The 57200-nt window shown below is 46.6% G+C and carries 60 protein-coding genes (2 of these 60 cut by a window edge); 33 read left to right on the top strand and 27 right to left on the bottom strand.

Annotated features, from left to right (window positions below):
* The 4 genes in view from ICC18_RS15000 to ICC18_RS14985 are tightly spaced (at most 52 nt apart) and all read right to left on the bottom strand, a layout consistent with a single transcriptional unit that may run on beyond the window.
* A protein-coding gene (locus ICC18_RS15000) for a GerAB/ArcD/ProY family transporter (protein ID WP_312029536.1) crosses the window boundary here: on the bottom strand, window positions 1-165 show its 5' portion. Its footprint begins 276 nt before the window's first position; the window shows 165 of its 441 coding nt (coding positions 1-165); it begins with the start codon at window positions 163-165; the stop codon falls past the left edge of the window.
* 52 nt (window positions 166-217) lie between these two features.
* The gene (locus ICC18_RS14995) at window positions 218-1405 is read right to left on the bottom strand and encodes a Ger(x)C family spore germination protein (protein WP_188175223.1); all 1188 of its coding nucleotides are present in this window, start codon (window positions 1403-1405) and stop codon (window positions 218-220) included.
* Window positions 1406-1423: 18 nt separating this feature from the next.
* A complete protein-coding gene (locus tag ICC18_RS14990; RefSeq protein ID WP_188175222.1) occupies window positions 1424-2989 on the bottom strand; it encodes a spore germination protein in 1566 nt (521 codons plus the stop codon).
* Window positions 2990-3015: 26 nt separating this feature from the next.
* On the bottom strand, window positions 3016-4116 hold the full coding sequence (locus ICC18_RS14985; RefSeq protein WP_188175221.1) for a GerAB/ArcD/ProY family transporter: 1101 nt from the start codon (window positions 4114-4116) through the stop codon (window positions 3016-3018).
* Window positions 4117-4271: 155 nt separating this feature from the next.
* On the opposite strand from ICC18_RS14985, the gene ICC18_RS14980 reads away from it, so the two are divergent.
* Window positions 4272-5123 (top strand): hypothetical protein, encoded by an 852-nt coding sequence (locus ICC18_RS14980; RefSeq protein WP_188175220.1) that lies wholly within the window; start codon window positions 4272-4274, stop codon window positions 5121-5123.
* A gap of 136 nt (window positions 5124-5259) precedes the next feature.
* Here the strand turns inward: ICC18_RS14980 and ICC18_RS14975 are convergent, their stop codons facing one another.
* Window positions 5260-5802, bottom strand: a complete 543-nt coding sequence (locus tag ICC18_RS14975; RefSeq protein ID WP_188175219.1) for a hypothetical protein — start codon at window positions 5800-5802, stop codon at window positions 5260-5262.
* 207 nt (window positions 5803-6009) lie between these two features.
* Here ICC18_RS14975 and ICC18_RS33735 point away from each other — a divergent pair, with 207 nt between their 5' ends.
* Window positions 6010-6189 (top strand): aspartyl-phosphate phosphatase Spo0E family protein, encoded by a 180-nt coding sequence (locus ICC18_RS33735; protein WP_312029532.1) that lies wholly within the window; start codon window positions 6010-6012, stop codon window positions 6187-6189.
* Window positions 6190-6233: 44 nt separating this feature from the next.
* Here ICC18_RS33735 and ICC18_RS14965 read toward each other — a convergent pair whose 3' ends face one another.
* Window positions 6234-6521: a hypothetical protein gene (locus ICC18_RS14965; RefSeq protein WP_188175218.1), complete on the bottom strand. Its 288-nt coding sequence runs from the start codon at window positions 6519-6521 to the stop codon at window positions 6234-6236.
* Between the two features lie 205 nt (window positions 6522-6726).
* Here ICC18_RS14965 and ICC18_RS14960 point away from each other — a divergent pair, with 205 nt between their 5' ends.
* The 5 genes from ICC18_RS14960 to ICC18_RS14940 all read left to right on the top strand — a co-directional run bounded on the left by ICC18_RS14960 (window position 6727) and on the right by ICC18_RS14940 (window position 10018).
* Complete coding sequence (locus ICC18_RS14960; RefSeq protein ID WP_188175217.1) at window positions 6727-7158, top strand: Fur family transcriptional regulator; 432 nt, start codon at window positions 6727-6729, stop codon at window positions 7156-7158.
* Window positions 7155-8540, top strand: coding sequence for a PDZ domain-containing protein (locus ICC18_RS14955; RefSeq protein ID WP_188175216.1), 1386 nt, complete (start codon window positions 7155-7157; stop codon window positions 8538-8540). The genes ICC18_RS14960 and ICC18_RS14955 overlap by 4 nt, the downstream gene beginning before the upstream one ends.
* Window positions 8541-8715: 175 nt before the next feature.
* Window positions 8716-9147: a hypothetical protein gene (locus ICC18_RS14950; RefSeq protein WP_188175215.1), complete on the top strand. Its 432-nt coding sequence runs from the start codon at window positions 8716-8718 to the stop codon at window positions 9145-9147.
* A 1-nt stretch (window position 9148) separates the two neighbouring features.
* Window positions 9149-9427: a DUF2653 family protein gene (locus ICC18_RS14945; protein ID WP_188175214.1), complete on the top strand. Its 279-nt coding sequence runs from the start codon at window positions 9149-9151 to the stop codon at window positions 9425-9427.
* 120 nt (window positions 9428-9547) lie between these two features.
* Window positions 9548-10018, top strand: a complete 471-nt coding sequence (locus ICC18_RS14940) for a DinB family protein (protein WP_188175213.1) — start codon at window positions 9548-9550, stop codon at window positions 10016-10018.
* A gap of 4 nt (window positions 10019-10022) precedes the next feature.
* Here ICC18_RS14940 and ICC18_RS14935 read toward each other — a convergent pair whose 3' ends face one another.
* The 3 genes from ICC18_RS14935 to ICC18_RS35055 all read right to left on the bottom strand — a co-directional run bounded on the left by ICC18_RS14935 (window position 10023) and on the right by ICC18_RS35055 (window position 12273).
* A complete protein-coding gene (locus ICC18_RS14935; protein ID WP_188175212.1) occupies window positions 10023-10571 on the bottom strand; it encodes a hypothetical protein in 549 nt (182 codons plus the stop codon).
* Between the two features lie 575 nt (window positions 10572-11146).
* On the bottom strand, window positions 11147-11347 hold the full coding sequence (locus ICC18_RS14930) for a PspC domain-containing protein (protein ID WP_188175211.1): 201 nt from the start codon (window positions 11345-11347) through the stop codon (window positions 11147-11149).
* A gap of 284 nt (window positions 11348-11631) precedes the next feature.
* Entirely contained in the window at window positions 11632-12273 is a 642-nt protein-coding gene (locus ICC18_RS35055) for a DUF2238 domain-containing protein (protein ID WP_512699402.1), read from the bottom strand.
* A 197-nt stretch (window positions 12274-12470) separates the two neighbouring features.
* On the opposite strand from ICC18_RS35055, the gene ICC18_RS14920 reads away from it, so the two are divergent.
* Window positions 12471-12665: a hypothetical protein gene (locus ICC18_RS14920; protein ID WP_188175209.1), complete on the top strand. Its 195-nt coding sequence runs from the start codon at window positions 12471-12473 to the stop codon at window positions 12663-12665.
* A 63-nt stretch (window positions 12666-12728) separates the two neighbouring features.
* Here the strand turns inward: ICC18_RS14920 and ICC18_RS14915 are convergent, their stop codons facing one another.
* On the bottom strand, window positions 12729-12899 hold the full coding sequence (locus tag ICC18_RS14915; protein ID WP_188175208.1) for a hypothetical protein: 171 nt from the start codon (window positions 12897-12899) through the stop codon (window positions 12729-12731).
* Window positions 12900-13006: 107 nt separating this feature from the next.
* Here ICC18_RS14915 and ICC18_RS14910 point away from each other — a divergent pair, with 107 nt between their 5' ends.
* The 3 genes from ICC18_RS14910 to ICC18_RS14900 are packed head-to-tail and all read left to right on the top strand — an operon-like array spanning window position 13007 to window position 15249.
* The gene (locus tag ICC18_RS14910) at window positions 13007-13810 is read left to right on the top strand and encodes an amino acid ABC transporter substrate-binding protein (RefSeq protein ID WP_188175207.1); all 804 of its coding nucleotides are present in this window, start codon (window positions 13007-13009) and stop codon (window positions 13808-13810) included.
* 14 nt (window positions 13811-13824) lie between these two features.
* On the top strand, window positions 13825-14505 hold the full coding sequence (locus tag ICC18_RS14905; RefSeq protein WP_188175206.1) for an amino acid ABC transporter permease: 681 nt from the start codon (window positions 13825-13827) through the stop codon (window positions 14503-14505).
* A 3-nt stretch (window positions 14506-14508) separates the two neighbouring features.
* A complete protein-coding gene (locus ICC18_RS14900) occupies window positions 14509-15249 on the top strand; it encodes an amino acid ABC transporter ATP-binding protein (protein ID WP_188175205.1) in 741 nt (246 codons plus the stop codon).
* Window positions 15250-15315: 66 nt separating this feature from the next.
* On the opposite strand, the gene ICC18_RS14895 is transcribed toward ICC18_RS14900, so the two are convergent.
* On the bottom strand, window positions 15316-15618 hold the full coding sequence (locus ICC18_RS14895; RefSeq protein WP_188175204.1) for a hypothetical protein: 303 nt from the start codon (window positions 15616-15618) through the stop codon (window positions 15316-15318).
* Between the two features lie 130 nt (window positions 15619-15748).
* Window positions 15749-16546 carry an AraC family transcriptional regulator gene (locus ICC18_RS14890; RefSeq protein ID WP_188175203.1) on the bottom strand — a complete coding sequence of 266 codons (798 nt, stop codon included), beginning with the start codon at window positions 16544-16546 and terminating at the stop codon, window positions 15749-15751.
* A gap of 131 nt (window positions 16547-16677) precedes the next feature.
* On the opposite strand from ICC18_RS14890, the gene ICC18_RS14885 reads away from it, so the two are divergent.
* Window positions 16678-18936, top strand: coding sequence for an FAD-dependent oxidoreductase (locus ICC18_RS14885; protein ID WP_188175202.1), 2259 nt, complete (start codon window positions 16678-16680; stop codon window positions 18934-18936).
* A 65-nt stretch (window positions 18937-19001) separates the two neighbouring features.
* Here the strand turns inward: ICC18_RS14885 and ICC18_RS14880 are convergent, their stop codons facing one another.
* The 3 genes from ICC18_RS14880 to ICC18_RS14870 all read right to left on the bottom strand — a co-directional run bounded on the left by ICC18_RS14880 (window position 19002) and on the right by ICC18_RS14870 (window position 21643).
* Complete coding sequence (locus tag ICC18_RS14880) at window positions 19002-20252, bottom strand: hypothetical protein (RefSeq protein WP_188175201.1); 1251 nt, start codon at window positions 20250-20252, stop codon at window positions 19002-19004.
* Between the two features lie 187 nt (window positions 20253-20439).
* Entirely contained in the window at window positions 20440-20757 is a 318-nt protein-coding gene (locus tag ICC18_RS14875; RefSeq protein ID WP_188175200.1) for a hypothetical protein, read from the bottom strand.
* Between the two features lie 40 nt (window positions 20758-20797).
* Window positions 20798-21643, bottom strand: coding sequence for a helix-turn-helix transcriptional regulator (locus ICC18_RS14870; protein ID WP_188175199.1), 846 nt, complete (start codon window positions 21641-21643; stop codon window positions 20798-20800).
* Between the two features lie 202 nt (window positions 21644-21845).
* Between ICC18_RS14870 and ICC18_RS14865 the strand changes: the two genes are divergently transcribed.
* A complete protein-coding gene (locus ICC18_RS14865) occupies window positions 21846-22835 on the top strand; it encodes a quinone oxidoreductase family protein (protein WP_188175198.1) in 990 nt (329 codons plus the stop codon).
* Window positions 22836-22907: 72 nt separating this feature from the next.
* Here the strand turns inward: ICC18_RS14865 and ICC18_RS14860 are convergent, their stop codons facing one another.
* Complete coding sequence (locus ICC18_RS14860) at window positions 22908-23252, bottom strand: DUF1904 family protein (protein WP_188175197.1); 345 nt, start codon at window positions 23250-23252, stop codon at window positions 22908-22910.
* 244 nt (window positions 23253-23496) lie between these two features.
* On the opposite strand from ICC18_RS14860, the gene ICC18_RS14855 reads away from it, so the two are divergent.
* Genes ICC18_RS14855 through ICC18_RS14845 form a run of 3 tightly spaced genes read left to right on the top strand, consistent with a single transcriptional unit; the run spans window position 23497 to window position 27007 of the window.
* Window positions 23497-25320: a PAS domain-containing protein gene (locus tag ICC18_RS14855; RefSeq protein WP_188175196.1), complete on the top strand. Its 1824-nt coding sequence runs from the start codon at window positions 23497-23499 to the stop codon at window positions 25318-25320.
* Between the two features lie 43 nt (window positions 25321-25363).
* Window positions 25364-26104, top strand: a complete 741-nt coding sequence (locus ICC18_RS14850; protein ID WP_188175195.1) for an SDR family NAD(P)-dependent oxidoreductase — start codon at window positions 25364-25366, stop codon at window positions 26102-26104.
* A 42-nt stretch (window positions 26105-26146) separates the two neighbouring features.
* Complete coding sequence (locus ICC18_RS14845) at window positions 26147-27007, top strand: bifunctional 5,10-methylenetetrahydrofolate dehydrogenase/5,10-methenyltetrahydrofolate cyclohydrolase (RefSeq protein WP_188175194.1); 861 nt, start codon at window positions 26147-26149, stop codon at window positions 27005-27007.
* A 36-nt stretch (window positions 27008-27043) separates the two neighbouring features.
* Here the strand turns inward: ICC18_RS14845 and greA are convergent, their stop codons facing one another.
* A complete protein-coding gene (gene greA, locus ICC18_RS14840) occupies window positions 27044-27517 on the bottom strand; it encodes a transcription elongation factor GreA (RefSeq protein WP_188175339.1) in 474 nt (157 codons plus the stop codon).
* Window positions 27518-27634: 117 nt separating this feature from the next.
* Here greA and ICC18_RS14835 point away from each other — a divergent pair, with 117 nt between their 5' ends.
* Window positions 27635-28666 (top strand): hypothetical protein, encoded by a 1032-nt coding sequence (locus ICC18_RS14835; protein ID WP_188175193.1) that lies wholly within the window; start codon window positions 27635-27637, stop codon window positions 28664-28666.
* On the opposite strand, the gene ICC18_RS14830 is transcribed toward ICC18_RS14835, so the two are convergent.
* Window positions 28647-29012 (bottom strand): MmcQ/YjbR family DNA-binding protein, encoded by a 366-nt coding sequence (locus ICC18_RS14830; protein WP_188175192.1) that lies wholly within the window; start codon window positions 29010-29012, stop codon window positions 28647-28649. The two genes, ICC18_RS14835 and ICC18_RS14830, sit on opposite strands and share 20 nt — an antisense overlap.
* Window positions 29013-29199: 187 nt before the next feature.
* On the opposite strand from ICC18_RS14830, the gene ICC18_RS14825 reads away from it, so the two are divergent.
* The 12 genes from ICC18_RS14825 (at window position 29200) to ICC18_RS14770 (ending at window position 41041) form a co-directional block, all read left to right on the top strand.
* Window positions 29200-30615, top strand: a complete 1416-nt coding sequence (locus tag ICC18_RS14825) for a glycoside hydrolase family 18 protein (protein ID WP_188175191.1) — start codon at window positions 29200-29202, stop codon at window positions 30613-30615.
* A 181-nt stretch (window positions 30616-30796) separates the two neighbouring features.
* Entirely contained in the window at window positions 30797-31582 is a 786-nt protein-coding gene (locus ICC18_RS14820; RefSeq protein ID WP_188175190.1) for an arylamine N-acetyltransferase family protein, read from the top strand.
* A 151-nt stretch (window positions 31583-31733) separates the two neighbouring features.
* Window positions 31734-32756 (top strand): LacI family DNA-binding transcriptional regulator, encoded by a 1023-nt coding sequence (locus ICC18_RS14815; RefSeq protein ID WP_188175189.1) that lies wholly within the window; start codon window positions 31734-31736, stop codon window positions 32754-32756.
* Between the two features lie 13 nt (window positions 32757-32769).
* A complete protein-coding gene (locus ICC18_RS14810; protein WP_188175188.1) occupies window positions 32770-33594 on the top strand; it encodes an ABC transporter permease in 825 nt (274 codons plus the stop codon).
* Between the two features lie 13 nt (window positions 33595-33607).
* Entirely contained in the window at window positions 33608-34639 is a 1032-nt protein-coding gene (locus ICC18_RS14805; RefSeq protein ID WP_188175187.1) for an ABC transporter ATP-binding protein, read from the top strand.
* Window positions 34640-34691: 52 nt separating this feature from the next.
* Window positions 34692-35870, top strand: a complete 1179-nt coding sequence (locus tag ICC18_RS14800; protein WP_188175186.1) for an extracellular solute-binding protein — start codon at window positions 34692-34694, stop codon at window positions 35868-35870.
* Window positions 35867-36709, top strand: coding sequence for an ABC transporter permease (locus tag ICC18_RS14795; protein WP_188175185.1), 843 nt, complete (start codon window positions 35867-35869; stop codon window positions 36707-36709). The genes ICC18_RS14800 and ICC18_RS14795 overlap by 4 nt, the downstream gene beginning before the upstream one ends.
* The gene (locus ICC18_RS14790; RefSeq protein ID WP_188175184.1) at window positions 36709-37173 is read left to right on the top strand and encodes a hypothetical protein; all 465 of its coding nucleotides are present in this window, start codon (window positions 36709-36711) and stop codon (window positions 37171-37173) included. Before ICC18_RS14795 ends, ICC18_RS14790 begins: the two co-directional genes overlap by 1 nt.
* Before the next feature lie 5 nt (window positions 37174-37178).
* A complete protein-coding gene (locus ICC18_RS14785) occupies window positions 37179-38177 on the top strand; it encodes a CehA/McbA family metallohydrolase (RefSeq protein WP_188175183.1) in 999 nt (332 codons plus the stop codon).
* A 12-nt stretch (window positions 38178-38189) separates the two neighbouring features.
* Window positions 38190-38954: a glycerophosphodiester phosphodiesterase gene (locus ICC18_RS14780; protein ID WP_188175182.1), complete on the top strand. Its 765-nt coding sequence runs from the start codon at window positions 38190-38192 to the stop codon at window positions 38952-38954.
* Window positions 38951-39889, top strand: a complete 939-nt coding sequence (locus ICC18_RS14775) for a hypothetical protein (protein ID WP_188175181.1) — start codon at window positions 38951-38953, stop codon at window positions 39887-39889. The genes ICC18_RS14780 and ICC18_RS14775 overlap by 4 nt, the downstream gene beginning before the upstream one ends.
* A gap of 54 nt (window positions 39890-39943) precedes the next feature.
* Window positions 39944-41041 carry a lactonase family protein gene (locus ICC18_RS14770; RefSeq protein WP_188175180.1) on the top strand — a complete coding sequence of 366 codons (1098 nt, stop codon included), beginning with the start codon at window positions 39944-39946 and terminating at the stop codon, window positions 41039-41041.
* 685 nt (window positions 41042-41726) lie between these two features.
* Here ICC18_RS14770 and ICC18_RS14765 read toward each other — a convergent pair.
* Entirely contained in the window at window positions 41727-43001 is a 1275-nt protein-coding gene (locus tag ICC18_RS14765) for an MFS transporter (protein WP_188175179.1), read from the bottom strand.
* Between the two features lie 185 nt (window positions 43002-43186).
* Between ICC18_RS14765 and ICC18_RS14760 the strand changes: the two genes are divergently transcribed.
* Window positions 43187-45028, top strand: a complete 1842-nt coding sequence (locus ICC18_RS14760) for an ABC transporter substrate-binding protein (RefSeq protein WP_188175178.1) — start codon at window positions 43187-43189, stop codon at window positions 45026-45028.
* A gap of 448 nt (window positions 45029-45476) precedes the next feature.
* On the opposite strand, the gene ICC18_RS14755 is transcribed toward ICC18_RS14760, so the two are convergent.
* The 5 genes from ICC18_RS14755 to ICC18_RS14735 all read right to left on the bottom strand — a co-directional run bounded on the left by ICC18_RS14755 (window position 45477) and on the right by ICC18_RS14735 (window position 53024).
* Entirely contained in the window at window positions 45477-46352 is an 876-nt protein-coding gene (locus tag ICC18_RS14755) for a carbohydrate ABC transporter permease (RefSeq protein WP_188175177.1), read from the bottom strand.
* A gap of 16 nt (window positions 46353-46368) precedes the next feature.
* On the bottom strand, window positions 46369-47298 hold the full coding sequence (locus tag ICC18_RS14750) for an ABC transporter permease (protein WP_188175176.1): 930 nt from the start codon (window positions 47296-47298) through the stop codon (window positions 46369-46371).
* Window positions 47299-47377: 79 nt separating this feature from the next.
* The gene (locus tag ICC18_RS14745; protein WP_188175175.1) at window positions 47378-49036 is read right to left on the bottom strand and encodes an extracellular solute-binding protein; all 1659 of its coding nucleotides are present in this window, start codon (window positions 49034-49036) and stop codon (window positions 47378-47380) included.
* Window positions 49037-49259: 223 nt separating this feature from the next.
* Complete coding sequence (locus tag ICC18_RS14740) at window positions 49260-51632, bottom strand: AraC family transcriptional regulator (RefSeq protein WP_188175174.1); 2373 nt, start codon at window positions 51630-51632, stop codon at window positions 49260-49262.
* 126 nt (window positions 51633-51758) lie between these two features.
* Window positions 51759-53024, bottom strand: coding sequence for an MFS transporter (locus ICC18_RS14735; RefSeq protein WP_188175173.1), 1266 nt, complete (start codon window positions 53022-53024; stop codon window positions 51759-51761).
* A 153-nt stretch (window positions 53025-53177) separates the two neighbouring features.
* On the opposite strand from ICC18_RS14735, the gene ICC18_RS14730 reads away from it, so the two are divergent.
* Entirely contained in the window at window positions 53178-53417 is a 240-nt protein-coding gene (locus ICC18_RS14730) for a cold-inducible protein YdjO-related protein (RefSeq protein ID WP_188175172.1), read from the top strand.
* Window positions 53418-53748: 331 nt separating this feature from the next.
* Here the strand turns inward: ICC18_RS14730 and ICC18_RS14725 are convergent, their stop codons facing one another.
* Both ICC18_RS14725 and ICC18_RS14720 read right to left on the bottom strand, forming a co-directional pair.
* A complete protein-coding gene (locus tag ICC18_RS14725) occupies window positions 53749-54429 on the bottom strand; it encodes a DNA-binding response regulator (RefSeq protein WP_188175171.1) in 681 nt (226 codons plus the stop codon).
* Between the two features lie 146 nt (window positions 54430-54575).
* Window positions 54576-54881 carry a putative quinol monooxygenase gene (locus tag ICC18_RS14720; protein WP_312029531.1) on the bottom strand — a complete coding sequence of 102 codons (306 nt, stop codon included), beginning with the start codon at window positions 54879-54881 and terminating at the stop codon, window positions 54576-54578.
* Window positions 54882-55015: 134 nt separating this feature from the next.
* Here ICC18_RS14720 and ICC18_RS14715 point away from each other — a divergent pair, with 134 nt between their 5' ends.
* On the top strand, window positions 55016-55459 hold the full coding sequence (locus ICC18_RS14715; protein WP_188175170.1) for a DUF2663 family protein: 444 nt from the start codon (window positions 55016-55018) through the stop codon (window positions 55457-55459).
* Window positions 55460-55462: 3 nt separating this feature from the next.
* On the opposite strand, the gene cntE is transcribed toward ICC18_RS14715, so the two are convergent.
* Window positions 55463-56656 carry a staphylopine family metallophore export MFS transporter CntE gene (gene cntE / locus ICC18_RS14710; protein ID WP_223192566.1) on the bottom strand — a complete coding sequence of 398 codons (1194 nt, stop codon included), beginning with the start codon at window positions 56654-56656 and terminating at the stop codon, window positions 55463-55465.
* A gap of 129 nt (window positions 56657-56785) precedes the next feature.
* Between cntE and nikA the strand changes: the two genes are divergently transcribed.
* A protein-coding gene (gene nikA / locus ICC18_RS14705; RefSeq protein ID WP_188175169.1) for a nickel ABC transporter substrate-binding protein crosses the window boundary here: on the top strand, window positions 56786-57200 show its 5' end (the start). Its footprint extends 1205 nt past the window's final position; the window shows 415 of its 1620 coding nt (coding positions 1-415); its start codon is at window positions 56786-56788; the stop codon falls past the right edge of the window.

Below are 57200 nucleotides of genomic sequence, written 5' to 3'. Positions count from 1 at the left end.
CTTTGTCAATGCACGGTATAAATAGACCGTCAGCAATCCCGTGCATACGCCCAAAATTGCGGCTATCCATGCATTCTGTTTGGCTTCTATTGCGAGAGCGGAGGGGGTAATTAAAATGGCGCTTCCTACTGTAAATAGAGTGACAATTATGGTAAATTGCCGGATACCGATAATGCCATGTTCTATCTTCTTACCTCCCTCACGGTCTTTACTTCGCTCATTCCTTTATTTCTTCTACCAGAGAGTCGCTTACGGTACCCAAACGGCGAATTTTCACTTCTGCATTTACATGGACAGGTAAATCATGAAATTGTTCCTTCCAATTGTCTTTATTTTTGTTCCAATATTTAGGATCTGCTCGGTAAATGGCTTCACCAAAGCCGAAAATATCGACATTATTTTTTTTTGCTTTTTGAATGGCAGAATCTATGATGGCATGTACTGCCTTTTGCGCTGATTTCTCGAGTTCCTTGATGCTCTTTGGATCGATTAAATCGATTTCGCATTGGACTTCACCCACATTTTCCTCTAAAAAAACATCGACAAAGATTTCCGGGTTGCCGTTATTCACTTTGCCTTTCATTCTCGTTTTTGACCGTACAACTTCCAGAGCCATTATTCCGCCTGATGGACAAGCCGTATGTCCGATCGTGCTTTTAACATTATCAATAATATAATTGTATCCTTTGCTTTCTTGTTCATTAAGCCAACCGACAAGTTTGTCTTTCTTAAAAAGGGCTACGCCAGAATATCGCAATATTGCCTTAGGGTCTATTTGGGTCACATTACTTCTTAGATTACCTTTAGTCGGATCGCCTATAATTTGTATGCCTGTTATTACAGGATCTTTTCCTTCTGTTTGCAGATCGGAAATTAATGTGTTTAATTTTACTTTTACCGTAGGCGCCCAAATCTTTTCGGACATCTCTAAAGTAGAATACATTTTATTCGATGGGATTTTTTCGATAGGTGTAAGAATATTTAATACATTCTCTGCCGTTGTTCCTCTTGCAACCACTACATAGAAATCAGTTCGCATTTCATGATTTCTTGATATACCATCCAGAATCGGCGTAATTCCTTCTCTTGCCAGTTCTTCGCTGATGACAAGAATCCGAAGATGAGCAGAATACACTTTTCTTGGACTTTGCGTGGCAATTTTCCTTAATGCTTCAAAAATGGTTTGGGATGTAGCTTGAAAGGTGCTTACTGGTGTAGTTTGTCCAGCCCCGCCCATTTTGGAAGCCACTTCACCAGGGTTCACTATTTGAACCGTCACCTGTACTTGATCGCCTTTTTTATCGAATCCCATACCAACTGAAATGGCGAGATCATTCAGTTCGCGCCGGCTCCAGCATCCCGTGAGGAATCCAAGGACGATGAACAGCATTAAACATCTTCGCATGACCGATGACTCCTTTATCTAGGATCGAGGTTCAGGTTTATTCGTAGGAGCATTGTTCTCTCGGATGTTATTTTTTTGACTAATAAGGCGAGGCCTTGCAAATAATGCCCACTGCGGCAAACGAAAAATCGTATCTTTCTGATCCGCTAAAATAAATGGTGCCATTGGAGCCATGTACGGAATTCCAAAAGACCTTAAACTGCATAAATGAAGAACGATCGCGATAAGCCCCACTGTAATGCCATATAACCCAAAGGAAGCAGCGATTATCATCAAAGCAAATCTCAAAATCCGAATCGTAATAGCCATATTGAATGAGGGGATTACAAAATTGGCAATGGCAGTTATGGCCACTACAATAACCATCGCAGGAGATACCAAACCCGCTTCTACAGCGGCTTGGCCGATGACCAAAGCGCCTACAATGGAGACCGCTTGTCCGACTGTCTTTGGCAGCCGAACACCGGCTTCCCGAAGGATTTCGAAAATGATTTCCATGCCGACTGCTTCGATAAAAGCCGGGAATGGAATCCCTTCTCTCTGAGCGGCTAAACTGATCAGAAGAGAAGAGGGCAGCAGTTCCTGGTGAAAGGTAGTGATGGCAATGTATAGAGACGGAGCCAGCAAAGAAATGAAAAAGCAGACGTAACGGAGAAACCGCAGGAGCGTTGAAAAATCTGCCCGTTGGTAATAATCTTCTGCAGATTGATAAAATTGGGTAAAGAGTGCAGGCGCCATAAGCACAAAGGGAGTGCCGTCAACAAGAATAGCTACACGCCCTTCCATTAAACCTGCCGCGATTACATCGGGCCGTTCCGTATTATATAAGGTGGGGAAAGGAGTGAAGGTCTCGTCTTGGATCAGCTCTTCGATACTGCCGCTTTCAAAAATGGCATCGATATCGATACGTCCGAGCCGAATTCTTGCTTCCGCCACTAACTTGTCATTAACGATTCCGTTTATATACATAATGGCGACTTCCGTTTTGCTTACACGACCGATTGTCATGGATTCCATCCATAGGTTAGCATCTTTGATTTTGCGTCTGATGAGTGCGGCATTGGTGCTGATTTGCTCAGTAAATCCCTCACGGGGGCCCCTTACGACCGATTGTGTGGATGGTTCTTCTACGGACCGATGTTCCCCGCCCTGTGTATTCGCTGCGAACCCTTGAGCATATCCGTCCACTAATATAACCGTGAATCCGGATAAGACAGATTGATATAAGGTATCAAAATCGGAGATATCGCGAACTTGTCCGAGAGTGCTCATTGAATTTCTTAAAGCGTTCAGTGTGAACTCACATGAATCAACTTTAAGATTTTCTGTGATGAGGGCTTGAATAGATATGGGACTAATCAGTCCATTTATGTAAATGAATCCAATTTGAATCGTGCTTGTTTCTTTAAGAAGTATGGTTTGTGTGATGATATCCTTACTATGACCAAAGGCTAGCTTGATCTTAGCGATGTTAAGTTCCAGTGATTTCTCAAGGGGTTGCTTTGATACCGGTAAGTCACTCTGATTAAGCTGCGTGTCTATTGAGCGGTAGTTATTCTGAAGAATTTTCTTGATGAACTGCATGATATCGCCACCTTTTCAAAGTACTCTTATTTCTTGTACAGTGACTTTCGCGCTGCTGCAACCCCTAGCATGATAATGGGGTACAGCAGCCCAAATGTTAAAGCGTAGGGTATATATGCTTTGGTATCAAACTCTGTCATGTAAGCGACATTAGGATAGACAACGAGCGAATAAACAACCAGAATCATACCTAGCGGAAAAACGAGCGGGCGGTAATCTTTCATATTCAAAATTTGAGCCAGACCTGTGACGAATCCATAAAAATAGAAGGTTGTCTTGAAATAAACCGTTAGAAACCAGATCCCTGCGATAAGGATTTCAACTCGTTCCAAAAAATTGCCGATACTGATTTGCTTGGCTAAAGCATAGCTTGGAAACATATGTCTTTCCGTCATTTTAGTTCCCAATACCGATATGCATAAAAAGGTGATGATGATGAAACAAGCTCCGCCAATAACGGTGGAAGCAAGATATGCCTTTTTTGCCTTATCAACTTGATTAACATGAACAGGATACACCATAAACAACGCAATAAATGGCAGTGAAGAAGTGCCCGCCACGGATAAGGCAGCTTTAATCATAGGTTTGACTCCGGCTGAGAATGCGGGCTGAAGCTTGACCATATCAATTTCCGGTAAAAGACAAAGGACCAAAATAACAAAGAGCATAATGATCCACGGAAAAAAAATCTCTGCAGCATGAACTAAGGTTTCTAGTCCAAGACGCACACCCATCACAACAACGATTGCAAAAATAATATTGGCAGCTTGAATGGGTGTTTCGGGCATCACTTGCGTGTTAATAAAATTCCCCATATAAAATAAAACTGTAGCTGCCCCGATAAAAGAAAAGGAAATAAATAAGAGAGAGAGCAGCTTCCCCAGCCATATCCCAAACAATGCTTCGTTATATTCGATCAAGGTCATGTTGGGAAAATAATTAGCGACCCTGTTGTATAAGCATACGATTAGCACATTCAGACAAACTCCCAAAATAGCAGCCAGCCAGGCATCTTGTTTGGCATCGGCAGCAAGTCCCGAAGGGATGATCAGGATTGTGGTCCCGATCGTATAGATAATCACAAGGACACCAAATTGACGAACAGATATTTTAACGTCTTTTAACATAATTTCCTCTCCTGAGGATTCCATTTAAAGATACTATTCCCATATTTCCATAAATCATCAGCATAAAAAGGATTATCCAGCTGCCGCCACATAATTATTTGTTCTTTTACAAATAATGCATAATGGACATCTTTAGGCAGGGAGTGGCAAATGGGATGCTCTACATCATAACTTTGGCAATTTTTTTCATTTGGATGGTTATGTTGCTTCGAAAAAAGCAGCTTTCTTGGCATTCGATTGTTACCTCATATGCAATTGCAGTATTCAGCGCGGATATGCTTGAGGTTACATTCAACCTGCTTCTTAATTTGTACAAGTTTCCGACGCATTTGGCGATCGATCCGGTCAAAGATAATGAATTTGGCATCATTTTCGGGGATACGTTAATTCTGCCGTTTACCTTCATCGTATTTGTCTATTATGCAAGGCAAAGTCCTCCCTGGAGAACATCGCTTTTATTCGCATTGCTATCCATCATCCAGGAGTGGATCTATTTGAGATTAGGATACATGAAGTATCTTCATTGGAACTTAGCCTATTCGGCTGCATTCTATGTGGCTGGGTTCCGCCTAGGCGCCTACTTGGCTCCGCGTATCGCAACCTACAATCCGCCCGTTCCCTACCGGATACGTCTGATTTGTTTTTCACATACCATCATCATGTGGGCCGGCGCTTTATTTGCTTCGCCTTTGCTAGAGATGTTTCAATTCAGACCCGGCGTGTTTAATGATCATATGGCGGATTGCCGGTTTACAGATCTGCTCTCCGGAGATGTCCTAAGCGTACTCTGTACGATATTCATTCCAAGAACGCCTAATCGGTTCAAGCCGCTTGCTTTTACCGTGATTGCTTGTATCGGCATTTCCTTCGCACTGTACGCTTATTTCAAAGGGTGGTTGATCTATCATAATTGGAACCATTTTTTTATGGTTCTGCGGTATATTGTACCTTTGGCCTTAATCATGTTGTACGATCGTTGGGAATTATCCATGGAACGTGCGAAATAAGGGGGAAATTCAAAAAGACGGCTCTTTCCGCTCCATATGCGGAGGAGCCGTCCTTCTATTTACCGCCTTTATTGCCAGGGGATTAATCATTCCCGTACAAAACAGATACTTCAATGTCCTGATTGTAATTACCGAATTATTTGCCAAAGAGACTGACGCCGCCGCAGTGCTCGGCTGTCTCCAAACAAGCGATTCTAAAGTAAATATCTTGTCCGGAAGTAATGCCTAGCTCTTTGATCGTAACGTCAGACAATTGAATGCCATCCAAGAAGGCGCCTTCCTTGTTCACGGAAATGGTTTTGAGCAAGCCGTGCTTCGTGCCGAGACTCCACCATACGGGGGTGTGTACGCCTGGGTCAGCCCCGAAATCGCCAGGGCAGGTCCATACCCCAATCCGAATATCTTTAATATAAAAGGATATGTCTGAGGGCCAATTTTCATTGAAAGCGGGCGCTTCTGAGCAAATTTCCATGGAAATGGTTAACTGGCGGGCGCCTTGTTTCCCGACCAAGTAATTCGGGATGCGATACTCCAGATATCCGCTGCCGAACCAGATATGCCTGGCTTTGACATGCTCGGGGTCGCAAGCGCCGATACGGATGAAAGCCAGGGGGCAGCGAGTCCGTGATTGGAAGATGGAAGGGCGTAACGCGGGAACTCCGCCGATGTTTCCTAACACGGACGGTCAGCCCATTGAAGAACTTGAATTAGTCCCTTATGGCAGTGCAAAGCTGCGAGTTGGGGAGTTTCCGCTTATCAGAACTACAAGATAATAGTTTTGTTCATTTTGTTCACGGCAGCAACGACAAATAGTAACACCCTTTTACAACCAACTTGTATATAATAGGATTTGTTGTGTTATTTATCAGGAACGGAGATAAGCGATGTGGAACAAATCCTTTTAGCAAAGATCGAAGCCGTACGCCTTCAAATGATCCAAGAAGCATTCATGCAAAGAAGTCTTACACATGAGAATGTCGTTGCGCTTAGTCAAAGATTGGATAGATACATAGCTTTTTATCAAAAGCGAAAAAAGAAAAATGCTAAGTTCGCTGCTGCGAATTGATAAAAAAAGGCTGCCGTCATCGACGGCAGCTTTTTTGAATGCGATTACATTTTGCTTCTGATATTGGATATATATTTGATTACGACCCCTAATGCGCCGATGTAGTAACCAATCTGCAGCAACCAACCTGTTTTATCCAGGGGCATCATGTTGGCGATGAGGAATAATGGGAAAACATAATAGAGTAAATCTTGCAGATAAGTCAGAATCAGATTGTAAGAGAAACTGCTGGCTTTGAGGGATTGATATAAGCCCAGCAAGAAGCTAAGTCCCATCAATCCAAGCACAACCCACATGGTATACAGCATCCAACCTGTAAGTGTAAGTGTCATTTAGTCTCACCTCCTTTAGGAGGATTCACTTGCGTACTATAATATATGGTAGAGAGAGCAGGTTGTACACGACATGCATCCATATTTGCAAAGTCATTTTTTCTTTGGACTTCAACGAATCAAGGGCGCCTCTCCGTTTGCCTTGACTACTTTGCTCCTTTACGGCACTATGAAGATATAGTATAACGTTGAAAGGATAACAAACATGTCGGAAACGAATAACGTCGAACAAATGATCAAGGTCATGTCCAGGAACGGGTGGAGGATCACGGATCAGCGCCGATTATTGGCCGAAATATTTGCCAAAACAGATGGGTATTTATCCCCTAAATATGTCTACGACCAAATGACCGTTCACTATCCGAGCGTCAGCTTCGATACGGTATATCGCAATTTGAGATTGCTGAGCGAGATGGGGGCGCTTGAACAATTTTATTTCATGGATGGCGGTTTGAAATTCCGGATGAATTGTTCGAATCATCACCATCATCACTTGATCTGTATGAATTGCGAAAAAACGTTGACGTTTGACTATTGTCCCATGGAAACTACCTTGAAATTGCCTGGTAATTTCAAAATTATTAACCACCGTTTTGAAGTTTATGGCGTTTGCGAGGAATGTCAGGAGAGTTCATGAAACCGTTTCAGAGGTTGTATTATTTGGGCATGGTCTTGGCCTTGTTCTTATTCGTGGCAGGCGAGCTGATCTGGTTGCCGGATCCGTTGCGATTCGGAAACGGGGTATATTGGATTGATGCCCTTGATTTGCTTGTCTATGTACTTGCGCTAATTCCGCTGATCTGGGCGATAACGGCTGGATTTATCCTCGTTAGGTTAAGGAGAATTCGAGTGAAGCGGCGTTTCGGTTGGGCCCAATTAAGATCCGGGGCTGTAATCATTGCCGGTGTGACAGCAATCATCGTAATCATAACGATTCCGAAGAAGCTTGAGTTTTCTGTGAGTGCTTTGGTGCTCACATGGCTGCTCGTATTTGTTGACTTATTTTTCATTGAGCGTAATTTGCGCAAAATTCCGGTTCAGAGCATATCCGCGTTTGTTGTAACGATTTGCTTATTGATTGTATTATTTTTTCCAACCCGCTATTTGGTCACCTATCCAGGTATGACTCTGAACATGAGTCGGTATGCGCAAGCGAATGGCGGGAGCCCGCATGGCGAGATTTCCGGTGTGCTTGTATTTGACCGGCCGGCTTTCCCGATTGACTGGGTTTATGCCAAGTTATTCCCGCACTATACGTTTGAAGTTAATAATCTTGGCATATCCATTGGTGAATACAATCAACAAGTACGGGTCATGAAATCGGATGCAAATGCCGCGGGAAGCGCCATTGCATTGCAGAAGCTCGGCAGAGGCAAAGGTATCATCCCCAAAGGGGTCCTCGTTACGGGGCTCGCTCCAAATAGTCCTGTTGAGGGCATCTTACGGCAAGGCGATGTGATTGAGGAGGTAAGCGGGCAGGCTATCAAAACCGTACAAGAATTAACGGATCGTTTGGCTGCGACTAGTCCTGGCGATCAAGTTGAGGTAAAAGTACTACGCAATAGTAACCGAGAGACGCTTTCGGCAAAGACCCGTGCCAATCCGGACAATCCAAAACGGGCAGCGTTTGGCATCGATGTAAGCAATGAACTCCAATACGACATTCCCGAGACTATAAACTATCATAACTATTTGCTTCATGAAGGAGGTCCATCGCATGGAGCGATGCTCGCGCTTACCTTGATCGATCAATTTACCCCGTGGGGTATCTTGCACGGTAATAAGGTGGCGGGCACTGGAACCATTGAGCCGGATGGATCCATTGGTCCCGTCGGCGGTTTGGAGCAAAAAGCCTATACGGTTAGCAGAACGGACGCAGATGTGTTTTTTGTTCCCGTTAAAAATGAAAAGGACGCGAGAAAAGGCGCCCCTGGATTGCAAATCGTGCCTGTGCGTACATTAGACGATATATTGAGTTGGTTGAGGGAAAATCCTAAACAGCCGGGAATTACGCATTGATTTTCCGCCGCGAAAGTGATGCAGCTTCATCACGGATAAGAGATCGAGTTGCTGGAAAGCCTACCCTTTATAAAAATTTATATTTTTTTTGAAACCAATACCCAATGTAGAACGTATGAAATGGACTAGAGTGATTCACTCACTCATTAACTATAATTCTGGAGGGTTAGACAGTATGATGAAAAAATTAGTAATGCTGTTAATGGCAAGTATGTTGGTGTTCTCTTTTACTGTGCCAACGCTGGTAGAAGCTAAAACTTCTTATAAAGCGCCGCGCAAAAGCTACACGCCGACAGATCAGCAAAAAGCGCCAACCAACAATGTTTCGAAAACTGATCCTGCAGGCACGACAACAAAGACTCCTGGCGCTACAACTCCGACTACAAAGCCCGGCTTTTTCAGCGGCGGTTTAATGAAAGGTTTGTTAATCGGGGGAATGGCCGGCCTGTTATTCGGAGGCTTATTTGGAGGCATGGGAGCGCTCGGTAATATTTTAGGTTTACTAGTGAACGTGCTCGCCATTGTCGTCTTGGTTGTTCTTATTAAAAAGGTCGTCACTTACTTCATTAATAGAAGAAAGATGAATCAGAATCAGAAGAGGTACTAGGATGCGCCTGGGGGAACAAGAAATCGTTAATGCGGTCTGCTTGAATATGGCGGAGCGCAAAGGTCTCAAGCCAACAGACGTTGATGTCGAGCTCATGTGGGATGAGGACTTGGGATTCTCTGCTGAAATATTTGCAGGAGGTCGCAGTCAGATTCTCACGCATGCCAATCTGCGCGAAGCCATCGTGCAATATTTGTTCAACAGCTACCAGATGCGCGTTTTCTCGGATCAAATCCGGTTTAATCTGGAAGAAGAGATCGTCGCTGATATAGCAGTTTAATTCAAATTGATAGCAAAACCACTTTTCTCATGCGGGCATCAGCATTGGGAAAGTGGTTTTTTCATGATGAAACTGTTTCTTTGTCGTTACGAAGATTATATGCCAAATGGAGGAGTCTCTTTGAAAAAAATGTTCCGGTATAATTGGGTAGTCAGGGAAGATTGGTACCGATGGTGTGAGGAGGTTCCGGAAGAGGAACTGCTTCGTACCCGTAATGGCGGCGTGAACGGAATCTTGAATACGCTCTTTCACATTGTTGACGTGGAGTGGAGCTGGATACGGTCCATACAGGGGAAATCCGATTTTCAAGAGGGTTTCGATCGTTATAGGAGCCTGGATAAAGTTCGTAAGCTGGAAGCGGAATTCCGGCCGGAAGTTGAGGCCTTTGTGAACGGCTGGGACGAGAGTCTGGAAAATCGTCTTTTTAACGATCTTCGACCGGATGGGAGAATGGTTACATATACTTGGGGCGAGGTCACTCGTCATGTGATCGCTCACGAGATTCATCATGTCGGCCAATTATCGATCTGGGCGCGTGAAGTTGGGAAGAAACCCGTTTCAGCAAATTTCATCGGCCGAGGCCTCATGTAGTTTGTTATTCCGCTTGTCTGACGATGAGATTGATCATGTAACTTTCTTTACCTTCATTACTTTCGTCTTTTACGATCTGCACGGTTGCTTCCAGTTTGTCGGATTTACCGTTAAGGAATACGGAGTTCAATGAGTCCGCACCCTCGTCGTTTAAATCTGTTCGCTCAGGCTTGATGCCTTTATCTTGCAGTGCCTTCTCGTAAAATGCCGCCAAATCTTTTATCGGTTTAGAGCTGGTTAAGGCGACGATAAAACTTTTTGCCCCGTTTTCGGTGGAGGTCATAGAGCTTTCGATCTTAGCATCCGGATGAGAGGGCAATGGGAACCCGTCCGGCAGCTTCTTGGCTTCTCCGCTGATTTGTAATTGCTGCCCATCTTTGGAGGTGACGGTGATTGCTTCCCCTTCTTTGTCGACTTTGACTCCGGTGGACTGTTCGATAAGTTTCTCAGCTGTACGTTCGGCTACTTTCTCGCTTACTCCACATCCGGAGGCCATACCCGTCGTTGCGAGCAGCAGAATGGAAAGTACGCCGAATCTTTTCAAATTTAACATTTCAATAAATCCTCTCCTTACTTAATTTCGCTACCAATCGTATCATATTGCCGTAATGAAAACTGTATCCTTTACTACACTTTGAAAAAAAAGATAAAAAACCATCCAAACGTGATTGGATGGTTTTTTGTATATGCATCTGGCAGTCAAAGTGTGAATATTGTGGATAATATTTACATGAAAATGGTCTAAGTCACAACTTGTGTGACTATTATATAGTAGTTACAAGTTATTGTTTTCTTAGGGTTCTCAGCCTTACAAAGATGGGGGGTGAGACGTATGAGATTCATCATTATTATCATCTCTATATTAGGCAACGTTTCCACGATTATTGATTTTTGGTTTAAAATGCGCAGATTAATCAAATGGCTCAAAAGACGTTCGAAACAAACAAAGACCACCCGATAGGTTAGCGGCCATGCAGGTGATCTTTATTTGTAACAACTGGTCATCCATTTGTTGGAGTCGGGGTTATATCCCCTGACTCCTTATTTATTGTATTAGGTAAAGGTATTTCTATGACTCATTTTACGTTTTTTATTTTTATCGAAATGCACACTGCCTTCTTTGTATGATTAACTAAAATGAATGTAGGGTTCTTTAGGTATTAGCATGCTCGCGATGAAATATAGAAGCACCGTAGTTCCAATGCTGCAGATGGCCGCGATAACCATGACTAAACGAATGAGGGTAGCATTGATACCCAGATACTGGGCGATCCCTCCGCAAATTCCTGTTAATCGGCTGTTCGAAGTTGAACGATAAATCTTTTTCATTGTAATTTCTCCTCTCGGTTATATGATTTCGACTTGTGAAAGCGTCGTTAAGCTCTTGTCTTTCATGTCTTTATTGTAAGGCTTCTGCGATGTCGGGAAAACAGACCGGCGGCGGTATTAAAGGCTGGTCCAAGGTCGGGGGCAGCACTTGACTTAAGACGAAGTTAACCAAAACTTTTCACTAGCTCCTCACGTCAAAAATCAATAGGAACAACTTAACCTACGGTGAAGCTTGGTCTCTCCCAGAGAGGCGTTAAATAATGGCCAAGAATCCCCAAGTTGTGTCATTTACTGGTGACATGAATTTGGGGATCTTCTGCGTTGTCAACATCAATCAGCGGCAATTCCTTTTTCCGTGCTTTATAGGTTAGATATCGACTGGTTGCAATAGCGCCTGCCGTTCCGCAAATAATATCCCACATCGTATCGAGGAGACTTCCCATTTGGGAAGTGAGCCCGAATAACCAGTCTGTGGTGAACTCGTGAATTTCCCAAAATCCAGCCATCGCAACCGCGAAGAAGAAACTGAACCATACGGCTATCTTGGATTGGAGGTGGAGTATTTCAACATGTTTATTGATTTGCCTGAAGAACAGAAGTCCGACAAAGCAGAGGATAACCCCCGAAAATACATGCTCGATTTTATCCAAATAAGGTATAATGCTGTAAAATTCAAATTCATTAGCCAAAAACATCGCAACAAAAATGAAGAACAGGATGGAAAATCGGAGTGCCGGAAACATCTTGCTTTTTGTAAATTTGATCAAAACCCGGATTAAAACTAATACGAAGGCGATTAGAAGGGCCTGATAAACCTTTGCATAGATGCCCTTGACTAGAAAATAACATATGCAAACGGCGGCAAGAGCGTATAACGCAGCTTCAAAGTAATCATTCCATTTGTCTTTGGGATGCCTGCTAAAAATACAAACCCCTCCCTTTATTTATTCAAGCAATGTAATTCCAGTTATATATTTTACAAAAATCCAAAATTCAATTACCAAAATTATGTTACTTTAGAACAAGTAAATAAATGAGCGCCCATCTTCTGAATAGCTACCATTTTATTTATCGAGCCGCTTTTGATAAGATATAGAAGGTAAATAAACTTGGAGGTAATCATATGCTGACACCAGGAACTATCCTCGTAGAGGATATTGATTTTGAGAAAGCGCGAAATCAAGGCTGTAACATCGAGGCAAGACAAGCGAATTTGAAGGTTTTTGGACCGGGCAAAATTCGTGCATACGGTACAATTCAAGTCACGATCGAAGAAAAACAACTGCTGAGATCCGTAAATCAATTTGTTGTCGTTTAAAATGATGCTTACAAACAAGAGCAATAACGGAAATTCCGTTATTGCTCTTGTTTGTGTTGGTTATTATTCATTATTCTGCTTGGCGTTGATAACAGTGCAGCTGCCAGGATAACCGTCTTTCTCCATCATTTCATCCAAATGCTCTCGCATGATTTCATCTCCCGGTATATCGGCTACAAGTTTGACGGGAGGTTGATGAAACTCCACATGCCCTTTCGGTTTGCTATCGGTCACAAGTTCACCGCCCTCTTTTTGAAATAGCCCTCAGGTGAATAGCATTAACCAAATTTAGAAAAAATAGTAGGCAGTGAGAATGATCAATTTTCCATGGGGGTTACAACATGAAGCAACGATTTACGGCATCCCTGATTTTCGTATTGATTTTGATCCTAGCGGTAGTAGGCTGCGGCACGATTAATGGGCAAAAAGCAGCCGAAGGCAATATCCCAGCTCCAACCGCTCAAACCCAAGGTGATATTACGATCGGTACCGAAGGTACGTATGCGCCATTCACGTTTCATGATAAAGGCGGTACCTTAACGGGATTTGACGTTGAAATGGCCCAAGAAGTGAGTAAACGTATCAATCGCACACCTCGATTCATAGAAACCAAATGGGATGGGATGATCGCCGGTCTGGATGCCAAACGCTATGACATGGTAGCTAATGAAGTGGCGATACGTCCGGATCGTCTGGAAAAGTACGATATGTCCGACCCGTATATCGTATCTCGTGCGGTACTTGTCGTACAGGCGAATAATACGGATATCAAGACGCTAGACGACCTGAAAGGCAAAAAAGTGGGTCAATCTTTAGAAAGCAATTACCGTAAAATCGCCGAAGAGCACGGTGCGGCGATTACGGCGGTTGAAGGATTTAATCAAGCTATTGATCTGCTGACATCAGGACGCATCGATGCCACGATCAACGACAGCCTGTCCTACCTGGATTTGAAAAAGCAGCGTCCGGATTTACCGATCAAGACCGTGTTCGAAGAGCCGAATGCAACAAGCAATGCTTTTTTGTTCAGAAAAGGGAGTAATGAGCTTGTTCAGCAAGTCAATAAAGCTCTTGCAGATATGAAAAGCGATGGCACCTATCTGAAGATTTCGCAAAAATGGTTTAACGCAGACGTTTCCAAGTAAAGGACTAGGGGCCGATGACAACCGATCGCACAGAACGTATTCTGGGAATCCTTAGCGATTCCTTTTTTCCTATTTTGAAGGCCGGCATTCTATTTACCATTCCGCTTACCCTGATCACGTTCACATTGGGTTTGCTGCTGGCCTTATTAACAGCTCTTGCCCGATTATCGGGTATTCCGCCTTTGGTGGCTATTGCCAAGTTTTATGTTTGGATATTCCGCGGCACCCCGCTGCTCGTTCAGCTCTTTATTTTATTTTACGGTTTTCCGAGTTTGGGCATAACGCTTGACCCATTTCCAACAGCCATTATCGGGTTTACTTTGAATAAGGGAGCGTACAGCTCAGAAATTATTCGGGCGGCGATCCTATCTATTCCTAAAGGGCAAAGCGAGGCTGCTTATGCAATCGGCATGACCAAATGGCAAGCAATGCGGCGCATTATTCTACCGCAAGCTGCCCGCGTCTCGATTCCTCCGTTAGGCAATTCTTTTATTAGTCTAATCAAGGATACCTCGCTAGCAGCAACGATCACAGTAACGGAGATGTTTCAAAAAGGCCAGCAAATTGCGGCGGTGACGTACGAACCACTATGGCTTTATACGGAGGTCGCATGTATTTATTTATTGTTTAGCACTGTGCTATCCCATTTTCAGGACAGGCTTGAAGGACGATTTGAACGAAAGGTAGCCAAGTGACGTATGATACAGATAGCCGGACTTCATAAGAGTTTTGATGGGCTGCATGTCCTGAATGGTATCGATCTGTTTGTTGAAAAAGGGAAAACCGCCGTCATCATCGGTCCCTCGGGCTCCGGAAAGACCACCTTGCTGCGCTGTTTGAATTTATTGGAGATGCCTGAGCAAGGCACGCTTTCTATTGCCAAGATTGGCATCGCGTTTAGCGGAAATCATCGAATAGATCAAACGGTTGTTAAGGCGATTCGTAAACAAACCGGCATGGTTTTTCAAAGCTATAACCTGTTCCCTCATCTAACCGCCCTTGAAAATATTATGGAAGGACAAGTCATCGTCCTGAAACGGCCCAAAGCAGAAGCAAGAGAGAGAGCCGTGGCTTTACTTTCGAAGGTCGGCTTGCGAGAACGTGCAGATATGTATCCCCACCAGTTATCCGGGGGACAGCAGCAGCGTGTCGGCATTGCACGGGCGATGGCTATGGATCCTGGCGTGTTGTTATTTGATGAGCCTACCTCGGCGCTGGACCCGGAATTAGTGGGGGATGTCCTGCTAGTTATGAAAGGGTTAGCCCATGAAGGCATGACGATGGTTGTAGTCACACATGAAATGGGGTTTGCACGGGACGTCGCCGATCAGGTCGTATTTATGGATCAAGGTGTCATCGTTGAAAAAGGAACGCCGGAAGACATATTTGAGCATGCTCAAAATGAACGGACACTGCAATTTTTGAAAAAAATTCGTTGAACAGGACAGCAGCCAAATAAAAAAGCGCATGTGGTTTGCGACCGCATGCGCTTTTTCAATTGAAATCTATTTAAATGCGATTTCTTTCTCTTTATTTTCAACGGTTACCTGCTCTTCCGCAAAGTAATTGCTCAGATATAACTTTTTTATATTGAAAAAGTTGTTCGTCGAGCGGAGATGGCTGATGATTCTACAAATGGTTTTCATATATCGAACATCCTCAATGCCGGATGCAAGGCCGAAAACAGTATTGTAACTTCCTATCGCTTGATCTCTATTGATGACCCCGGCTTCCAAATCCCTTACGATTCTTTCCATTTCTTGACTAATAAACCATAATGCTTGTGCTTTTGTGTTTTTATCAATCAAATCTTTGCACCTCCATCTGTATGTAATACAAGTTTAAAGCATCTCACCTGTAAAATCTGTCGAAGTAATGGAGGGGGGAATTACGGTTTTATTGAAGATAGAGGCGGAAACTTGTCTAAAAGATAGAAAATTATAGCTTATAAGCGGTTCGAAATTGCGAAGGGAACATTTTCATTTTTTTAGAAAATACGCGGCTTAAATAAAAACCGTTTTCGTAGCCGCATTGCTGCGCAATTTGCTCCAACGTATAATTCGTTTCTAAGAGTAGAGTTTTTGCCTTCTTCAGACGAAGGTGAGTCAAATATTCGATCGGGGATACACCGTTCTGCTGTTGGAATCTTCTTGTCAATTGCACCGGACTTAGTCCTTTGGAAGCAGCAACATCTTTGAATATGATGGGTTCGAAGGCATGGCGCTGAATCCACAAAGTCAGTTCATGAATAAGCGGATCTTTAGCCCGGCTATCTACGCCTTTCTCTTTTACCGTTTCCCGTTCCATGCAATAAAGATGCCATAAGTCCTGCAGAAAATGCGCTTTTCTCTCATAAGTCACCGGGTCATTCAGGGTCTGCCATTGTTTCATGTAAAAAAAGTTGGAAGCGAGGCGCTCTTGATCAAATAGAGTGACTTTCCCTAATGGAAGCTGCTGTATTAAATCTTTCTGTATATCATCCGCAGAAGGGATGCAGTCGAACGAGTAAAAATGGAAGCTTAGGGGTTCTATTATTTTTCTGCGAAACGGGGTAAATGGAGGACAAAATACAAGATCGCCAAAAGCGGCCTCCCCCTGATATTTTGAAATTCCATATCTAAACCGTCCCTCTTCAATAGCAAACAGAGTCCAACAAGGATACGTATCCTCTTCCAGTAAAAACCGCTGCTTCTGCTCCCAGTATACATGATCAAGAAATTTAAGATGGTTTTGCATGGGTTTCACCTATTTTTCAATTGATTGAAATAATGTATATGGAATATCGTAAAGCAGTGCATGTTAAAAGTAAACCGTTCTATATAAAATGAAATTATAGATCATTTACTTTAATTGAAGAGGTGTCTTTAATGAGAAATGAAACGGTTAATACGGATATTACTGTCATCGGCGGCGGTCTTGCCGGGGTGTGCGCCGCGGTAGCTGCCGCACGTTCGGGTCAAACGGTAGCTTTGGTGCAAAATCGGCCTGTACTTGGCGGAAATTCAAGCAGTGAGGTGCGCGTATGGGTATGCGGGGCAACAGGCCATGGAACTAACCGCTATGCCCGGGAAACCGGAATTATGGGGGAAATGTTTGTTGAAAATCAATACCGGAACCCGGAAGGCAATCCATACGGCTGGGATCTTGTCGTACTCGAAACGGTGCTCGCCGAGAAAAATATTCAGTTATTTTTAAACACTGATGTGCATGAGGTGGAAGCAAGCGGCGATGATCACGAACGTAAAATTCATTCCGTTACGGGATGGATGATGGGCTCGGAGCGACGGATCCGCTTCGAAAGCGAAATGTTTCTGGATTGTACGGGAGACGGTTTAGTCGGCTTCTTGGCCGGTGCAAAACACCGGATAGGCCGCGAAGCGAAACACGAGTACAACGAAGATTGGGCTCCGGAAGAGGCCGACGATATTACCTTGGGCAGCACGATTTTATTTTATACCAAAGATGCAGGGCATCCGGTCCGCTATATCGCTCCGAGCTTTGCTAAGGACATAACGAAAACATCTATTCCAATCAAACGCGTCATCCGCAGCGGGGATTCGGGCTGCCATTACTGGTGGATCGAATGGGGCGGCGAGCTGGATACGGTACATGAAAATGAACGGATCCGCGATGAGCTCTGGTCTGCCATTTATGGCATATGGGATTATATTAAAAACTCCGGCAAGTTTGACGCCGATACCATGACGCTTGAATGGGTGGGGTCCATTCCTGGAAAAAGGGAGTTCCGCCGTTTCGTCGGCGATTATGTGCTCAATCAGAACGATATTATTGCTCAGACACCTTTTGAAGACCGGATTGCTTTCGGTGGATGGTCGATTGATCTTCATCCGCCGCAGGGGATGTATTCGACAGAAAGCGGTTCAAAACATTTGTACGCAGACGGCAATTACCATATTCCGTTTCGTTCGCTGTACTCGGTAAACGTATCCAATCTGATGTTCGCGGGTCGTAACATTAGTGCCACACATGTCGCCTTTGGAACGACGCGAGTGATGGCAACCTGTGCCGTTATCGGCGAAGCGGCTGGAACCGGCGCAGCGCTGTGCGTGCAGCACCATACGACACCAAGGGAAATTTACCGTCAGCATATGGCGGAGCTACAACAGTTAATGCTTCGTCATGATGCTTCCATCATCGGATTGGCCAATCAAGATCTCCGGGATTTAGCTAGGTCAGCATCGGTTACCGCCTCCAGTGAACTCAGGGAACTTGCCGTAACGACGGCGTCAGAGGTATTCCCGTTAACAAGCGATGTGGGGCTGCTGCTCCCTATTGATCGTGAAATGACGAAGATCGGGTTACTGCTGGACGCTTCCGTTTCTACAAAGTTGGAAGTAGAAGTATGGGATACCGGGAAAGCGGAGAATTATGTCCCTTACCGGCTTCAGGCCCAAGCTGTTGCCGAAGTGAATGCGGGAGAGCATCAGTGGGTTGAGGTGCAGCTCCCCTGGAAGCCGGAGATACCGCAAAATGCATTTCTGATTGTAAAAGCGAACGGCGATGTCAGTCTTCATCTATCCCATACGCCAATGACCGGAGTGTTATCTTTTATCAAAAGCGTCGAACCGCGCGTTTCTACGGATTTGGAGAATCATCAACCGGATCAGCCCGTGATTCAGTGGAGGATGAGTAAGCTTGTCCGGAAACCTTTCTGCTTTAGACTTTATCCGGAGACGCAAGCTTATGCCGCAGAGAAGGCCGTGGATGGTTACATGCGTCCTTTCGGAGGACCACACCTATGGATGTCACAGTCCCTTCGCGAATACGGGGAGCAATGGCTCGAACTGCAGTGGGCGGACGCAATTTCCGTACAAGAAGTTCAGCTTACTTTTAACGATGACGTGAATGAAGATTTGATCAACCTGCATCATCACCGCACGCCTTTTGAGATTATACCGGAACTGGTGAAGAACTATAGAATTGAGGCTTGGGCAGAGGGAGTTTGGACTTTACTTCATCGGGAAACGGACAATAGAAAGAGAACAAGAAGACATTCCATATTTGGAACGGTCACCACGAATCGGCTGCGTCTCGTAGTAGAATCGACAAACGGAAGCGATTATGCCGAAGTCGTTGAGGTAAGGGTATATACTTCCAGCGAATAACATTTATACTTGGCCTGTGACCGGCTGCTCCTTCATAAGAGCAGCCGGTTACAGGTTTTTCTCACTTAGCTTGTTTTTTTATAAAAACTGAGCACACTTCTCCAATCCCACTGTTCGTAATAGTTGGCTCCTATGTCCAGGTTTTCAATCCAGACAACAGCATTGTTGCCGTTGTGGTCTGCAAGCATGACTTTTGCAGTGCTGCGATCCGATCTGATCCAGGCAAGACACTTGAACGGTAGTGATATCGGATTAAAATCGCCGTAAATTTCCGATGGAGGAGTTATTGTCTCTTGCCGTTGCTTTTTCAGTTTCACTTCAACTAAGAAGGGCAGATGACGTTTTGGAGCTTCGCCCGACCAAGCAGCTTCTTTGGCTCTGGAAGCTATCAATTTTCGGGAATGAATCCAAGTGAAACTTTGATCGACATAACCTGCCGGTGTATAAATAACTGGAGCGACCTGCGGGATATTTGTAACTTTCAACTGTTTATTTCTAGTGGCCTCTCTGCCGACCCCTCCGATATACGCAAGTGTATCGCCTTTCTCCGCCCAATCGAACCATTGGTCATTGTTCACCAACTGATCTAAGGTCATAAACACAGAACCGTTTGCGGACAAGATACACAGTGTATTGCTATCAGCCGATAACGACGCGGTGGGTGTTGCCAGGAATGCTATCCAATGTCCGTTTGCCGACCATTTGAAGATACTTGTGCCTACGGCAAAGAATTCGTCAGATTGCTTAGGCAGCACATACAATGTTTCAAAGCGGCTGGGATCGCCTTGTTCGGATAGTGGTATTTTAATAATGCGTACCTGTGTCCATCCCTCAGGCAAAAGCTTAGCAGCGGATGAAGCCAGAAATCCACTCCCATCAGGCAACCAGGAGAAATTACTGATGTCTGGAGCAATGAGCTCCGATTTTCCCGGCGTTTCAGGATCTGCCCCATATAACTGCTGTGCTTTTTCAAATGCGAGACTGTTCCGCGTGGGGGCCCATTGAAAGTTCTTTAGGATATCCGAACTAACGAAGTGAGTTTCTCCGGTTTGAACATTCCATACCCATAATTCTTGTTCATTTTCCCCTTTGGTATATGCAATCCAATTACTGTCGTAGGACCATTTTGGGTTGCGGATATATTCCCCTTTGGTTAATTGCTTTTCGACGTCACCGGTTTTGATCCATAGGTCCCCATTCCGTACGAACGCTGCTTTTAACAAGCTTTCAGGCTTGGATGCCCGGGTTATTGCAGTTCCTGAAAAGAAGAACAACAGTATAACTAAAAGTAAGCTTGTTTTTTTCAATGCGTTCATAAACTGCGCCTCCTCATTATTGTTGCTTGTGACCGCGTTATTTTTTCCTTTTTTTTCAGAATCATGCTGAGGAAGCGGCTTCAACGAATAATTGAATGATTTAATGAGGAGATTGAAGGTATGCAAGGTTGGTTTCATTCGCATCAAAATGAAAAACCTGACCCTATCGGTCAGGTTCACGCTTATTTTATCCGTTCAACTCGCGCTGCAGGACTAGCGCTTGTTTGGCTAGATCCAGCCAGTTCCCGGCATGGCCGTATGAGAGCTGCACCCATTCCTTCATCGGCCGGCCACCCATGGGATCGAATAATTTGGCGCCTTCCAAGGCTAGAGTCTCGGTTAGCGGATTTCCGCGCAGTTTGAAGATCATATGTTCCTGGTAAAAACCGGCGAAAGCTTTGCCTCTGATTTTCAAACAAGGCATTCCAAACATTTTTGAGCTTTGCACCTCATCGGTCACCTTGAGCTCGTCCGAAATTTCTTGATAAAGAGACTGTGGACCCATATTGAACCTCCAACATTTATTTTGTAATCAAGTTTGCATATTATACTATTGTCTTAGTTTCCTGCAGCAATCTCTCATACTTCTCCATATCATCCGGAAGCGGCACGTAGTTGCAATAATGAATGTCGTCTCTGCCGTTTATTCGGAAAAAGGATACGAGTTTATACCGTATGGTCGTCTGGATCGGCTTATGAAAAAATTCAAAAATGACTTCCGCTTTTTGTTGAATATGATAATCGTTCCACCACTGCTTGAAGTGTGCACTTTTCGCAATAAGCTCATCCCTAAATTGGCTGAACCACGGATCGTGCATATTTAAATCATGATAGCCTCGAAATACGCCTGCCCCATATTTGGCTGCTTCTTCCCAGTTGATCACGCTCTGCCTGACCTCTTCATTCATGAAGATCAGCCATACCATATTTTTCCCATTTTCGTCAGTGGATGAATCTATAGGGTAAATTAAATTTGCGAGGGAATTATGCAGTAACACATTCGTTCTCGCACCGACCAAAAAGGCTGGAAATTTCGATGAATGAATCACAGCTTCTAATTCTGCATTTACCGCTTGCTCCTCCGGCATGGGAGCGGGAGAGCTCGAAAAACCTCCTAAGGTGAGCAGATGCGCCTTTTCATCGTCGTTTAATTTCAGTACGTTCCCAATACTCGTCAGTACTTCCTTGGATACATTGATTTCTCTCCCTTGTTCCAACCAGGTGTACCACGTAATACTTACACCTGCCAAGTAAGCGACTTCCTCCCGGCGAAGACCTGCGGTTCTTCGAAGACCGCTGCCTACAGCGATATTCAGATCTCGGGGGGAAACTTCAGCGCGTTTCGCCTTTAGGAATTCCCCGAGCGTTTTTATATTCTTAGTGTTAGACATGTATAATCATCTCCCTCATTCCAGGTATTAACAAGCTCAATGAATCAGGTTTATTACTCAAGTTTACTCTCGTCGCCGTTCGAAAGCCAGAATAAAAGAATATGGCTCTCCCTGGTAGTCGTGATACCAGTAATATCAAAAACTGTTTGCCTCTGCGATAGCCAGATACAATGGAAACATATCAATCAAGGAGGTTAATTACATGAAATCTATCGTTATTCAACAATCGGGTGGTTTAGATACTTTGCAAGAAAAAGAAAGCCCGGATATGAAGCCGATGCCAGGCATGCTAACCATAGATGTGGTCTATGCCGGCGTAGGTTACGTGGATGTGATGATGCGTCGGGGAGAATTCGGTCCTCTTGTTCCTTTTCCGCTTACTCCTGGTTTAGAGGTTTCCGGCTATGTCCGTGAAATTAGTGACGGTGTGGAGGGGTTCTATATCGGTCAGCCAGTGGCGGCTATGACATTAGGAACTTATGGCGGCTATGCGTCTATCGTTCAGGCCAGACCGGAGTTTACGATTCCGTTGGATCAGGCGGGAGCAGCAATCGACATGGCTACGGCAGCTGCGGCGATAGTAAATTTAACTACTGCATACATGGCTGTAAGACATGTCGGCAAAGTCCGGCCTGGTGATCAGGTTCTTATTCACGGAGCGGCTGGAGGTCTTGGCAGTTATTTGGGGCAAGTTGCCAAATGGTCAGGAGCCGGTAAGGTATATGGAACGGTCGGAAGTATGGAAAAGCTGCAACATGCGGCAAGTTTTGGTTACGATGAATTGTTCGTCAGATCCGATTTCGTCAAACAGATCCGGCAGGCAACCGAACAACAAGGCGTTCATTCCGTATTTGATCCGGTTGGCGGTGAAATGCGCAAGATGAGCCTGGAAGTCCTTCGTTCCCTTGGGCAATTAGTCGTTGTGGGAAATGCAAGCGGCAAAGAAGATGTCATGTACGCTTCCAACGAGCTATGGATTCAAAGCAAAACGGTATCTGGTTTTGCACTGGGGGTATATGCCCAGTTTGCACCTGAAGAAGTTGGGCGAGCGGCGCGAGAAGCCTTGCAATTAATTGCGAATCACGGGATTCATACGGAGATTTTTGGGATCTATCCGTTTGAAAAAGCTGCAGAAGCGCATGCTCAGTTAGAAGCCGGCAACACAGTAGGGAAATTGCTGCTGCAAATGTAATTTCAAACAAGCGAAAAGGCATGCTGCTTAAGCATGCCTTTTCGCTTGTTTATATCATTTTCACCGACTGCGTCAGGTAATCGGGATAGGTCCTGTATGATTGCTTTTTAATGGCTGACCTTCTTTATAATATAAATGAGGGGACAGCAGGATAAAAAAGATATGAACATCCGGAAAACCATGCCCACTTAATAATTGATAGAGCCTCTGAACAATGCGGTCATGAAGTTCCTGATCTCTCGGAAACATGAGGATTTCCAGAGATTGCGGAGAATTCGTTATTTGTTCAACGAGAAGGAGCTCTATTTTTATTTTTTGCCCGGGAACACCTGTTAATTGAGAAAACTCTTGGATGACCGCATTCGAAATCGAAGAGATAAAAGCTTTGTCGAAGCCTTTGAATCTGAGATAAGGCATGTGAATTCCTTCTTTGCAATGGAGTAAGAGAATTTAAGTTTAGTCAAAAATAAGTGATGGTACAAAATCATTATTAGATGAAATCCATCTCATTATTAGATCGATCACTATCGTAAACGCATATTGCTGTGAACTATGCTTCTTTTCATTTTTTTAAAAATTTACTTAAATAAAAAAGGAATTTGCCAGCTTAGGTCAAAATGGATAACATGACTTGAATTTGATAGCCGGAATGGTGAATCTTATGGACGGAATGTTAACTTCTGCTGAACTGATCAAGCCATTGAGAATGAAACAATTAATCGACTCATTCATGGATTTGACTTCGGATGGCATTGTGATCGTTGATTTAGAAGGGAAAGTCATAGAAGTCAATAAGGGATTTGAAGAATTGCACGGTTGGACTAGGGATGAAGTGATTGGCAAGGTTTTGCCAATGACTCCTAAAGAATTTAAAGACGATGTATTTCGCCTCTATGAACGAATTATAGCCGGAGAGCCATTTTCGGGCCAAGAATGTTTGAAAATGCGTAAAGACGGCAGCAGCTTTTATGCGAACGTAACCATATCAACCATAAAAGATGAACAGGGTAAGGTCGTTGCATTTGTAGGGATTGAACGAGATATCACCCAGAAGAAAAAGGCGGAAGAAGAGCTTAAGGAAAGCGAAGAAAGATACCGGGTCTTGGTTGAATGCTCGCCTGAACCGATAGTCGTTTATACGAATGATCGTATTTCCTATGCAAATGCCGCAGCAGCCCAGCTTGTCTGTGCAACGACTCCCGAAGCGCTTATCGGAAAACGTGTTTTTCGCTTTATACACCCCATGTATTTACCATTAACCAAGAAGGTTCAAGCTGTGCTGCAAGAATGCAAGGCCACGGAGCTGATAGAGATCAAACTCATACGGTTGGACGGAGAAGCTATTGACGTAGAAGTCAGGGCGGTGCTTGTTAAATTTCAAGGGAGGACTTCTGTCCAATTATTATTTAGGGACGTAACGGATCGCAAACGGGCAGAGTCCAAGCTGATTGAAAGCGAGAATCAATTCCGCCGTTTGCTAAAGCTCTCTCCCGAACCCATCGTCCTGCATTGTAACGGTATCATTCAGTTCGTTAATGATATCGGCAATAAGCTTTTTAGGGGGAATAGCAATGAAGAGATAGTTAATCGTCATATCCTCGAATTTTTCTTGCCGGAGGATCATCCGAGGATTATAAGCCGCTTGAAACAATCGCTTCAAACAGAAGAATTCCTGGAATTTATGGGGTATAAGCTGAGAAGGCTGGATGGCATCTTTCTGGATGTTGAAATCTCATCCATTTATGTGCATGAGCATATGGGCTCCCCCGTGATTCAAAGCGTCGTACGTGATATGACAGAACGGAAAAAAACCGAAGAATATGTACGAACGTCGGAAAAGCTTTCGATTGTCGGACAGCTCGCTGCAGGGATTGCCCATGAAATTCGAAATCCTTTAACTTCACTCAAAGGTTTTGCGCAAATTTTGAAAGCAAGAAACACCGACTACGTTGACATTATGCTGGAGGAATTGGACAGGATTAATTACATTGTGAATGAATTTATGACTATTGCGAAACCGCACTCGGTTACCTATACGGAAAATGAACTTCAAGCTCTTGTCGCCAATGTCGTGCACTTCATGCAGCCTCAGGCTTTATTGTTCAAGGTGAACTTGAAGTTGGCCGTGGAAACGCAGATGAGGCCAACACTCTGTGAACCGAATCAAATCAAGCAAGTGATTATGAATATAATTAAAAATGCCATCGAATCCATGCCGACAGGCGGCCTTGTGCAAATCTCGATGAAGCAAAAAAATGACAAAACCGCTCTTATCCGTATTGAGGATCAAGGAATTGGTATTCCTGAGGATCAATTAGCTAAGCTGGGAGAGCCGTTTTTTTCGATGAAAGAAAAGGGAACAGGCCTAGGTTTAATGGTTTGTCAACAAATTGTGAAAGCCCATCAAGGCAAACTGTCCATTCACAGCAAAATTAATCAGGGAACGACGGTAGAGATTGAAATTCCATGCCATTTAACTGATTAAAGAAGGTCTTGCTTCATGAATAACGGATTAGGAGTGACTAGCTATGGAGTTTGTCAATAAAGTAGCCCTCGTTACCGGCGGCGGTACAGGAATCGGCAGGGCGACATGCCTCTTGCTCGCAAGGCGGGGGGCCATCGTCGCAGTGAACTACTCACGGTCTCAAACTGATGCCGACGAAACAGTGCGTTTGATCCATAACGAAGGCGGACGAGCAATCGCAATCCAGGCCGATGTTTCCCGGGACAAGGAAGTGCGGGACATGGTCGATCATATTGTGAGGCAATTCGGGACCGTCGATTTGCTCGTTAATAATGCCAGTATCACTCGGCACATTCCACTGGACGATTTGGAAGCCGCAACGGAGGAAGTATGGGATGAGTTGTATTCAGTGAATGTCAAAGGTATGTTTAATTGCGCGCGAGCCGTTGCTCCTTGGATGAAGAAAAATAAACAAGGGGCCATCGTTAACGTCGGCAGCATAGCGGGGCTCACAGGGGTTGGCTCCTCATTGCCCTACGCGGTATCCAAAGCGGCCGTACATGGACTTACCAAATCACTAGCCCGCGCTTTGGCTCCAGAAATCCGAGTTTGCAGTATAGCGCCCGGAGCCGTCGCGACAAGATGGTGGGCAGGGCGAGAGGAGCAAATGAAACGCTTAAGCCCTAATCTGCCGCTGCAGCGTATAGCGACACCCGATGATATTGCCAAATTCATTTGTTCGGTTCTGGAACAAGAAGCGATTACAGGGCAAATCATTACCGTGGATAGCGGGCAGACGTTATAACGGAGGCGCTTATGTTTTCATAACAGAAGGGATGATGCGATAATGACGCACAAATTAATCTTGGATGGCAAAAGTGTAGCCGATGATATCAAGTCGAAATTAGTTGATCGGGTTTGTGCTCTAAATGAAAAGGGGATCAAGCCGTGCCTCGCGACCATTTTAGTGGGGGATGACCCTTCATCGGCAACTTATGTACGCATGAAAGGAAATGCTTGTCATCGTCTAGGAATCGATTCTAAGCGTGTCTATCTGCAAACGAACACAACCACCGATGAACTGATCGATGTGATCCGGCAGCTGAACGAAGATCCAAATGTTCATGGTATCCTTTTGCAGCATCCGGTGCCAGGGCACATTGATGAGAGAGCCGCATTCGAAGCTATTGATCTGAAAAAAGACGTGGATGGCGTGACAACATCCGGTTTTGCGCAAAATGCCTTTGGGCTGGCCGATTACCCGTCCTGCACACCGGCCGCAATACTGGCCATCCTGGACTACTACCAGATTCCAATTGAAGGCAAGCATGCCGTTGTGGTTGGCCGCAGCCCCATACTAGGAAAACCAGTTTCCCTCATGCTGTTAAATCGCAATGCAACCGTGACAACTTGTCATTCCAAAACAAAACACTTGGATCAAATTGTGCAATTGGGCGATATTGTAGTCGCAGCCGTAGGAAAGCCTAAGTTTATACAAGGTGAGTGGATCAAGGATGGTGCCGTTGTCATGGATGCCGGTTACAACCCGGGTAACGTCGGAGACGTTGACTACGAGACATGTTTGAAGCAGGCATCTGCCATTACGCCAGTACCTGCTGGAGTTGGCCCGGTAACGATAGCGATGCTCTTAAAACATACGGTAGATGCTGCCGAGCAAGCAATGAAAGAGAGGCATACTGCCAAATAGCAGGATGCCTCTCTTTTTGTATGAGGAGATATGCAACTACGTTGCTTTTATTTCAAGCAGTTCGTATTTGATGACACCCATTGGAGCGTCTACATGAATGATGTCACCCACGGATTTACCGAGTAGAGCGCTCCCTAAAGGACTTTCGTAGGAGATTTTATTTTCGGATACTTCGGCTTCGGAAGGACCTACGATTCTGTACTCGATTTTTTCGGCAAACTCTACATCATTAAGGATTACAACAGAACCAACATTCACGGTTGAAGTGTCTATGTTCTTCACGACGCGGGCTTTTTTTAACATCCGCTCAATGTTTAATATTCTTGTTTCCATGAACGCTTGTTCTTCTTTGGCTGAATGGTATTCACTATTTTCTTTCAAATCGCCATAACTGATCGCTGTTTTAATACGGCTGGCTAATTCTCTGCGTTTTACTGTTTTCAGCTCTTCAAGTTCTTGCTCTAATTTCGCGAGTCCTTCAGGGGTTAATATAATTTCGTCGTTTGACATTTCTGCATCTCCTAATTCATGGTACATTTCATTTAAACGTCCTATATTTCATCTATTCTACACTAAATCGAACCATCATGCGAAAAGGAAGCCGGTCAAGAAATAGGGGGAGTTCGGATGTCTTTGTTTAGAATGCCATTTATGGTGATTGCTGCAGTCCTGTCTATGCTATTGCCGTCAGCTGTGAGCGCCAATGGGGGACCGTTATATGATCCTGCCGATGCTTACGGACTTCTGCGCTTAGATGAGAATTCGAACATTAGTCTTATTCGGGAGAAAGTGACCTATACGATCCAGAATGATTTCAGCGATGACCGAGATGCAGAGGTTTCAGTCCGCTATGAGCTCAAAAGCAAGAATGATTACATAAAAACAGTTGCGGTCTTATTTCTCACCCCTGTTAAGGAACAATTATCGGTTACCGATGGGACCCGCAATATCGCAACGTCTCCAGTCAGTCGAGATCTGCCCAACAATTGGTATGGGCAACAAAAAGACACGGTAACAGACCCGGTGAGTGGTCATGAACTGCCCCTGGCTTCCCGAGGCAAAGGGGAAATACAAGCGGAAGGCACACAGTTTTCGCTGACCTTTGAACCGGGTGAAAGCAAGGAGATTCTCATCCAGTACAAGGAAAGAGGGGGGATGTACGATAAAGGTGTGGTCAATACGATCTTTTCCCACTTGTATTTTTTGACACCGGCCGAGTTCTGGGAGGGAGAGCCGCAGGTTGAACTGGAAGTATTCCTATCGAAACCGGGAAGCAGGCTCCACTCAAGTTTACCGATAAATCGGATGAATGATCACGCCTACAGAGCGACATTCAGCCAACTGCCTGATGAGGAATGGTATTTCTCTTATACATATCCCAAAAGGCTTCTGTATCCGACGAATGTGGAAAAGGATCATAATCTTCTGATTTTGGCGACGACGCTTATGCTGACGGCATTCGTGGCTAGTATCACTCTTCACTTCAGAAATATCTGGATCTTCATTCTCGGAGCTATCGGAATTATGACTTTTACTTTCTATTTTATTAGCAAAATGGGCGGCTACCCATTTAACGATATCTTTGTAGGACTGACCGATATTGCAGTAGGATCGCTTTTGGTCTGGTGCTTTATCAAGCTTAGGAAGAGAATGGAATAAGCCAGTCTCTCTCCGCCTTGGGCAATTTAGCGATAACCAGCCGGTACGATTCCCGGAACATCGTGATAATGACATCGTCCGGGACAGTTCCGTTCAGCATGACGGTGTTCCAGTGTTGTTTATTCATGTGATACCCTGGGATTACGGATCCGGGATAGGTTTCGCGCTGCAGCCAGGCTTCGTCAGGGGATGTTTTCAGGTTGATGCTTTCAACGCCCTTCTGCTTGCCGAGCAAAGCAAACATTTTTTCTTGAACGAAAAGCACCGGTAGATCCGGATCGAATGGATAACGCAAGCTTGTTCCTAAGTAGCTAAGCCCTAGCTCAATTAATTGTTTGTGATTCATGAAATAGGCCACCTTCTCTTAACTTGATATCTCTAATATTATCAATTCAGATCGGAAGCAACAACATGTACACGGAAGATTAGCGGTATACCGACTCTGTGATTGAAATTGGATATTCGCCTAGATCGCTTGAGACATTAGCGGAATAATGTACCTATAGAAGTTTAGGCGAGAGTGAGGTAAAATCGTGCAAATTCATGTGGTACAAAAAGGAGAAAATCTGTGGCAGATTTCTAATCGGTATGGAGTTCATATCAATCGAATTATTGCTGTTAACGGGCTCGAAAATCCCGATCGTTTAGCGATCGGTCTGGCGTTACTCATTCCGCAGCCTTATCCCGAATATGTGGTGCAGTCAGGAGACACGCTGGGGACGATTGCTGGCCGTTTTGGCATAAGTGTAGAGGCCCTTGCGAGGGCAAATTCAATTTCCGACGTCACGCAAATTAGGCCGGGACAGGTATTAGTGATTCCGGTATTGTATCATACCGTGCGGCCGGGCGAGTCTCTTTGGGCAATCGCTCACCGCTACGGAGTTACTTTACAGGCAATTTCACAAGCTAATGGGATTGCCAATCCTTCGCTGATTTACCCGGGACAGACCCTGAAAATCCCTGAAAAGCAGAAAGAAACCATCGATGTCAATGGTTATACCAACATATTCGGTGAACCAGCTGCCGCGCAAGTTCGGCAGGATGGCGTTCATTTAACTTACTTATGTCCCTTCGGGTATCGTATGAAGGACGATGGAAGTCTGGAGCCTGTCGATGATCAGCGGCTCATTGAAGCCGCTTATTCGAATCGCGTCGTACCGGTGATGACGATCACCAATTTTACCGCGACGGAAGCTGGCTCGAGGTTAGCTCATACCATTTTATCCAGTCCCGAAATACAAAATACGCTAGTGAACAACATCATAAGGATCATGGAAAATAAAGGTTACCGCGGCTTGAATGTCGATTTTGAGAATGTGTATCCAAGCGACCGTGAGTTTTATAATCAATTTCTTCGACTGGCTGTCCGCAGGCTGCATGAGAAAGGCTTTTTTGTTTCCTCCGCCCTTGCGCCCAAAACTAGCGCAGAGCAGAAGGGTTTGCTTTATGAAGCCCACGATTATGCAGCCCATGGAGAAATTGTCGACTTTGTCGTGCTCATGACCTATGAGTGGGGATACCGCTTCGGTCCGCCTCAAGCCATCTCCCCTCTCAACGAAATACGGCGTGTTCTCGACTATGCGGTTACGGTTATCCCGAGAAATAAAATATTTATGGGCTTTCAATTATATGCGCGCGACTGGCTGCTTCCTCACATAAAAGGACAGCAGGCAGAGACGTTTAGTATGCAAGAAGCTGTCCGCCGAGCCGTTCAACAGGGGGCGGAAATAAAATACGATCAGCTGTCCCAAACGCCGTTTTACCGTTATACGGATGATAGGCAGCGTACCCATGAAGTCTGGTTTGAGGATGCGCGAAGCGCCCAAGCCAAGCTCGATCTAATCAAGGAGTATAATCTGAGAGGGGTCAGTTATTGGGTACTTGGTTATCCGTTCCCGCAAAATTGGGCCTTGCTCCAGGATAATTTTCATGTGCGTAAATTGATTTAATGTAACGAAACAACCCCTGCCATATCCATGGTAAGGGTTGTTTCGTTATCTTAATTTATGATGCGGCGAGCGCCCCAGTAGTGTGAATCGTAGATGGCGTGCCGAACCAATATCGAAAAGGTAAATAGTAACAACTCCACGAATACATGTACATAACTGTTATGGAGGAGTTGATCCAGGAATGAATCATCATCACAGCCATCTAAAACCCGAAGTACGAGCCTATCTGGAACGTATAGGTTATGAAGGGTTGCCGGATCATAGCGCGGCCACCCTTGCCAAATTGCAGGAGTATCATCTTCATCGCGTACCATATGAAAATCTCGATATTCTACAGCGTATACCGCTATCGCTTCAGATTGAAGACCTGTATGAAAAGATCGTCAGTCGCGGGCGGGGCGGATATTGTTTTGAGCTGAATGCCCTCTTTGGCTGGCTGCTGAGAGAGCTCGGCTTCTCCGTTACAGACTTCATGGCCCGTTTCTGGCGTGACGAACCGAATCCGCCTCCCAAAAGGCGCCATCATGTCCTAAAAGTGGAGTCGGATGGTGCTTCCTACCTGTGTGATGTTGGTGTTGGAGGGATCGTACCTCGTCAGCCCATTCAAATGGTCGAGGGACTTGAGCATCATCAAGGCGACGAAACGTACCGTTTGGAGCGCGATCCCTACTATGGCTGGGTGCTGTGCGAGTTAAAACGGGGGCAGTGGAATTGGCTTTATTCATTCACGGATGAGCCGCAATTGCCGAAAGATTTTATTATGGCGACCTATTGGTGTGAGAACGCTCCTGACTCCATTTTCATAAAGGATGCAATGGTTGCGATCCGTACGCAAGACGGACGCAATTCCGTTGCCGGGGAAGAATTTCGGATTTTTACCTCCGATGGCGTACGCTCCTTTTTCCCGCAAACGAAAGAAGAGTACAAGGATGCATTGCTCAATTACTTCGGTATAAAAATGGAGTAAAGGCATTTATTCAATAAATCAAGCAAAGGTCTGTTGGCTGCCAACAGGCCTTTTTACATTTTTTTATAATACCGATAACACACGAGAAACACTTCAAAGTTATTCTATTTGATGTGGGAACGGTCTCACAACATGAAAAGGAGTTAGCAGCATGGAGTATACCATAAAAGAAATTGCCCTGCGTGCCGGCGTATCCAAGTCAACGGTTTCGAGGGTGATTTCCGACAAAGGCTACACAAGTCTGGAAGCGCGGGAAAAAGTGCTTCAAGTGATTCAGGAATTGAAATACAAACCGAATGCTCTGGCAAGAGCCATGGTGTCGCAGCGAACGTATAATATCGGCGTGCTGATTTACCGGAGGCATCATCCGATCGCTTCGCATCCGTTTTACGGCAAAATTCTCGATGCGATTCTAACGTCAGCCGCGAGATTAAATTACTCCGTATTCGTGACAACCGATCACGAAATGTCGGTTCGCTCTTCCGATTTTATGCTTGAGAAAAGAGTGGACGGTCTCATCCTGATCAGTCGTCTTCAGCAAAATGTGATCGAGAATATCCAAAATTTCGGAGTTCCTTACATTATGGTCAATGGTTCGACCGATGTCGATGGCGTCATTCATATCGTTGGCCGGGATGAAGAAGGGGGCCGCAAAGCCGCCGATCATTTAACGAGCCTGGGGCATCGGAACATCTACGTTCTCGCAGGACCGCAAACGCATCGCAGCCATCATTTGCGACTGAAAGGATTCCGGCATTACATGGAACATCAAGAAACGCCGCTGGCGGCTTCGTCCATTGCATATCCTGGAGCATCCACGTTTGAAGAAGGATATTCGACGATGCAAAAGCAATGGGATCATTTCCGTTCGGGGAAATACTCGGCTATTTTTGCAACGAATGACATGATTGCACTCGGCGCGATGAAGTTTTTGTTGGAGCAGTCCGTTCGCATTCCCGAGCAGGTGGCCGTTATGGGCTTTGATGATATCGATTTTGCCGCTATGTTCTCGCCTTCATTGACAACGATCCGTGTCAACATGGAGGAAATGGGCACTCAAGCTTTCACGATGTTGGACAGGCTCATCCGAAAGGAACAGGTTGCCGAATCCAACATGGAATTTGAGCCTGAGCTTATCGTCCGGCAATCGACAGGAGGCAAACATTTAGGATGAAAGGAGCGTCCGCATGCGTTGGTATTTGAATGCAATAGGTCCTAAGAAAATCATCGAATTCATCATACTTGTCGTGTTCGTCATCTTTTTCTTGGGGCCGCTGTTGAATTTGGCCATTCTGGCTTTTACCGGAAAATGGAACTACCCGGATCTTTTCCCGCGAGAATGGTCACTCAAATGGTGGGCGTTCGTACTCAAACAGGAGGACATCGCCCAATCTATCGGGCTGTCGTTTTTAATCGCATCTATCGTAACGGCTGTCTCGATTGTGCTCTGTATTCCTGCCGCCTACGCATTCGCCCGAATCCGTTTTCCGTTAAGCCGTTTCTTTTTATTCTCGTTTCTGCTTACGCACGCTTTTCCGAAAATGGGGCTGTATGTATCGATCGCCGTCCTGTTCTATAAGCTGGGATTAATGAACACCTTGGTAGGTGTTGTGCTCATTCATATTATCAACGTGCTCATGTTCATGACCTGGATTCCCACTGCCGCTTTCCGTAATATTCATACCGCTCAGGAAGAGTCGGCCAGAGATGTAGGAGCAAGTCCGTTCCGCGTGTTCCGCAGCATTACGCTGCCAATGGCGATGCCGGGCATCCTGGTTGCGTCGATTTTTACCTTTTTGAATTCGCTGGATGAGGCGCAGGGTACATTCCTGGTAGGTATTCCCAATTACAAGACGATGCCGATCGTCATGTATTCGATCATCGCCGATTATCCGGCTTATGCAGGCGCCGTATTCTCGATCATTTTAACAGCCCCGACCATTATTCTGCTGCTTGCCGCACAGCGCTTTGTGAGCGCGGATATTATGTCCAGCGGGTTTCAAATCAAGTAAAAAGGAGGTTCACATGGACATTCAATTATCGATTCGACAGCTGACCAAACGTTATAAAACCGGAGACGGCGTATCCGACATCACGCTGGATGTCCGAAAGGGCGAGCTGATCACGCTGCTAGGCCCTTCGGGCTGCGGCAAGACAACCGTTCTGCGCAGCATCGGCGGCTTTCTCGATCCGGATTCAGGCGACATTCTGATTGAGGGCAAAAGTGTGCTGAACTCCCCGCCGGAAAAGCGGCCGACATCGATGGTCTTCCAAGGATATAATCTATGGCCGCATATGACGGTCTACGAAAACTTGGCTTTCGGATTAAAAATCCGCAAAAAAAAGAAAGCCGAGATCGAACAAGCCGTTACCGACGTGCTTCAGCTTGTCCGCTTACCCGGAGCAGCGCAGAAGTATCCTTCCCAGCTTTCCGGCGGACAACAGCAGCGGATTGCAGTGGCAAGATCTCTGCTCTTAAAGCCGGCTGTTCTGCTGCTAGACGAGCCTTTTTCCGCACTGGACGCCAAGCTTCGGCATGAAATGAGAGAAGAGCTCAGGGAGATTCAGGCCCAAACAGGCCTGACGATGGTGTTCGTTACGCACGATCAGGAGGAGGCATTGTCCATCTCCGACCGTATCGTTGTGATGAATCATGGGCATATCGAACAAATCGCTTCCCCGCAGGAAATATACGATGAGCCGAAATCGCTGTATGTAGCGCAATTTATCGGCAAAATGAACTTTTTGAAGGGGGTGGTGGTAAGCGAGCGGGTAACGTTGGGGCAATTGAGCTTCCCGAATCCGAAACAGCTTTCCGGGAATGTGAGCCTAGCGGTCCGTCCGGAGGACGTGAATTTGCATGACAAAGAGGGGCAAGGTCTTCCAGGAACAATCAAGCAAATCATGGTGTTGGGACACTACGCCGAAGTATCCGTCGATGTACAGGAGCACGGAACGATTCGGGCATTTCAACCGCGTGATCAGGTCAAAGACCTGCAACCGGGGCAAAGCATGAAAGTAAACTTCGCAAAAGCATTGGCATATCCGGCAGTCTAAAAATTCCCCACAAAGTGAAGCGACCCAAAAGAATCCATAGGAGGGATTATCCGTGTTTCGTAAAAAAACCGCTTTGACTCTATTGTCCGCACTTACCATCATAGCAACGTTCTTATCCGGCTGCGGCACTGCCGGGAAAACAACGAGCTCCACAGCTTCCAGTGCAAGTCCGGCTAGTCAGACTACAGCGCCTAAGCAGCCCGTTGAATTCTCATTTTATTTCACAGGCTCTCAAAACGTAAAAGATCTGTGGGATACACTCATCCCGATGTTCGAGAAACAAAATCCGGATGTGAAGGTGAAACCTGTCTATATCCCTTCAGGTACAGGCGCTCAGCCTACATACGACCGCATCATGGCGGCGAAGCAAGCGGGTAAAGGCTCCGGCGATATTGACTTGTACGAAGACGGCTTGTCCAATGTGACGAAGGGACAGAAAGATGATCTGTGGGATAGCTTAAGCAGCGACAAGATCAAGAATTTGAGTCAAGTGGACCCGAAAACGATGAAAGACATTTCGAATATGGCCGTTCCGTATCGCTCTTCCGCCGTCGTTTTAGCTTATAACAGCGATAAAGTGAAAGAAGTCCCAAGTACATTGGACGAACTGTATGATTGGATCCGCAAGAACCCGCAAAAATTCGCTTATAACGATCCGACCACCGGCGGTTCCGGAAACTCCTTTGTGGCGACGGCCATCTACAAATTTTTGCCTGCAGAAGCCATACATAATTCCGATCCAACCATGGAGAAGCAATGGGATCAAGGTTTTTCACTGCTCAAGGATCTAGGTAAATCCGTATATGGAAAAGGGATTTATCCAAAGAAAAACCAAGGAACGCTTGACTTGCTCGCCAGCGGCGAAGTCGATATGATCCCGGCATGGTCGGATATGGTGCTGGATCAAGTCGCAAAAGGCCAGCTCCCGAAATCGACGAAAATGAAGCAATTGCAGCCTGGCTTTAACGGCGGTCCAACGTACTTGATGGTACCGAAACTGTCGGAGAAAAAAGACGCCGTTTATAAATTCCTGGACTTCGTCATCTCTCCGGAAGCGCAAACGGTTGTCGTGAACAAAATGCACGGCTTCCCGGGCATCCAGCTTTCGAATATGCCGAAGGAAATTCAAGACTCATTTAAAGGCGCATCCGAAGGATTCCGTTCCTTCAACATCGGCGATTTGGACAAAGCGATGACCAAACGTTGGCAAAGTGAAGTTGCTGCCCAATGAGTAAACAAATGAAAATGGGGATACTGGGGTTACTTCTGGTATTCCCCTCTTTTTTAGTGCTGTTCGTCATCGTCGTCATTCCGATTGTCATTTCCTTTAAAGAAAGCTTCAGGAATAAGTCCGGCGGCTACGATTTATCCAATTACACCTATTTGTTTACGGATAAGCTGATGCGGTCCAACATCATTTTTACATTAGAGGTGACGGTCATTTCCGTCATTCTCGTACTGATCGTCAGCTACGCGTTAGCCGTTTATATGAGGTTCAATGACGGTCCGGTAGTCCGTATGATCCGGAGAACGTATATGATTCCCATTTTCATCCCGTCTGTCATTGCCACCTATGGGCTGATCCAAATGCTGGGCAATAAAGGCTGGGTAGCCAAATTTTTATTTCTGGCAGGGGTTGAAACGATGCCGCGTATTATTTTCGACATGAAGGGTATCATCATCGCCAATCTTTGGTTTAATATTCCTTTTACAACGATGCTGCTAGGCTCCGCATTGTCCGGAGTCCCGAATTCGATTATCGAGAGCGCGAAGGATGTCGGCGCCGGCGGATTGCGAATTTTTTTCAAGTTCGTATTGCCTCTCACGTACAAAACATTGCTAGTTGCCATTACCTTCGTATTCATGGGTGTCATCGGCTCCTTTACCGCCCCGTTCTTGGTTGGCCCCAATGCACCGCAGATGCTCGGTGTGTCGATGGAGCAAATTTTCGGCGTTTTCCAAGAGAAGGAATTGGCTGCTGCGACTGCTTTCTTTACCTTCCTCTTATGCTCAGTCATGGGATACTTTTATATTCGTACTATGATTAAAGAAGAGGGAGCCAGGTCGTGATGAAACGATTGCTCCTTGAGTCGCAAGGGCAAGTGACGCCGGTTTGTTCGAGAAGCCATATCACGTACAAATTTCATGTTCCAGAATCGGGGGGCATGCTTTGGTTCAGTTTTGCTTACGGGCCTAAAAATTTGGAGAATCTCGAACGGTCGAGAGATTTGATTCATGAAAGCATAGACAAATACACCGAACCAGATCAGCGGGGGCGGCTGCAAGCAAAATGGGAATCATTCATTCCGCTGAAAAACTTAATAACCGTATCTTTGGATGACCCCGAACGCCACCGGGGCGCTGGGCATCGCCACGATCCCGAGCAGTTATTATTCTTGTCAGAGGATAACGCCTCGCCAGGCTTTGTCAGCGGTTCGATTCCTTCCGGGATGTGGGAAGCGACGCTCAGTCTGCATGCGATCGTCACGGATACATGCCAATATATACTGCAAATCTGGCGAGAGGAGGAGTAGCTGTCATGCCATGGATTGCTTGCGAGCTGCATACACATACCTTTCACAGCGACGGCAGACAAACGCTGCGCGAGCTGTCTCTAGGCGCAAAAGCGCTCGGCTTCGACTGTATCACTCTAACTGACCACAATACGATGACAGGGCTGCAGGATAAAGAATCGGTGGAGCGGGAGACCGGCATCTCCATCATTTCCGGCATGGAGTGGACGACGTTCTACGGGCATATGGTCACGATCGGGCTGACGGCATTCGTGGATTGGCGACCTGTGGGACCCGGCGATATTCATGCCGGGATTGCCCGTGTCCATGCGCAAGGAGGGATTGCCGGCATGGCGCATCCTTTTCGAATGGGAAGCCCGCTCTGTACCGGCTGTTATTGGGAATTTTCGGTCAGCGATTGGAACGATATCGATTATATCGAAGTTTGGTCGGGGACGTTCCCATCGATCAAGAGCGACAACGCTCGCGCGTTCCGTTTATGGACCGGCAAGCTGAACGAAGGCTTTCGGATTGCGGCTACTTCGGGACGCGACTGGCACGTCCAGGAACCTGTTGGCGGAGACCCGGTATCTGTGACCTACCTCGGGCTCGAAGAAGGGGATGTACCGGTTACGGAAAAAGCGGTCCGTGCGCTGTCAGCCGGCAGAGCTTCAGTGACGATCGGACCCCTGTTATTACTTGAGATTGAAGCTGAAGGAAATGTCTATGGTTTAGGCGAAACGGTATCAGGGGATCGCGACCCGCTCGTCAGCATGATAGCCATTGCTTTCGTCGATTTCTCTGTACGTAAAGGAATTTGGGACTTGCCCGAACAGACTTATATACTCAGACTCATTGGAAACGCCGGCGTTATGGCCGAGTATCCCGTCAATGAAGAGAATCCGCGCGTCCAGTCGGATATCCGGAACGATGGTCTGATCTGGATGCGGGCCGAGCTCTGGGGTACGGTACGCGGTGTTCGGGCATTGATCGCTTTTACGAATGCTATTTATTTTGAATCATGAGAGGGATGCGCCATGACACAACGGTTTCCGATCATTACCGCCCATAGCGGATGCATGGACATGCTGGACCATACATTGCTTTCCGTAGAAACCGGTCTTCGTCTAGGGGCCGACGTAATAGAAGAAGACGTTAGAGTGACCAAAGACGGGGTCCCCGTTTTGGCCCACGACGATGAAGTGCGTACAGTGGAAGGGCAGGAGTTCCGCATATCCCAATTGACCTACGCGGAACTGAGCGGGCTGCGCCTGGAAGTTCAGCATGGAGAGCACCGCGAAACGACGCGCATCTGCAGGCTGGAGGACATGCTGCCACTGATTCGGGGAGCAAGAGCGATCGCAAATTTGGATCTAAAAGTGGACGAAAGTATCGCGCCTGTTGCAGCGCTAGTAAATAAGCTTGGGATGCATGATAAAGTTTTCTTATCAGGCTGTGAGAGGGATCGTGCCATGCTGGCGCAGCAGACACAACCTGAACTGCGGAAACTTCTGAATACGGATACCAGTTTATTCGTATCGATGGCATACAGCGACGCTGTACTTCAAACTTGCCAGGATGCTCTCGACGCTTCTTGTTTCGGCATCAATATCAATTATCGGCTAGTCCGGTCAGAACTTATGGAGTGCGCAGCTGAAAAGGGGCTGCCGGTATACGTGTGGACCGTGGATGACGAAGCCTTGATGAAGCATTTCGCCGAAATGGGCGTTGCTTCCATTACCGCTCGGAATGTCCTTGCATTAGTTCGTGTAAAAGAAAATTGGCAGGGGGGCCTGTCATGATAGAAATCTATGTGGATGAATTTAAGCGGACCAGCCAAATCCTCATGGAGAAAATGCTTAGCGGTGAAATTACGGCCGGCAGCGCCTATTATCGGGCCGTTGTGCCGATGCTGGAGCTGCTGCGCGAGGTATGCCCCGATCATATAGAGTTTGCCGCCTGGGAGGCGGAATACTATCACTTGGACGGCAACTTGCGTCGAGCCGGCGAGCTTTATAGGCGAGTCTTGGAGCTGGCGCCACTTGAGCAGCCTGACGATGTAACGATCAGCCGTATCCGTAAATTTTGTCCGCAACTGCTGACGACTCCTCAGGAATGCTTTCCTTTGAAAGATGTAGCCGCCGTACATCACCCGACCCTTCCGCTAATTGGCTACCATTTGTTCTGGGAGGATGACTACGATTTTCCCGATGACTATGAGCCCTGCGATCACGAAGAAATATGGGTGGAGTACGACCCTCAGGAAGAAGTCGTAACCAGTGTGCTGACGTTTTTCCATAGCAGCGTTATCGAATCTCAGGCCGCTGTGCTTGAAGCCCACGCTAACGGAGGGCGGCCTATCATACGCATTGAATGGGGGAAGCATGGCTCCCTGTTAAAAGGGTGGGAAAATTTGACGATCCCGCTGAAGGAAGTTTCGGCATTGGAATGGCTTATGGAAACGTATAAACATGTAAAAACGGGGGGAAGAGTGCCTGACCATCCGCTCAAGCGCTATTGGCCCAAGGGCTTTGAAGGGACATTTGAAGACTTTATTGATTTTTCCGTTCCTGTTGATCCGCTATCCTACCTCGAACGTAAACCGCTCATGTTCAAATCTCAATGGGTCAGTGCGGTGCTCTTTACACATGGGCTGCTATACAATTTCCATCCGAAAATGGAATGGCCCGAACGGTTTCAACGCTTGTCCTTGAGACAATCATTTGCCAATCGCTAGTGGATTTGCGATAATGCGCATAGGAAATAAATGCGATAGAGGTGTGCGTTATCGATGGAGGAAAACAAGTTAATTGCTTTCGTAGGTTCCTATGCAAATTCAGATCAATCGGGACTATACGCCTGCAGCTATGATACGACAACGGGAAGTCTTGAGCTGATCGATCAGGTCGACGGCCTGCAGAATCCGACATTTTTGGCGTTGGATGAAATAGGCAGTAGAGTATACGCCCTATCAGAGGGCGTTGATGCCAACGGGCAGCGCTGCGGAGCTGCTGCTGCTTATACGTTCGAGCCGTCAATCGGCCGACTGTCTTTACTGAACAAGGAAAATACGGTGCCGGCGACCACCTGCCATATTACTTTAGACCGCACTCGCCAAACTATTATTGTGACCAGCTATCACGGAGGTATGATCGGTTTGTCGCCAATTCTTGCGGACGGTCGAATCGGTGCGACGGCTGATATCCGGCAGCACCATGGCGCAAGCATCCTTCCGGTGCAGGATCGTCCACGCGCACATTCCGTTACGATGGATGCCGCCAACCGGTTCGCTATTGTATGTGATTTAGGCTTGGATCGAATCTTCGTGTACAAGCTGGATGTTCAAGCGAGCCGGTTTATCCCGCATGGGGATGTCCAGGTAGCGCCGGGATCCGGGCCTCGCCACTTTGCTTTTCACCCAACCTCACGTTTCGGTTATGTAATTAATGAGCTTGGCAGTACCATTACGGCTTTCTCTTACGATGAGGAGAAGGGGGATCTGAGCGAAATCCAGCATGTTTCCACGCTGCCGGATGCCTTTGAAGGGGAAAATGCTTGCGCCGATATTCATATTTCTCCCGACGGTCAATTCCTTTATGGCTCTAACCGTGGGCATGACAGTATTGCGGTGTGGGCGATCGATGAGCAAAGCGGAAAGCTCACTTACGTTGAGCACGTCTCAACGCTCGGCGGCCATCCGCGTAATTTTGCGATATCGCCGGATGGACAGTATGTACTGGTCGCCAACCGAGACGGCAACAACATCGTAACGTTCGCAAGAAATGCTGAAACCGGCAAGCTGCTTCCTACAGGAAGTGAACTGAAAGTCTCCAAACCGGTATGCATCAAGTTTGCAGATTTTAACGCCGTGGGCCTGAACAGCCTATGAAAGCCTCACTGGATGCTGGAAAGCAAAAACAGCACAGGTAAAATAGTATTGATCCTATTGAAGATTGCCGCTTTCCGGCCTTGATGGCCGGGGGCGGCGATCTTTTTTAACCACATTAGAAAGTATAAGTTTTCGGTTTCCGAAAACCGGTTTCTAATTGGCGATAAAACCTACCTCTATACGCGGTCGCTCATCTCTGAATAGCCTCGATCGAGGTTTTCTCATTGGCTTTGTTATTCTTCATTGTTGATTTCTAACCATGAGATAAACCTCTATCGAGGTCTTTCGAAGATGTGCGACCGCGTTCAGCGGAAGGTTTATTCGCCAATAAGAATTTCGTTTTCCGACTCATCGGAAACTTATAAATTCTTATGTGGTAAGAAAAACCACCTAAACAATTAGCGATCAATTCGAAACTATCGTTCCCCTATATATGTACTCGAAAAATCATACAGATTTATCCTTCAAACGGTAATATCCATAGTTATACACGAAAAATCATACACAAAAGCTCTAATTGAAGCGAAGAGCCCAATTTTATATGAAATTTCATACAGAATCGTTGTTTCTATGATTACTGAACCTTCGCAGTTCCGCTCTTTTTTAAGGCCCGTTACTTAAATAAAGAAAAGCAACAACAAAGTTTAACAGAGCCTTTTTATTAAAGTCGCGTGAAGCCGCAGCTTTAAGTTCTCGCCTCTTGCAGACTTGTCTCCTTCGCCTGCAAACCCGGCAAAATCGAGGCAAGCAAGCCGAGGCCGACTAGGCCAGTAAGCAGAATCATCGCTGTCATCGCAGCCGGGGATAGAAATCCGCCGATCACCACGTTCAGACCGCTGATGATTTGCGCAGCCTGATTCGTCATGCTGCCAACCGCCATGTAGGAGCTGCGGGCATGATCGGGCACGAGCTGGACAAGCATAGCTTGTTTCAGCGGAACGTAAGTGATCTCGCCGGCGGTGGCCAGCAGCATCAATAGAATGAGCAGCGCGGGCTGATTGCCGAACACTAGATACGAGTAGCCGACAATGTTGCACAGGATGGCTGCAAGCAGAATGCGAGAGTCTGAACGACCCTTCAGCATGCGGCCTACGAAGAGTGAGAGAAGAACGACGGCAATCGTATTCTCGGTCCGCAGGAAACCGACAAGCGGCAAGCCGTCGACCGTAGCCGACCATCCTGGCAGCCAAGCTGCTTGATGGATGTCTTCGGCGAGCCGGATGCCTATGTATCCGGTCATATTCATCTCGACAGATACGATCAGAACGCCGGCTAAAACATAGGTCATAAATCTCCGGTCGCGAATCACCTCGGTATAGCGGCGAAACATCGATGTGCCCACTGTGGTTTCTCCGCTCCCCGAAGCTGTGGCGGGCAGTGTCTCGCTCGGCATCGTTTCCTGAATGAAGAACGCCGTGATGATCAATGAAAGCAGCGATATTCCGCCTACCGCTAGCAGGAGCTCGAATAAGTAGTCGCTGAAGAAAAAACCGCCGATCATTCCCGCAATGGAAATGGCCAAATTGTTGGACCAATAGTTGATGCGGTAGATGGCCTTGCGCGTATCCGGCTCCGATACGTCGATGAGCATCGCTTCGACGGCCGGCTTGCCGAGACCCGACGATGCACTGACGAACACCGTCATGAGCAGCGTAATGCCGGCCGAATGCAGCATCGGCGAATTGGCAAGCGCCATCACGGCATAACCTATGGTGCTGCCGATCTCGGCAATCAGCATCATTCTCTTGCGCCCGACCCGGTCCGCATAGTAACCGCCGATGGTTGCACAGAGAAGTGCGATGCATATACTGATGGCTGCCGCTGCGCCGGCTATCGTGGTACCGAGAGTTTTGGCAAAATAAACGGCCATGAACGGTGTTACCATGTTGCCCACCGTATTGGTCATGAAACTCATCATAATCCGCAGTCGTACGTTGGGATGAAATTGAAAGAACGTCATAAGAGTCACCTGCTTTTAGTAGGATTCCAATTGTTGGTAGACCAAGCATAGCAGATGGTGCCCGGTTAAAAAGTGTACATCAATGAAAAAAGCTTTCACCTTTTCAATACGTCTAAAGGTCGTTGACGAAATGAAATGCGGCGCCTATACTTTTTCTAATTGGAGAAATCGGGGAGGAAACCTGCATGCAGCTTGCCTTGCAATACGCGCAGTTGAAAGCATCAATTATACGGCTCGGACATCGCGCGAATGTAGATGTGCCTGTCACGGTTGAAGAAATCGCGGGTTACCTGTACTGTACGGAACGAAACGTGAAGATCTTGATACGCAAAATGAGCGATCTCGGCTGGATTATGTGGACACCTGGCCGTGGACGGGGCCATCGTTCGTCGATACGATTCCTTGCATCTGCAGAAGAGCTTATTTTGGCCGAGGCCAAGATGTATGTGGAACAGGGCAATCTGAACAGCGCGATGAGCTTGTTTCAATTGGAAGGCTTGGATCCCGGGTTGACGGATCGGTTCCTTGCGTGGCTCGGGGACTTTTTCGGCTATCGCGGGACACAGGAGGCAGGAGCAATAGAAACGCTCCGCCTGCCGATGCATAACCGGATACTGACGTTGGATCCCGCAGAAATCTTGTTCTCTCGTGATTTGCATTTCGCGAAGCAGACTTTCGATACGCTTCTCCGTTTCGATCCGGCTCGCGGCAGCTTAGAACCCAGTCTTGCTCATAACTGGGCAAGCAGCGAGAATGGGCAAGTATGGACGTTCTATCTGCGAAAGCGAGTTCGCTTCCATCATGGACGTGAACTTACGGCAGCTGATGTCGCGTATACGTGGAACCGGCTTAGTACATTGGGCAGTGCAGACTCGCCCAATCGCTGGCTTGGGGAGACGATAGCAGATATTCAGGTCGTAGATCGCTTAACCCTACAGGTGAAGCTGGAAGCACCGAATTACATGTTCCTTCATTATGTCAGCTCATATCCGATGGCTATCTTGCCTGAGGATATATATAAGTCAAGAAGCATCAACGAAGTAAGGAAACTTCCGGTTGGAACGGGACCCTTCCGTGTGACACGGCATGATGAAGGCGGCATTACGCTGGAAGCATTTGAAGATTATTTTCGCGAGGGCGCTCATTTGGATCGAATTGAGCTGCTCTATGTACCCGAAATTGTGAGCAATCGGAACTGGCAGCAGTGGAATTTCCACATGGGCAAACTGGACCATTACAAGCAGCCGGCGCCTGCACATTGGCGGAAAAAAGAAGTCATGACGCTCGGATCAAACATGCTTTCTTTTAACTTGCGTAAACAAGGCCCGCAGCAGAACTTGCATGTACGCAGGGCTATAAATATCGTCTTGAACCGGGGCGGCATGATCGCTGAGCTCGGCTTGAATGGTGCGATCCCGGCCGAGGGCTTTCTTCCTCCGGATACACCGCGCGAGTGGCCATGCGACAATCAGCCTGAGCAGGCTCGCGAGCTACTCACGGCAAGCGGCTACGGAGGGCAGCCGCTTAAGCTTCTGTTCACCCCCTCCCACAGTCATGAGGCGAAATGGATTAAAGAGCGATGCGCAGCGATTGGCATCCCATTACTACTGACCGAATGTACGCATGAGGAGATGTCGAGTGCCGACCTTCTGCAAGAAAGTGATGTGTTGCTGGGAGGTGTTGTGGCCGATGACGACGAAGCGCGCTGCCTCATCGAGATGTACAAAGTGGGTAACATGCTGATCCGCGTCTGTGCGACGGATGAACAACGACAAACATTCAACGATGCAATCGCGCGTATCGTGGCGGAGCCTGACGCGAATGTGCGTTTGCAACAAATTCGCGGGATGGAGCGGCTGCTGACGGAGGAGTATCACGTACTGTTTCTCGTCCACGTGAAGCAGCAGACTGTGTTCAGCCCGCATCTGAAGGGCATAGCCGTCAATACGCTCGGGTGGTTTGATTTTAAACATATTTGGTTTCGGCCCGAAACCAAAGAAACGAGACCCTTCTCCCAGCAAATTTAAGGAATAGAAGGAGGAGCTGCCGATAAGCAGATAAATCTGCATAGGGCAGCACCTTTCGTGGCTACTGGGATAGTGGCTTTCTACATTTGTCGAGCAGCTGAAGTTTTTGTGTAATTGCGTCCGATAGTTCACTAATAGAGAACCTAGTGACGCAAATAAATGGTAGAGTAGAGCTAGATACGGGTTAACGAACAAAGGTCCATAATCAACGAACATCGTTCGTTGATGGTGGACCTTTGTTCGTTCGGAGCATGAAACGAGGCTGTCTGCCCCCAAATTGCGCCTCCAGTATGCCTTATTAGCGACCTTTGTCCTTAACGTCTCCTGAACTCGACTGACTCACCTCTTGATCACCATGCTCACCCCGCGCCGGCATAGCGCCCCCCATCGCTTCGCCCCGCGGTCCACTCATGAAGTCAAGTCATCTTTTTCGGGACGTACTCTCCGGTCATCCTTTAACGGCGCCGATCATAACGCCTTTAACGAAGTACTTTTGCACGAACGGGTACAAGATTAGTACAGGCACCGAAGCGACCATAATCGTCGCATATTTGATCGTTTCCCCGATCTGAAATTGCTCGGCGGCGTTCGCGCCCGCAGACATGGCATCCGTGTTATTCGCAAGCAGAATTTCCCGCAGAGTCAACTGCAGCGGATAAAGCTCGCGCTCTTTAATGAAGATTGAGGCGTAGAACCAGCCGTTCCATTTTTCAACGGCGTAGTAAAGAATCATGACGGCGATGACGGGCATCGATAGCGGAATAATAATGCGGAACAAAATGACGAAATGATTCGCACCGTCCATTTTGGCCGATTCTTCCAGGCTGTCGGGTACGGACATGAAGGCAGTTCGCATGATGATGAGATTAAACGTATTGACCGCAAAAGGGATGATCGTCGCCCAGAGGGAATCGATCAAACCGACTCCTTTTACGACGAGATAAAGCGGAATTAAACCGCCGCTGAAAAACATGGTCAGAACGATGGCAAAAACGAATACCCGGTTCCACATCACATTTTTACGGGATAGGACATAAGCGCCCAAGGCGGTCACAATTAAGTTCGTGCTGACGCCGAAAACGAGAATGAACAGCGTATTTTTGTACCCGCTGAGGATTGCAGGATTTTTAAATACACTCTGATAGGCTTCGATGCTGAATCCAAGCGGTTTATACAGGAAGCCTTTGTGCGTAACCAACTGACCCGCATCGCTAATGGAAGCAAAAGTCACATAGAGGAGCGGGTAGAGCGTAACAATGACAAGCGCCACCAAGATGACATGAATCAGTCCTACAAACACCCTATCGGCATAGCTGTTTCTCACCTCAAGCCCCTCCTTCTCACCATAGGCTGTTTTCGCTCACTTTTCGGCTGAATTTATTCGCTGCGATGAGCAACAAGAGATTAATAACCGAATTGAATAAGCCCACTGCCGCACTGTAGCTCCAACCGAATTCGAGCAGCCCTTTCCGGTATACGAAGGAGGAGATGACATCCGCTGTATCATAGGTGCTCGGATTATAGAGCAGAATGATTTTCTCGAAACCGACGTTCAGTAAATTGCCCATGCGTAAAATAAACATAATCGCGATCGTCGGGAGAATGCCCGGCAGTGTAATGTGCCATATTTGTTTCCACCTGCTGGCGCCGTCCATCCGGGCAGCTTCGTACTGCTCCTGATCGATGCTCATGAGTGCAGCTAGATAGATGATCGATTCCCAACCGATTTTTTGCCAAATTTCCGAAAGCACATAGATCGTCCGGAACAGCTCGGGCTTTTGGAGCATGGCCGTATCGTTGACGCCAAAATACGTAAAGAGATTGTTAATAACGCCGCCGCTGTTCGTAAAATCCTTAATCATTCCGCAAATCACGATCAGCGAAATGAAGTATGGCATGTATGTGACCGTTTGCACAAAGCGCTGGAACCGCTTATTCGTCAGCTCGTTGATGAGCACCGCGAGAATGATGGGTGCAGGGAATTCAAAGCATAAGGTATAGAGTGAGATCAACACCGTATTCTTCAAAATACGCCAGAAGTAGTAGCTGCCGAAGAACGCTTTGAACTGCTCCAGTCCGACCCATTCGCTGCCGAGAATGCCTTTAATCGGGGTGTACTCTTTGAACGCAATGATAGCTCCGTACATGGGGGCGTAATGAAAGGTTACGTAATAAGCCAGAACGGGCACCATCATGAGGTATAAATATTTGTTCAGTACAAAATCTCGCTTGAAGCGGGCGGTAAAGGCTGCATCCGTTCCTTTGCGCATGGGCTTTCGACTCCTTTCATCAGCTTGCGTTTCGGATTTGAGGAAGGAGCGCCTGGGACGCTCGCTCCCTCTTGCTGAATTACCGTTTGTTATATCGATCCAGGGATGCTTTTTTGATCTCAATGGCACGATCGAGTTTGACGGACTTGAACTTCTCCACATACTTGTCAAAACTATCCACCGGCTCGGTACCCAAAATGATCTTGAGCGTCATTTCGTCGACAAGCGTATTCAAGTCGGTCATTATTTTTGCGAGCTCCGTGCTTTCCTCAGGCGTTGCCGTTATCGGCGGCAGCTTATATTTATCTACATCCGTTTTTTGCCAGGTGGTGACGGCGTCGCGTTGCGTTTGCAGGGCTAAATATTGCTCAATGTAACGCTTATCTTGCACGAAAGGACCGTTGTAATTACCGCGAATGTACAAGGACAAGGCTTGCGCCGGAGCGAGCTTATCGGGATTTTTCAAGAGAAGGTCGGTGTACTTTGGATATCCGCTCTCATTTTTGTAGGAAACGCCTTCAGTTCCGAAGTTGAAGAACATGTGCCCTTCTTCCGAGTAACCATAGTCCAGAAGCTTAGCGGCGATTTCAACGTTTTTGGATTTGGCCGAAATAGCAACCATCCCTCCAGGTGAGTTAGCAGGATCTTTTTGACCGTACATGGCGATGTCGCCCTTCTTCAGAACCGGATATGGTGCGCCGATAAGAACGGCTTTCGGATCTTTGGCTGTGATGAGCGGCTGCCATTTGCCGATGCCGCCTCCAGCATTGTTGACGGTCGCGCCGGTCGCGCCGGAAGCGATATTGGCATCCATCGACTTGGTATCGGCGGTTGCGAAGTTTTTATCAATCAAGCCTTCTTCATACCATTTGTGGAATGTCGCGAGAAATTCTTTGTATCCTTTTTCAGCCGGACCGAATTTGATCGTTCCGTTATCGATAAAGAAGTCGCGCGTCACGCCAAATGCGCCGGCAAAAGCGCCGTTGACAAGCTCATTGAAAGGACGGGGCACACTGACGACTGCGAATGCTGCCGTAGCGCCTTTCTTTTCTTTAAACGCTTTGAGTGTCGTATACCACTCATCGATTGTCGTCGGAACCGGAAGCCCGAGCTCATCCAGCCAATCTTTACGCACGATAGGGCCTTGATAGACGCGTAAATAATCGTCGCCACGAATGAAAGGGAACGTGAAATAGCTGCCGTTGTCGGTTTTCACCTGCTTATCGACGGCCGGGTTTTCTTTCAAATATTTTTTCAGGTTCGGCGCGTATTTATCGATCGTATCGTTCAACTTTAAGATGTAGCCGTCTTTTATCGCTTTTTCGGGACCTCCAGGGAACTTCGTGAGCCAGTCATACTCGATCATATCCGGCAGTTCACCTGATGCGAGCATGACATTCAAGGCTTGTTCCGCCTGATTCGTTGGAGGTGCAGTGAACTTCAGGTTCACGCCGGTTTTTTTCTGCCAATCTTGGAAGAAAGGAACATCGGCATGTGCGGATTTGACACCCGTCAGATTGCCGGGCAGTTCGCCCCAATACGTGAGGGTTTTATCCGATTTGAGCGGGTAGGTTGTCGTTGCACTTGCGCCCGGGGTTGCCGCGCCTCCGGCTGCCGCCGTTGGGCTCGCGCTGCTCGGGTTCGAGCTAGTGCCCGTTGATGTACATGCTACAGTGAAACTTGCCATTAGCGAAGTTGCGACCAGCATGGATAACAGTTTTTTTCTGTTCTTTTTCATTGTGGACCTCCTGAGCTTTATTCTCATTTCGCTAGATCATCGGTTCAGGACATTTGATGAAGCAACGCTGGCTGTGTCCCATAAATCAACTATATGGCAGCGCTTTCATGACCGCTATCTCGAAAACATCCAATTCCATCTCCAAATCTTTAAGCAGACTATGCAAAATATCCAACTGCATCGCGAAAATCGCCAATGACGAAAAAAAGCCGCTTTTCGCAGCTTATTTCTGGGCTAATTCTTTATACCTCCCAGGGGTGATCCCTTCCATCTTTTTAAATACCCGGATAAATGCGTTGATATCATTGAATCCTACGCAGCTCGCGGCATCCCCGACGGATTGGTCACGCTGCATCATGAGCTGTTTGGACTTCTCGATGCGTACTTTGTTGATCGTATCCAGCAGACCTTCGCCGGCATAATCTTTGAACAGTTTGGATAAATAAGTGGCTTTACGGTCGAAATGGTTGCCGATCATTGTTACATTGAGATTCGGATTGTTGTAGTTATTTTCGATGTAAGCCGTGACTTCCTCTACGAGTTTTTGCAGTGCGCGCTGACGCGATTGATCCATATTTTGCTGACGCCTAGCCCATGTATACTCGCAAACATGATGAAGAATCTCATGCAATTGCTGCTGCATATCTTGAATGGTCTTACTGACGATAAGGCGGTCCAATAGTTTGGGATTACGGATGAAGAAGCTCTCCTGCATATCCCCGGCTTCGCTTACCGTCTTCATCATCGTGGAAACGAGATCCAGCATCAGACATTTGGCCATAGCGGCGGAGATGCCGGGTCGTTCCAAGTTATTTGCCATTATATCGACCAGAATGGATTTGGCATTCTCCAGCTCCCCGAGCTTCACTGCACTCATTAACTGCTGTTCAAGCTGTAGAGGATAATAATAGCCGTTGTCCGTATCGCAAGCCTGTTCGGTTTGTAAATCGTCGAAGGCAAGAATTTCTTGGCGGCCCATAACCAGCTTATACTCCATTGTATCCAGAGCTTCTATAAAAGCGGTAGATACACGACTGATCTGCTCATGAATACGGCTAATGGAAATCGTCAGTCGGATTTCATAGGTAGCTGCCAGGAACGATAGAGCTTCTTGCGCGATCCACAGTAGCTCGCTCTTCGCATCATGGCCGGCTTCCTGCCGAACATTGACTAAACAGGCAATCGTATCATCGATTTCAGCCGCATAGCCGCGGTATTTTCGGGACACTAATTCTTCCACGACATTCATGATGATAAAATGCATCAGTCGCCACTTATCGCCCTCCTGCATGCCTTCTATACGTTCGAAGAAATTGCGGCTATCTTCCACGACGAACAGCATGACGGCATAATCGTTCGTATCAAACCTCATATGAAACGTGGTCAACGCTTCATCGATCGGCACCTGGCTGTCGAGCTTGCCTCGAAGCAGCTTTACGATGAAGTTGGATCGGATAATGTGCCGCTGCTGCTCCATTTTGAGCTTCATATTGTCCACTTCACTTAAGGTACTGTCTACGGCTTCTTGGATAAAATGAAATTCGTTATAGCGTTTACGGGCAGGGAAAGCTGTTTTTTTGGAAAAAGCCTCCACAAGGCGGCGTACGGGGTGATAATTTCTGCGTAAGAAAAACATCGTCAGAATGCAGCCGCCAAGCAGGCTAACTGCCATTGACACGTACGTTAGCTTACGGACATGTTCGGCTTTCTTCCAATAATGGCTGCTTGGAATCATGGAGACATATTTTAATTTGGAACGAGGGGATTGAATATAAGAAACCTCGTATTTTTCCCCGTTCGGATCGGAATAATATAAGTTCGCGTCGTCCTGCAGCTGTCCATACGGAAAATCATCCGGCAGCGCAAGGTCGGAGCTCGCGGCGAGAATTTGATTGTTTTCATTTAAGATGAGCACGTGGCCTTTGTTGAAAATCTCCATATTCTGAATGACGCCGAGTATCCGGGACTCATCGATCATCAGGACGTTCGTCGCAACGGGCTTGTCGCGTTCCAAAGGGTAGGTGCTGATATAGGCGACCGTCTTTTGCGATTTATTATCATCATTGATTCGATACATGGGGATGAAGCCTTTGAAATTGCTTCTCCCGATGATGGAAGACCAGGAAACGAAAGAAAACGCATCGCTTTGGTGCAAAGTTTCGTACGCAAATGTACCAGTTCGGACAGTGCCGGGGAGGATAACGGAATCGTTGGCGTTAAAATATACATAGAACGAATCGATTAAGGGATAGGAATTTTTGAACAGCTTGAGGTCTTGCGCAATTTGATAAACATCATAGACGTATTCTTTAGGAAAAGCTTCATACTTGTTGGAGTACAGCAGCTCCTGCATGCGTACGCCCCAAGTCATTTCGAAATTCAATTGTTCCATCATTTTGAACTGGTTGTCCATGATCTCGCGTATTTGTTTCAACAAGGAATCGTTCGCTTGATGAATTTCTTCTTTTAAAGTCCGGCTCGACTCAAAATAAAGCAAAAAGCCGATCGCGATCGGCAGCAGGAGGACAACGATATAAGAGGTCAGCCACGTTAAGACGATACTTTGTCCATTAAAGATCATTTTATTCCTCACCATGGGAAAACCTCACAATCACTGGATGATAATGAGCTCATGATCTATGTTTCGCTTGTATTGGTAGCGCTCTCATTCATATTGTAGTTGTATCCTATCGCTGACGTCAACGATAGGAAAGCACTATTTTCAATTCGATTCTTCGACCGGTTTATACCGGTTTTTTCCGAAGAAAACGAGGAACAATAAAGAGATCAGTGTGTAGACGACGGCGGTAATGCAGAAGGCATAGGCATAGCCGTAGTAAGGACCATAGCGGAAGACAAGTCCAGTACTAACCGGGGATGCAAGGAACCACCCCAAGTTAAAAACAGCTTCGCCCGAGCTCGATGCAAGTCCGCGCAGAGAGCGGTGGACATAGCTCATTTTGATTGAATTGTAGAAAGGGTTGGCTGCATTCATCAGCGCTTGCCTGAACAAATACCCGGCGGATGACAAGTAAAAGTTCGAGGAGAAGGCGGTAATGAGCAGAAAAGGAATGGAGCTGAGCTGCAAATAGACGACGGATTTCACTTCTCCGTACCGCTTCACGATCATGGGGCCGATGAGAAAAGCAATGGCCGTCGCAGCTTGTCCCAAGGCGACGATGATGCCGATCGCCGTCTTGGACGCTTCGAATCGATCCTCGAAGTAGACATTCAGATAAGGGACGATCATGCCTCCGGCTGTTGAGGACAGTAAGCCCAAAAGGACGAAGATGCCGATGACCTGCAGCGAGGTTTTGTGAACCTTCCATATTTGGCGCCACGGCAGTCGATCGCTGTTCGACGCCAGCTCTTGTTCCGATTTCTCGAACATAAGCATCGGAACGACGCCCAACGCGGCGAATCCGACACCGATGAGCAGCGTGATACGCATGCTATGTATTTCATGGAGTCCGATCATGAATTGGAAGAAGTCGCATAAAGCGCCTCCCAGCGCAATTCCGACGACATTGGCTACCATCACGAGAGCCATGTTGAAACTGAATAAATGAACGCGCTGCTGAGGCGTTGAATTGTTCGCCATGAACGGCAGAATTGTCGCAGATACGACGGCTAGCGCCGCGCCGCCCAAAAAGGAAGAGACGAGCATGCCGTGCTGCCCTTCGATCAGCGATCTTGCGGTCAACGACGCAATGACGCATAACAAACCGAAGGAAATCACCCGCTTAGGCCCGAATCTATCGTTCATCATGCCTGCCGGAATGAGAATAATGGCCGCGGCGAGCGAGCTCATCCCGACAATGCTGCCGACCATCGTTTGGTCATAGCCGAGACTTTTCACATAGAGATTATAGACCAGACCGAACATGCCAAGACCGAGGTTCCATACAAAATTAAACCAGAAGAATAAGAGAATATTCCGACTATAGCCTTGAAACTGTGACTTCCATTCATGAAGCAAATTCGACATGGGGACTCCTGCCTTTGTATCTGTGTCTAAAATGTAACCGCCGTATCCATTCTACCACTGGTAAATAAATTTGGACACCCTATAGACTTGATATTCGAGCTGATCTGTATAATAATAAGTAAGCTAATAAAAGAACAGGGAGAACAAATCGAAATGCCTACATCAACGACTACAGAGGAACAGAAGCTAGAGCAGAAGCCGGAAGTAGAACAGGTGGAAATTTGGAAATGCAAAGAGGCGGAGTGTAAAGCATGGGTTCGCAAAGAATTCGTTACGGAAGCTTTACCTAACTGCCCGTTATGCAAAAATCCGATGATCCGCAGCTACAGACACGTGCCTATTACCGCGAAAAAAGGGAATAAAAAATTTCTAATGGGAAAAAGACGGTTCTAGTACTGTTTGTCATGATAAAGATCAAGGTATGCCTCAGGTGAGGTGGCCTTGGTCTTTTTTTTACCACAATGAGCCATTCCCTTATGCTGTCCGAAAACGCCCAATTGCAGGGAAGCTGCGTCAGACAGAATATTTGTAGTCCGAATACGCCCAATTGCAGGGGAAACCTATAACAGTCAAATTATCTGCAGTCCGATTTTACCTTATTGTAAAAGGTTTTTGCGATCGCATGTTTGGAATGGTCATCGCAAGTGGGCAAAATGGGACTGCATCCGCTAATTTCCTAAACAGCATTACATAATTGGGTGAAATCGTACTACAGCAACTCCCCTTACAACAAAGGCGGTTTACGTGTCGGATCAACCCGCCATGCGTGTGTTCTGGCTGTTCCTTTCCCTTCAGGGAAAAGCCATTTTTTGTTTTCCAACAGGGTAAGTTGTTTTCTGGCCGTATCATAACCACATTTGAGGAGAGCCTGTACGTCCGCAAGCTTCACCGGGCGATCTAACCGTAAGGCCAATCGTAAAATATCTCTTTCCCGGCTAGTCAATTCGAACGAAACGGAGCCGGTGTCTCCGAATAGATGCCCGATCATCTGTTGAAAAAGCTGTTGCCATAGTCTCGGACGTTCCTTTACATCGTCAAGGCTAATTCTGGCGATTAACCAACTATCGTTCAACAGATGCATGTGCCGAACCCATTGGTTAGCATATTGCCTTCGGTCAAGCTTGTCGTAATGCGTACCGTAAGGATCTACTTCTATCGCTATACGAACGCCGGAGCGAATATATGCGAAGTCGAGATACCTTCTGCCGTCGAAAAAGTCCAGCACCTCATACTCCGGGTGAAGGTGCCCTAAATGACCGAATGCCGGCCACCAAACTTGCCGAAGAAACTCCTTTTCGGAGTAGTCGTGACCGGTTTTGAGCTTTCTTTTGGCCTCGCCTTTTCGCTTGTTAAGGTGCATCTCCAGCCATTCCTTGTGATTCTTGTCAAACATGGTCAAATTCATCTGATCGCTCCATTCAAATAAAAATAGCGCCGCCTCACGAAAGGATCGTGAAGACGGCGCATGCTTTGCGACAGGGATGTTCGGTTTCTTCTTGTTACTATGATCTTATCAGCGAAACGATTCATTGCAATAGTATGGCCGCTCTGTTAAACCCCCTTGCCTCCGAGCGGACGCAGCTTAATTTGCTCAACACTCGCGATCAGCGGTCTGGCGCGTTGAATCATTTCTTTGGTTTCCTCCATTGCCAGAGAAGCTTCATGGGCCGCGGAATCGCTCCATATTTCGGTCACCCATACGGTTTCGGGTTCGCTATCCGACACATTGACGATATACAATTCGCAGGCCTCTGTAGATTGCATGCCAGCTGCAGCTTCCAGCAGGATTTGGGCGAAAGCGTCGCGCTGCCCTTCATGCGTGGTGAATTTTACATACATACCGAATTTGTTCATCATCTAATCTCCTTGTAAATGAAATTCGCTTATGTAAATAACCATACACAATCTTCACTGACAAATACAGTCAGTCAACTTGCAACGCATCAAGTCTATGTATCCAGCATACCATCAGAAGAGAAGGGGGTATGTCCATGAATTGGTCTGAATTCAATCTATCTGGCGATACGCAAAAACTGATTGAAGAATTGATAGAGCGCAAAGATAAATGGGATAAACTTAAAAATCTGCGAGGCTTTTACTTTTTGGTAACCGCCGGCATATGTTTCATCTTTGCCTATGCTTTTTATCGACATATACTGGTTGTTTCAGGCGGCAACGTTATGGCGATGCTCGGCATTTTGCTTGGAAATAAATATGTGCTGTTCTCTCTGTTATTAAGTATAGCAGCAGCCGTGTTTACGAGAAATGTACTTACCAAAGTGGAGAAAGCTAAAAAAAAATATGAAAGTTTGCGCGAAGAAACGATCGATAAGCTGGAATATTCCTGGCACATCAATATGAGCTCGGAAAATAGAGGCCAATTATCCGCCTATATGAAGACGAAATACGATATTAATCTTAGATATAAAAGTTAACAATCATGCTTGTTTCAATATGCTCATCCGATTCTTGTTGCCAATTATGATGATCAGGACGGCGATGCTCAACCAGGCGCAGCAAGTAAACATTTGCGAATAAGAGAACCTTTCTGCGAGCGGCCCCATCATCAGTCCGCCAAGCGAAAATCCGAGATCATACGAGGAAATGAAAAGGCCCAGTAAGATGTGACGAGCATGCGCCGGCAAAACGAACGTGAGATAGGTCGTAAGCGTCGGATAAATCAGGGCAACGGCAACGCCGTTGCAAATGGCCGAGATGTAGATGAGAGGTCCGGCAATATGAAGCATCGCCAATAGTTGAGCGCCTGCGGCGGCTGACAACAGCAATCCGGCGATCAGACCCGTATGCCAACGGCCGTCAGACGGGATTTTTTTGCGCAGAGCAAACCGGCAAACGACGACTACAGCAGCTTGAAGCATAAAATAAAGCCCGGCATCGCCTTTATTAATCGACTGCATATACAAGGGTAAAAAAGTCATAATCGCGCCGTAGATCATGGAGGTAACTAGCAAAACAACGGAGCAAACAAATAGATCGCGGTTTTTCCACAGTTGAGAAATCGATTTGACCATTTCCGCAAAAGTAAACGAAGCCCCCTTCATCGAGGACGCAGGGAGCGGCACCGTCAAACCGCACAGCCAAGCCAGAAGTCCAAGCGCAATCAGAATGACGGCGATGGCAGGCGTTTGATTATGTTCCCAAAGATATAAAGCTGCTATCGGCCCAAATAACTGCGGCAGCATCGTCGACAACGTATAAAGAGAAAAGCCCTGCGCCCGGTCTTGATCCTCCAGCACTTCTACGATACCCATTTGCATCGCCATTGAAAAAAAGGCGGTAACCGCCCCCTGCAATGCCCGAAGCGGGAGATAGCCTTCGGTACCGAATATCGTAAACAAGACAAGCCCAATGGCATTAACAATTAGGAGCATACGCATCGTCCGGAGCGCTCCGAATTTGGCAACTGTCTGACCGGCCCAAGGGCGCAAAAACATGCAGAAAAGCATATATGCGCCCATGATAACGCCGATCTCCGACTGACCGATTCCCTCTCTCTCGCTTTGAAGCGGGAGAATCACGGTGAGAATGGAATTGGCGGCGAAGAAAAGACAAGCTAGCAGATATATCCTTACAAAGCCTAGCGATAGCGGCCGATGTGTATGTGTCTTCAATCTTATGAATTCCTTCCATAATGAAAATTTCTCACTATATATCTTGACAAGGGAGAATACGGTGTGCGATACTCGTTCGAGAGTGATAATCATTATCATTATATAGATCGAGAGGGGAAAATACAAGAAATGGCTGCATCAAAAAGTAAAACACTGTATCTTATACTGCTTATCCTGACAATCATACTTGCAGGTTGCTCCAAGCAGAATGCAGTTCAGAATAACGGAGCAGGAGCTGCCCAAGAAGACAAAACAATTACGGTCTCATGGCCCAGAGATATCGGAACAATGAATCCGCACGTATACAATCCTTCGCAGTTGATTGCGCAATCCATGATCTACGAACCGCTGGTCAGTTATAAAGCCGGGGGCAAGCTGGAGCCTCATCTGGCGGAATCGTGGGAAATATCGAAGGACGGAAAAGAGTACATATTCAAGCTGCGTAAAAATGTTAAGTTTTCAGACGGGACGGCTTTTAACGCCGCTATTGTCAAAAAGAATTTTGATGCGATCATGAAAAATTCCAAAAATCATAGCTGGCTAG

Origin of the sequence: Paenibacillus sedimenti, assembly GCF_014534655.1 — a bacterium.
Taxonomy (GTDB): Bacteria; Bacillota; Bacilli; order Paenibacillales; family NBRC-103111; genus Paenibacillus_E; species Paenibacillus_E sedimenti.
The sequence above is the reverse complement of the archived record's forward strand: the minus strand, read 5'-3'. Positions and strand labels throughout refer to the sequence as shown.

Bases quoted from the DNA above. Each gene is read 5' to 3' on its own strand.
- ICC18_RS14995 (WP_188175223.1), bottom strand. From the start codon at position 1,405: ATGCGAAGATGTTTAATGCTGTTCATCGTCCTTGGATTCCTCACGGGA.
- ICC18_RS14990 (WP_188175222.1), bottom strand. From the start codon at position 2,989: ATGCAGTTCATCAAGAAAATTCTTCAGAATAACTACCGCTCAATAGAC.
- ICC18_RS14985 (WP_188175221.1), bottom strand. From the start codon at position 4,116: ATGTTAAAAGACGTTAAAATATCTGTTCGTCAATTTGGTGTCCTTGTG.
- ICC18_RS14980 (WP_188175220.1), top strand. From the start codon at position 4,272: ATGCTCTACATCATAACTTTGGCAATTTTTTTCATTTGGATGGTTATG.
- ICC18_RS14965 (WP_188175218.1), bottom strand. From the start codon at position 6,521: ATGACACTTACACTTACAGGTTGGATGCTGTATACCATGTGGGTTGTG.
- ICC18_RS14960 (WP_188175217.1), top strand. From the start codon at position 6,727: ATGTCGGAAACGAATAACGTCGAACAAATGATCAAGGTCATGTCCAGG.
- ICC18_RS14955 (WP_188175216.1), top strand. From the start codon at position 7,155: ATGAAACCGTTTCAGAGGTTGTATTATTTGGGCATGGTCTTGGCCTTG.
- ICC18_RS14950 (WP_188175215.1), top strand. From the start codon at position 8,716: ATGATGAAAAAATTAGTAATGCTGTTAATGGCAAGTATGTTGGTGTTC.
- ICC18_RS14945 (WP_188175214.1), top strand. From the start codon at position 9,149: ATGCGCCTGGGGGAACAAGAAATCGTTAATGCGGTCTGCTTGAATATG.
- ICC18_RS14935 (WP_188175212.1), bottom strand. From the start codon at position 10,571: ATGTTAAATTTGAAAAGATTCGGCGTACTTTCCATTCTGCTGCTCGCA.
- ICC18_RS14930 (WP_188175211.1), bottom strand. From the start codon at position 11,347: ATGAAAAAGATTTATCGTTCAACTTCGAACAGCCGATTAACAGGAATT.
- ICC18_RS14920 (WP_188175209.1), top strand. From the start codon at position 12,471: ATGCTGACACCAGGAACTATCCTCGTAGAGGATATTGATTTTGAGAAA.
- ICC18_RS14910 (WP_188175207.1), top strand. From the start codon at position 13,007: ATGAAGCAACGATTTACGGCATCCCTGATTTTCGTATTGATTTTGATC.
- ICC18_RS14905 (WP_188175206.1), top strand. From the start codon at position 13,825: ATGACAACCGATCGCACAGAACGTATTCTGGGAATCCTTAGCGATTCC.
- ICC18_RS14900 (WP_188175205.1), top strand. From the start codon at position 14,509: ATGATACAGATAGCCGGACTTCATAAGAGTTTTGATGGGCTGCATGTC.
- ICC18_RS14890 (WP_188175203.1), bottom strand. From the start codon at position 16,546: ATGCAAAACCATCTTAAATTTCTTGATCATGTATACTGGGAGCAGAAG.
- ICC18_RS14885 (WP_188175202.1), top strand. From the start codon at position 16,678: ATGAGAAATGAAACGGTTAATACGGATATTACTGTCATCGGCGGCGGT.
- ICC18_RS14880 (WP_188175201.1), bottom strand. From the start codon at position 20,252: ATGAACGCATTGAAAAAAACAAGCTTACTTTTAGTTATACTGTTGTTC.
- ICC18_RS14875 (WP_188175200.1), bottom strand. From the start codon at position 20,757: ATGGGTCCACAGTCTCTTTATCAAGAAATTTCGGACGAGCTCAAGGTG.
- ICC18_RS14870 (WP_188175199.1), bottom strand. From the start codon at position 21,643: ATGTCTAACACTAAGAATATAAAAACGCTCGGGGAATTCCTAAAGGCG.
- ICC18_RS14865 (WP_188175198.1), top strand. From the start codon at position 21,846: ATGAAATCTATCGTTATTCAACAATCGGGTGGTTTAGATACTTTGCAA.
- ICC18_RS14860 (WP_188175197.1), bottom strand. From the start codon at position 23,252: ATGCCTTATCTCAGATTCAAAGGCTTCGACAAAGCTTTTATCTCTTCG.
- ICC18_RS14855 (WP_188175196.1), top strand. From the start codon at position 23,497: ATGGACGGAATGTTAACTTCTGCTGAACTGATCAAGCCATTGAGAATG.
- ICC18_RS14850 (WP_188175195.1), top strand. From the start codon at position 25,364: ATGGAGTTTGTCAATAAAGTAGCCCTCGTTACCGGCGGCGGTACAGGA.
- ICC18_RS14845 (WP_188175194.1), top strand. From the start codon at position 26,147: ATGACGCACAAATTAATCTTGGATGGCAAAAGTGTAGCCGATGATATC.
- greA (WP_188175339.1), bottom strand. From the start codon at position 27,517: ATGTCAAACGACGAAATTATATTAACCCCTGAAGGACTCGCGAAATTA.
- ICC18_RS14835 (WP_188175193.1), top strand. From the start codon at position 27,635: ATGTCTTTGTTTAGAATGCCATTTATGGTGATTGCTGCAGTCCTGTCT.
- ICC18_RS14830 (WP_188175192.1), bottom strand. From the start codon at position 29,012: ATGAATCACAAACAATTAATTGAGCTAGGGCTTAGCTACTTAGGAACA.
- ICC18_RS14820 (WP_188175190.1), top strand. From the start codon at position 30,797: ATGAATCATCATCACAGCCATCTAAAACCCGAAGTACGAGCCTATCTG.
- ICC18_RS14815 (WP_188175189.1), top strand. From the start codon at position 31,734: ATGGAGTATACCATAAAAGAAATTGCCCTGCGTGCCGGCGTATCCAAG.
- ICC18_RS14810 (WP_188175188.1), top strand. From the start codon at position 32,770: ATGCGTTGGTATTTGAATGCAATAGGTCCTAAGAAAATCATCGAATTC.
- ICC18_RS14805 (WP_188175187.1), top strand. From the start codon at position 33,608: ATGGACATTCAATTATCGATTCGACAGCTGACCAAACGTTATAAAACC.
- ICC18_RS14795 (WP_188175185.1), top strand. From the start codon at position 35,867: ATGAGTAAACAAATGAAAATGGGGATACTGGGGTTACTTCTGGTATTC.
- ICC18_RS14790 (WP_188175184.1), top strand. From the start codon at position 36,709: ATGAAACGATTGCTCCTTGAGTCGCAAGGGCAAGTGACGCCGGTTTGT.
- ICC18_RS14785 (WP_188175183.1), top strand. From the start codon at position 37,179: ATGCCATGGATTGCTTGCGAGCTGCATACACATACCTTTCACAGCGAC.
- ICC18_RS14780 (WP_188175182.1), top strand. From the start codon at position 38,190: ATGACACAACGGTTTCCGATCATTACCGCCCATAGCGGATGCATGGAC.
- ICC18_RS14775 (WP_188175181.1), top strand. From the start codon at position 38,951: ATGATAGAAATCTATGTGGATGAATTTAAGCGGACCAGCCAAATCCTC.
- ICC18_RS14770 (WP_188175180.1), top strand. From the start codon at position 39,944: ATGGAGGAAAACAAGTTAATTGCTTTCGTAGGTTCCTATGCAAATTCA.
- ICC18_RS14765 (WP_188175179.1), bottom strand. From the start codon at position 43,001: ATGACGTTCTTTCAATTTCATCCCAACGTACGACTGCGGATTATGATG.
- ICC18_RS14760 (WP_188175178.1), top strand. From the start codon at position 43,187: ATGCAGCTTGCCTTGCAATACGCGCAGTTGAAAGCATCAATTATACGG.
- ICC18_RS14750 (WP_188175176.1), bottom strand. From the start codon at position 47,298: ATGCGCAAAGGAACGGATGCAGCCTTTACCGCCCGCTTCAAGCGAGAT.
- ICC18_RS14745 (WP_188175175.1), bottom strand. From the start codon at position 49,036: ATGAAAAAGAACAGAAAAAAACTGTTATCCATGCTGGTCGCAACTTCG.
- ICC18_RS14740 (WP_188175174.1), bottom strand. From the start codon at position 51,632: ATGGTGAGGAATAAAATGATCTTTAATGGACAAAGTATCGTCTTAACG.
- ICC18_RS14735 (WP_188175173.1), bottom strand. From the start codon at position 53,024: ATGTCGAATTTGCTTCATGAATGGAAGTCACAGTTTCAAGGCTATAGT.
- ICC18_RS14730 (WP_188175172.1), top strand. From the start codon at position 53,178: ATGCCTACATCAACGACTACAGAGGAACAGAAGCTAGAGCAGAAGCCG.
- ICC18_RS14725 (WP_188175171.1), bottom strand. From the start codon at position 54,429: ATGAATTTGACCATGTTTGACAAGAATCACAAGGAATGGCTGGAGATG.
- ICC18_RS14720 (WP_312029531.1), bottom strand. From the start codon at position 54,881: ATGATGAACAAATTCGGTATGTATGTAAAATTCACCACGCATGAAGGG.
- ICC18_RS14715 (WP_188175170.1), top strand. From the start codon at position 55,016: ATGAATTGGTCTGAATTCAATCTATCTGGCGATACGCAAAAACTGATT.